Source organism: Arthrobacter sp. EPSL27 (genome assembly GCF_001512305.1).
Lineage (GTDB): Bacteria > Actinomycetota > Actinomycetes > Actinomycetales > Micrococcaceae > Arthrobacter.
Window position 1 is genome coordinate 318,223 of record NZ_LNUT01000003.1, and the last position, 55,786, is coordinate 374,008.

Below are 55,786 nucleotides of genomic sequence, written 5' to 3' on the forward strand. Positions count from 1 at the left end.
CACGAAAGGACCCCCGATCCATGACTGAGACTGCCAACAGCGCCGCGCCGAGCTGGACCACCGCTTCCGCCATCCTCTTTGACCTCGACGGCGTCCTGACGCCCACCGCGGTGGTGCACGAACGCGCCTGGCAGGAACTTTTCGACGGGTTCCTCGCGACCGTCCCCGGGGCCCCCGGGTACCGCGAAAGCGACTATTTCGACCACATCGACGGCAAGCCGCGGTTCGACGGCGTCCGGGACTTCCTGGCCTCCCGCAACATCGTGCTGCCGGAGGGCCCGCTGGACGACGACCCGGCGCACAACACCGTCCACGGCCTGGGCAACCGCAAGAACAAGGTGTTCAACGACATCGTGGCCGCCGGCGGCGTCAAGCCCTACGAGGGCTCCGTGCGCTTCATCGACGCCGCGCTGGCCCGAGGGCTCCAGGTCGCCGTCGTCTCCTCCTCCCGCAATGCCCCCGCCGTGCTCAAGGCCGCCGGGCTCTCGGACTACTTCCCGGTGGTGGTCGACGGCGTCGTCGCGGTCACCGAGGGGCTGCCCGGCAAGCCCAGCCCGGCAACCTACGAGTACGCCGCCCGGCTGCTGGGACTGCCCGCCAGCGAGTGCGTCGTGGTTGAGGACGCCGTCTCCGGGGTCCAGGCCGGAAGTGCCGGAGCCTTCCACTCCGTGGTGGGCGTGGACCGCGGCGCCGGCCGGCAGACGCTGCTGGCCGCCGGCGCCACCCTGGTGGTCAACGACCTCGACGAACTCCTCTAGCGCCCCGGCCCGGCCGGGCCCCACAATCACCACCGCAGACCTTTCACCGCCGCCCTCGAAGGAAATCCCACCATGGCACTCATCACCTCGGACCGCGCCCGGTTCCCCAATGACCCCTGGCAGCTGGTCGAGACCGTCCACCTCCCCGGCAACGCCGGCACCCTGGAAACGCTCTTCAGCCTGGGCAACGGGCACCTGGGCATCCGCGGCGCCCACTGGGCCGCTGCCGACGTCGACCTGCCCGGCAGCTTCATCAACGGCTTCCACGAGACCTGGGACATCAAGCACGCGGAGAACGCCTACGGCTTCGCGCGCACCGGCCAGCGGATCCTCTACATCCCGGACGCCAACAACTTCACCGTGATCATCGACGGCGAACCCCTCACCCTGGCCGAGTCCACCGTGCTGGACTACCGCCGCAGCGTCGACTTCGTCACCGGCATCTATGAGTGCCGGATCGTCTGGCAGTGCCGCTCCGGAGCCACCGTGACCACCACCGAACGCCGCGCCGTCGGCTACGAATCCCGCGGCGCCCTCGGTATTTCGCTGGAGGTTGCCGCGGACCGGGACATCTCCGCCGACGTGACCTCCTCCGTCATCAACCGCCAGGACCAGCCGGTGGAGGACCACTCGGCCCACGATCCGCGGCGCTCCGGCCGCCATGCCGGCCGGGTCCTGCTGCCCGTGCGCCTCGACGGCGGCGACGGCTCGCTGCGCCTGTCGTGGGAGACCGCGGAGTCGAAGCAGCGCATCGGCATGGCCGTGGACCACTGGACCAGCGCCGGCGTGCAGCCGTTCGACACCCAGATCCATGAGGACGACAGCAGCGTCCGCTACGTCCTGGCCGTCGGCGCGGACTCGCCGTTCGTGCTGGAGAAGAGCGTCAGCTACGCCGTCGGGCAGGACTCCGCAGACCTGGCCGACGACGCCGAGGCGGGCCTCAAGCCGCTCGGCGAGATCTTCGCCGAAAGCGCGGCCCACTACCGCAGCTACTGGGCCACGGGCGACATCGTCCTCGCCGGGCAGGACGAACTCCAGCAGGCTGTCCGCTGGAACCTCTTCCAGCTGGCCCAGGCCACGGCCTGCGCCGACGTCGCCGGCATTCCGGCCAAGGGCGTCACCGGCTCGGGTTACGACGGGCACTACTTCTGGGACCAGGAGGTGTACCTCATGCCCTACCTGACGTACACCAGCCCGGGCAACGCCCGCCAGGTCCTCGAGTTCCGCCACGCCATGCTCCCTGACGCCAGGAACCGCGCCAAGGAGCTCAGCGTGGACGGCGCCCTGTTCCCGTGGCGCACCATCAACGGGCTGGAGGCCAGCGCGTACTACGCCGCCGGCACGGCCCAGTTCCACATCGCCGCCGCGATCGCCTTTGCCGCGAACCGCTACATGTGGGCCACCGGCGACGAGCCGTTCCAGGAGACCCTGGGCGCCGAACTGCTGATCGAAACCGCCCGGATGTGGGCGTCGCTGGGCTTCTTCGGCAAGGACGGGCTGTTCCACATCCACGGCGTCACGGGCCCGGACGAGTACACCGCCGTGGTCAACGACAACCTGTACACCAACGTCATGGCCCGGTTTAACCTGCGCGCCGCCGCGGCACTGGACCACCCGGAGATTGACGACGCCGAACGCGAGTTCTGGGAACAGGCCGCCACCCGGATGCACCTGCCGTACGACGAGGACCTCCAGGTGCACTCGCAGGACAACGACTTCATGACCCTGGAGCCGTGGGACTGGAGCACGCCGCGGTCCAAGTACCCGCTGCTGCTGAACTTCCACCCCCTGGTGATCTACCGGCACCAGGTGCTCAAGCAGGCGGACAGTGTGCTGGCGATGTTCCTGCAGTGGCAGGACTTCACCGCCGAGGAGAAGCGCCGGGCCTTCGACTTCTACGATCCGATCACCACCGGCGATTCCACCCTGTCCGCCTGCGTGCAGGGCATCATGGCGGCCGAGGTGGGGTACGGCCAGGCCGCGCTGGACCACTTCACCCACGCCGCGTTCATCGACCTGGACGACACCCACGGCAACACGATCGACGGTGTGCACATCGCCTCCACCGGCGGCGTGTGGAGCTCGCTGGTCAGCGGCTTCGCGGGCCTGCGCGACCAGGGCACGGTGCCGTACTTCGACCCCCGGCTGCCCGCCGACTGGGACGGACTGACCTTCCACCTGAAGATTCAGGGCCGGCTGCTGCACCTGGAGCTGGAAAAGGACGCCCTCACCCTGACCGTGCGGGAGGGCGAGCCGCTCGAGGTGGATGTGCGCGGCGAGCTGGTCACGGCCGACGGCGACCCGGTCCGGGTTCCGCTGGCGCCGGTTGCGGCTCCCGAGCCCACCATCTTCCCCAGCGGACTTCCGACGGCTTCGATCCCCGTGGTGCGCGCGGCCGTTTGATGCACCACCCCGGCGGGGGTCACCTGGCGCCGATGATCCCTCCGGACACCGGCGCTAGGTGGCCCCGTGCTGCTCTGCGGCGTCCGTCTGGGCTTCCTCGCGGCCGTCAGCCAGGGGATGGGCGCGTTCATCGGACCGCATGCGCGCGGCGACCATGGCGACGGCGGCCATGACCGGGCACACGGTTCCGGCCACCAGGAAAATGAGCTCCACCGGCACCACCTCGGCGACCGGCCCGGCGAGGGCCATGGAGACGGGCATGAGGGCCAGTGAGACGAAAAAGTCCAGGCTGGAGACCCGGCCCAGCAGGTGTGGGGGCACGCGGCGCTGCAGCAGGGTTCCCCAGATCACCATGCCCATCCCGCCTGTGGCGCCGAAAATGAACAGGGCGGCCGCCAGCGCCCAGAAGCTGTCCATGATGCCGACGGCGGCGAGCGGCAGGGTGCCGGCGCCCCAGCTCACCATCATCACGGTGAGGTAGCGGCGCGGCAGCGGGAAAGAGGCTGTGGCCAGCGAGGCCGCGGCGCCGCCGACGCCCAGGACCGCGAGCAGGAAGCCGAACATCCGGGAATCCCCGCCAAGCTGGTCGCGGACCACGAACGGCAGGAGCACCTCGATGGGCCCGATCAGGAACAGCACGGAAATGCAGGCCCACAGCAGCGTCCAGAGCAGCCAGGGCGTGCGGGCCGTATAGCTGACCCCCTCACGGAGGTCGTGCAGCACGGACGTTTTGGCGCGCGGGCCCGCATCACCGGCGGCGGCTCCCGCCGCGCCGTCACCGACTGCCGTGCCGTCACCGACTGCAGCGGCCGGCAGCGGCCCCCGCCGGAGCAGGTTGAGGATGCAGAACGCCAGAAGGTGGCAGGCCGCCACCCCGGACACGGCGTGGGCGGGGGACAGCGAGGCCACCAGGATGCCCGCGACGGCAGGGCCCGCGGCCTGTTGCAGGATGGGCCGCATGGTCCCCTCCATGCCGTTGGCCGCAAGCAGGTCTTCCGGCGGCAGGATCCGGGGGAGGATCGCGGAGTAGGCGGGGAAGAAGAACGCGGCCCCGACGCCGAGCACAAACGCTCCCGCGGCCAGGTGCCAGAGCTGCAGCCAGCCCAGAATGGCCAGCCCGCTGATGGCGGCAATAACGGTGAGGTTCGCCGCCTCGACCGCGATGATCAGCAGCCGCTGCGGGAACCGGTCCGCCGCGATGCCCCCGGCCAGCACAAACGCCACGAGGCCCACGCTTCCGGCCGCCGCCACGAGGGAGAGCTCCAGGGGACCCCCGCCCAAGTGGATCACCTCGTAGACCATCGCCACGGCCCACATCCCCGAGCCGAAAATGGAGATGGCCAGGGCCGCAATCAACACACGGTATTCCCGGTGCGCAAACGGACGGAGGGCCCTCAGGGAACGCATGGATTCAGTCTAAACGCGCTCCCGCGGCAGGGCCGGTCCCTCCAACGAACCTGCAGGTCCGGGAAGCCGGAGGGAATAGCCGGCGGGGAACCGGGGTTGCCGCCTACCGGGACGGGCGATCCCTCCGGACCGCCCGTTCCGACGCACAGGGCCTGCCCGGCCGCGACCACGCGGCGGCCACAGGCCCCACCGAGCAGGACTATTCAGAAACGGAGATGGTGGATCAATGACTGCCTACAAGACAGTGAACCCCGCGACCGGAGAAACATTGAAGGAATTCCCGCTCGCCACTGCGGCCGAGGTTGAGCACGCGCTTGCCGCCTCAAAGGCTGCCTTTGACGACTGGCAGGCAGCGCCGGTGGAGGCCCGCACCAAGGTGATTGCCCGCGTGGCCGAACTGTACCGGGAACGCCGGGACGAGCTGGCCCGGCTGATTGCCACGGAGATGGGCAAACCTCTGGCCCAATCCCGCGGCGAGGTAGGTCTCGTGGCTGACATCTACGACTACTACGCGGAAGAAGGCCCGGCCTTCCTGAAGGACGAGGTCCTGGACGTCAAGGGCGGCGGCGAGGCGGTTGTCCGGTCCGCGCCGGTGGGACCTCTGCTGGGCATCATGCCGTGGAACTACCCCTACTACCAGGTGGCGCGGTTCGCCGCCCCCAACCTGGTCCTCGGCAACACCATCCTCCTCAAGCACGCAGGCAGCTGCCCCCAGTCCGCCCTCGCCATTGAGCAGATCTTCAAGGATGCCGGGCTGCCCGAAGGGGCCTACATCAACCTGTTCCTGAGCAACGACCAGGTTGCCGAGGTGATCGCTGATGACCGCGTCCAGGGTGTCTCGCTCACCGGCAGCGAGCGGGCCGGCTCGGCTGTGGCCGAGGTAGCCGGCAGGAACCTGAAGAAGTATGTACTGGAACTGGGCGGCAGTGACCCCTTCATCGTCCTCGACAGCGACGACCTCGACGCCACGGTTAAGGCAGCGGTCAGCGGACGGATGGGGAATGCCGGGCAGGCCTGCACGGCCTCGAAGCGTTTCATCGTCGTTGAAGACCTGTACGAGGCGTTCGTGGAGAAATTCACCGCCAGGATGTCCGCGATCAAGCCCGGCGACCCCCTCCTCGCCGAGACCCGGTTCGGCCCGCTCTCCTCGCAGAGCGCCGCCGACGGGCTGATCGAGCAGATCCAGGACGCCGTGGACAAGGGCGCCACCCTGCGGACCGGCGGACACCACGTCGAGGGCCCCGGCGCCTACGTCGAGCCCACGGTGCTGACCAATGTGACGCCCGGGATGCGGGCGTTCTCCGAAGAGCTCTTCGGCCCGGCGGCGGTCATCTACAAGGTCGCCGGTGTGGAGGAGGCAATCGAACTGGCCAACGGATCGCCCTACGGTCTCGGCGGTGCGGTCTTCAGCGCCGACGCCGAAAAGGCCAAGGACGTGGCGGACCGTTTGGACACCGGCATGGTGTTCATCAATTCCGTGGCTGAAACGCAGGCGGATCTGCCGTTCGGCGGAGTGAAGCGCTCCGGCGTCGGGCGCGAACTGGCACGGTTCGGCATGGATGAGTTCGTCAACAAGAAACTCATCCGGACCCCCGCCAAGTAGGACCCTTTCCGGACACGGCTGCGGTCTGCGGACCAGACCCTCAGGCCGCAACCGCCGCCGTTTGGATAGGCTCGAGTCATGAACACAACGGCCACCGCGACGGCGCGGCGCAGCCTGGCATTCATCGGCACCAACGCAGGACTCGCGCTGCACCCGGTGGACACTGACGGAACGCTGCGCCCCGGCGAACCGGCGAGCTGCTTCGCGTCCTTCTGGATGGCCGAGTGGTCGCGCTGGGGCACCGGCCACGCCCTCCTGGTCGCCACCCTCCAGGGGTGGCGGAGCTACGGCACCAGCGGGCCGTTCGCCGCGGCGCTGGCCACCGGGCTGACCCGCCATTTTCCGGAGGCCGCCCGCTTCCCGCTGGGAACCATCAGCCACACCCATGACGAGTTCGACGTCGACATCGACGCCGGGCGCGGACTCCGCGCCACCGGACGGAAAGCCGAGCTGGATATCAGCGGGGTCCTGGACCGCCGGCAGTTCGCCGCCCCCAACTTCCAGCTCGGCGACGCCAGCGCCGCGCTCAGCAACGTGTACCTGCCGTGCAGCACCGGCCGGCTCGCGGAATTCGGGGTTGAATGGCCGGGCGCCGCGGCCGCGTACGCGGGGCCGCTGGGCCCGGCGTCGTCCGCATTTGTGGCGGTGGCTGAATCGTGGGCGCTCTGACGCCGCTGCCGACGGCGAACAAGGTGCCGCCGGGCGGGGCGCAGGCGGGGAGGTGGCCTAGTGTTAACGCAGGACAAAACTCAGCTCACTTATGGTTCACGGAAGAGGCGACGATGGCCAAGCGCAGCAACCCGGCAATGAAGATGGCGCAGAAATCGGCACACAACGCGATGTTCGACGCCGAGGGCAAGCCCAAGCCCGGGGTCCACAACGTGCTCCTGCGGGCCGTCGAAGTCCAGCGCCCGCTGGTCCTTGCCAACCTTCGCCGGCTCCAGCGGAAGCACCCGCACGCCACCGCGGCGCAGCTCGCCGCGGCGCTGGAACGCGACTACCTCCTGGCCGTCACCGGCGGCGGCGCGCTGGTGGGCGGCGCCGCGGTGGTCCCCGGTGTGGGAACTGCTGCCGCGCTGGGCCTCTCGGCCGCCGCCACCGTGGGTTTCCTCGAAGCGACGGCGCTTTTCTCCACCTCGCTGGCCGAACTGCACGGGGTGCGGCTGGTGGATCCCGAAAAGGCCAGCACCCTGGTCATGGCGATCATGCTGGGCGAGGAGGGGACCGCACTGCTGAGCTCCCTGAGCGGCCAGGCTGCGGGGCAGGGCAAGGGCCCCACCCAGGCCTGGGGATCCCTCTTCTCCCGCAAGGTCCCGCTCACCGGATTCGGGACGGTCCGGGAGCGGATCCAGACGATGTTCCTCCGGACCCTGCTGAAGCAGCAGGGCACGGCCTGGCTGGGCCGGGCGCTGCCGTTCGGCATCGGCGCCGTCGTTGGCGGGGTGGGCAACCGGGTGATGGGCCGCGCCGTCGTCGCGAACGCCAAAGAAGCCTTCGGCCCGCTGCCGCTCGTCATCCCGGGCGAGCTCGGGGGCCCCGGGGAAATTCCCCGCGCGGAACCGGTGCAGGGCACGAAAGCCCCGGCTGCCGGCAGCAACGGCACACGCCCCGGCACCAAGGACGAATCACAGCAGGAAGGCGGCACGTTTTGGATCTGAACGCTGATCTGGGCGAGTCATACGGGACATGGACCATGGGCGACGACGCCGCGATGCTCCCGCTGGTCACGAGCACCAGCGTGGCCTGCGGGCTGCACGCCGGGGACCCCGTGACCATGCTGGACACGTGCCGGGCGGCCTACGAGCTGGACGTCCGGGTGGGCGCCCACCTGGGCTACCCGGACCTGGCCGGCTTCGGGCTCCGCGCCATGGACATCACGTTCGATGACCTCTTCGGCGCCGTGCTGTACCAGCTGGGTGCCCTGGACGGGGTGGCCCATGCCGTGGGCGCTTCGGTGGACTACGTCAAACTGCACGGGGCGCTCTACGACCGGACAGTGCGCGACGCCGAGCAGGCCTCCGCCGTGGTGGCCGCCATCCAGGCCTACGATCCGGGCCTTCCTGTCCTGGGACTGGAGGGCTCCGCCCTGCTGGGGATCGCCCGGGAAGCGGGCAGCCCGGTGTTCCACGAAGCCTTCGCCGACCGCGCGTACCTGCCGGACGGCACGCTGGTGCCGCGCGGGGACGAGGAATCCGTCATTGACGATCCCGAGGAGGTCGTGGAGCGGGCGCTGCGCCTGGCCCTCAAGGGCGAAGTCGTGGCGGTCGACGGCACGGTGCTCACACTGACACCGCATTCCCTCTGCCTGCACGGTGACACCCCGGGCTCGGTGGCGGTGGCCGCCGCCGTCCGCAACGCCCTGGAGAAGGCCGGCGTCGAACTGGAGTCCTTCGCCTAAGGTGTCCCGGCTCCGGCCGACCGGCGGCCGGCCAGTGCCGTAAGGCCCTATCCGGCCCCCGGGGCGGCCCATAGCTTGGGGGTCATGACTGCCGGAGGCTCCGCGGGGTTGGACGGACCCGCCTCGGATGCAATGTTGAAGCTGGGCCGATTCTTCACGAAATGGGACCAGACCGACGACGGCAGGGCGGTGTTCCGGGAAGGCGGCCGCAAGGGCGACATCTTCTACCGGGACCGCTGGAGCCACGACAAGGTGGTCCGCTCCACACACGGGGTGAACTGCACCGGCTCCTGCTCCTGGAAGGTGTACGTCAAGGACGGCATCATCACCTGGGAATCCCAACAGACCGACTACCCCTCGGTGGGTCCGGACAGCCCGGAATACGAACCCCGGGGCTGCCCGCGCGGGGCGGCCTTCTCCTGGTACACCTATTCACCCACCCGGGTCCGGTTCCCGTACGTGCGCGGCGTCCTGGTCGAGATGTACCGGGAGGCGAAGGCCCGGCTGGGCGACCCGGTGCTGGCCTTCGCCGACGTCGCGGGGGACCCGGAGCGGCGCCGCCGCTACCAGCGGGCCCGCGGCAAGGGCGGGCTGGTCCGTGTCTCCTGGCAGGAGGCGATCGAGATCGCCGCCGCCGCGCACGTCAACACGATCAAGAACTACGGGCCGGACCGCTGTGCCGGTTTCTCGCCGATCCCGGCGATGTCCATGGTCTCGCACGCCGTCGGAACCCGCTTCATGCAGCTGATCGGCGGGGTGATGACGTCCTTCTACGACTGGTACGCCGACCTTCCCGTGGCCAGCCCGCAGGTGTTCGGGGACCAGACCGACGTCCCGGAATCCGGGGACTGGTGGGACGCCCGGTACCTCATGATGTGGGGCTCCAACGTCCCCGTCACCCGCACCCCGGACGCGCACTGGATGGCCGAGGTGCGGTACCGGGGAACCAAGGTGGTCACGGTCAGCCCGGACTACGCGGACAACACCAAATTCGCCGACGAGTGGCTCCCCGCGCAGGCCGGCACCGACGCCGCGCTGGCCATGGCCATGGGGCACGTCATGCTCAAGGAATTCTTCGTCGACCGCGAGGTGCCGTTCTTCACCGGCTACGTCCGCCAGTACACGGACCTGCCGTTCCTGGTCCGGCTGGAACGGCGCGACGACGGCTCGCTCACCCCGGCGAAGTTCCTCACCGCCAAGGACCTGCGCGCCGAAACCGGGGCGGAGGACGCGGCGTTCCGCACCGTCCTGTTCGACAAGGCGGCAGGCCGCCCGGTGGTCCCCAACGGTTCCCTGGGCTTCCGGTACTCCGGCAGCGGCGAGGGCAAATGGAACCTGGACCTCGAGGGGATCGACCCCGCACTGTCACTGCGCGAGGTGTCCGCGGAGAGCGCCGAGATCCTGCTGCCGTGCTTTGAGGACGCCGGCGGGGACGGCAGCGTGCTCCGGCGCGGCGTGCCGGTCCTGGACGTCGAGGGCCAGCTGGTCACCACCGTGTTCGACTTGATGCTGGCCCAGTACGGCGTGGGCCGCGACGGGCTCCCGGGGGAGTGGGCCGCCGGCTACGATGACGCCGCCACGCCCTACACCCCGGCCTGGCAGGAGGAAATCACCTCCGTCCCGGCCAAGGCCTGCATCCGGGTGGCGCGTGAATTCGCCCGCAACGCCGAGCAGTCCCAGGGCCGGTCCATGATCATTATGGGCGCCGGGATCTGCCAGTGGTTCCACGGGGACACCACGTACCGGGCGGTGCTGGCGCTGGTGATGCTGACCGGCTGCCTGGGCCGCAACGGCGGCGGCTGGGCGCACTATGTGGGCCAGGAAAAGACCCGGCCTGTCACCGGCTGGCTGTCGCTGGCCAACGCCCTGGACTGGTCCCGGCCGCCCCGGACCATGATCGGCACCGGCTACTGGTACATGCACACGGACCAGTGGCGGCAGGACGGCTACTCCGCCGATGCGCTGAAATCCCCGCTCTCCACCGGCAACCTGGACGGCATGCACACCGCGGACGCCCTCGCCCAGTCCGCCCGGCTCGGCTGGATGCCCTTCTACCCGCAGTTCGACCGCAACCCGCTGGACCTCGCCGACGAGGCGGAAGCCGCCGTCGCCGCCGGCACCGCGAAGGACACCCCCGGCTACATCGCGGAGGCACTGAAGAACCGGACCCTGAACCCGGCGATCGAGGACGTCGACGCCCCGGAAAACTGGCCGCGGACTCTGGTGCTGTGGCGCTCCAACCTGTTCGGCTCATCGGCCAAGGGCAACGAGTACTTCCTGAGGAACCTGCTGGGCACCCACAACAACGTCCTCGGCGAGGACCACGCCGCGGGGCTCAAACCGCGGGACGTGAAGTGGCACGAGCGGGCGCCGGAAGGAAAGCTGGACCTGCTGGTCTCCGCGGACTTCCGGATGACGTCCACCACCCTGCTGTCCGACGTCGTGTTTCCGGCCGCCACCTGGTACGAGAAGCACGACCTGTCCTCCACCGACATGCACCCCTTTGTGCACGCCTTCACCCCGGCGATCGACCCGCCGTGGGAGACCAAAACGGACTTCGAGATGTTCCACCTCCTCGCCCAGGAGGTCTCCCGGATGGCCAAGACCCACCTGGGGGTCCGCCGGGACCTGGTCAGCGTGCCGCTGCAGCACGACACCCCCGGGCAGCTGGCCCAGCCCGGCGGGACGGTGCGCGACTGGCGGGACACGTCCATTCCCGCGGTTCCGGGCCAGAACATGCCCGTCTTTTCCGTCGTGGAGCGGGACTACACCGCCATCGCGGACAAGCTGGCCGCCGTCGGGCCGCTGGCCGACAAACTCGGCTTCACCGTCAAGAACGTCACCTACAAACTGGCCGGAGCGCTGGACCGGCTGAGCCGCGCCAACGGGGTGATGCTGGGCGGCGCCGCGGACGGCCGGCCCGCGATCGACACCGACGCGAAAATGGCCGAGGCCATTCTGGCCTTCTCCGGCACCACCAACGGCGCGCTGTCCGTGCAGGGCTTCAAGGACCTGGAGGTCCGCACCGGGAGGAAGCTGGCCGACCTGTCCGAGGGGTCGGAGGAAAAGTTCATCACCTTCGCGCAGACCCAGGCCGCCCCGGTTCCCGTCATCACCTCGCCGGAATGGTCCGGGTCCGAGACCGGCGGCCGGCGCTACGCGCCCTTCACCATCAACATCGAGCGGCTGAAGCCCTTCCACACACTGACCGGGCGGATGCACTTCTTCCTCGACCACGACTGGATGCGGGACATCGGCGAGGCCCTGCCCATCTACCGGCCGCCGCTGGACATGCACCGGCTCTTCGGCGAACCCAAACTCGGCCGGGACGGGGCCATGGAGGTGGTGGTCCGCTACCTGACCCCGCACTCCAAATGGTCCATCCACTCCGAATACCAGGACAATCTGCTGATGCTCTCGCTCTCCCGCGGCGGCCCGACGGTCTGGATGAGCCCCGCCGACGCCGACGCCATCCAGGTCCGGGACAACGACTGGGTGGAGTGCACGAACATCAACGGCGTCCTGGTGGCACGGGCGATTGTCAGCCACCGGATGCCGGCCGGCGTGGTCTACGTCCACCACGCGCAGGAACGCACCATCGACGTGCCCAAATCCGAGGCCACCGGCCGGCGCGGCGGCATCCACAACTCCGTGACCCGGCTGCTGGTCAAACCCTCGCACCTGATCGGCGGGTACGCGCAGCTGGCCTACGCATTCAACTACCTTGGCCCCACCGGAAACCAGCGCGACATGGTGGCCACCGTCCGGCGTCGTTCCCAGGAGGTGCAGTACTGATGCGAGTGATGGCTCAGATGGGCATGGTCATGAACCTGGACAAATGCATCGGCTGCCACACCTGTTCCGTGACCTGCAAGCAGGCCTGGACCAACCGTGCGGGCACCGAATATGTCTGGTTCAACAACGTGGAAACCCGCCCCGGCCAGGGGTATCCGCGCCGCTACGAGGACCAGGAGAAGTGGCGGGGCGGCTGGGTGCTGAACAAGCGCGGAAAGCTGGTGCTCAAAGGCGGCGGCCGGGTCAGGAAGATGCTCGGGATCTTCGCCAGCCCGGTCCAGCCCGAGCTCAAGGACTACTACGAGCCGTGGACCTACGACTACAAAACCCTTGTGGACGCGCCGCTGGGCGATGATTTCCCGGTGGCGCGGCCGAAGTCTCTGATCACGGGCGAGGACACGAAGATCACGTGGTCCGCGAACTGGGACGACGACCTGGGCGGTTCCGCCGAGCACGGCCACCTGGACCCGCTGGTGGAAAAGGTCCGGCGCGAGTCCGAGGACAAGATCAAGTTCGCCTACGAGCAGACCTTTATGTTCTACCTGCCGCGGATCTGCGAGCACTGCCTGAACCCGTCCTGCATGGCCTCCTGCCCCTCCGGGGCCATCTACAAGCGGGTGGAGGACGGGATTGTGCTGGTGGACCAGGACCGGTGCCGCGGCTGGCGGCAGTGCGTCACCGGCTGCCCCTACAAGAAGATCTACTTCAACCACAAGACCGGCAAGGCCGAGAAGTGCACGTTCTGCTACCCGCGGGTGGAGGTGGGGCTCCCGACGGTCTGCTCGGAGACGTGCGTGGGCCGGCTGCGGTACCTCGGACTGTTCCTGTACGACGCCGACGCCGTCACCGCGGCCGCGGCGGTCACCGACCCGCAGGAGCTCTACGACGCCCAGATGGACGTGCTGCTGGACCCGGCCGACCCCGCCGTGCAGGCCGAGGCGCGGGCGCAGGGCATCCCGGAGGACTGGATCGACGCCGCCCGGCGATCGCCGGTCTACGCCCTGGCCAAGGTCTACAAGGTGGCGCTGCCGCTGCACCCCGAATACCGCACCATGCCCATGGTCTGGTACGTGCCGCCGCTGTCCCCGGTGGTGGACCTGCTGCGGGACCAAGGGCACGACGGCGAGGACGCCGGCAACCTGTTCGGCGCGATCGACGCGCTCCGCATCCCGGTGGAATACCTGGCCGAACTCTTCACCGCCGGGGACGCCGGCCGGGTCACGGCGGTGCTGCGGAAGCTTGCGGCGATGCGCTCCTTCATGCGCGGCATCAGCCTCGGCAACGACCCCGACGAGTCCATCCCCGAGGCGGTCGGGATGGACGGCCAGAGCATGTACGAGATGTACCGGCTGATGGCGATCGCAAAATACGAGGAACGCTACGTCATCCCGAAGGCTCACGTGGAACAGGCCCACGACCTGGAGGAAATGGGCTGCTCCCTGGACTTCGACGGCGGGCCCGGCATGCAGGATTCCGCACCGTTCGGTGAGGCCAGCGGGAGGCCCGTCCCGGTGGCGGTGGAGACTTTCAACGCGCTGCGCGACCGGCAGACGTCCGGCTCCGCACCGGGGGAGGCCACCCTCCGCGGCCGGGTGAACCTGCTGAACTGGGACGGGACGGGGTCCCCTCCCGGGTTGTTCCCGGAGAAAGCGCTGTTTCCGGAGAAAGGGCCGGAACCGGACACCCTGGCGGCGGCGGAGGACCAGCCATGAGCCGCCGCGAACAGGTGGTGTACCTCGCCGCCGCGTGGTGCCTGTCCTACCCGGACGAAGACCTGCTGGGCAGGGTGCCGCTGATGCGGTCCGCGCTCGCGGAGTTCCCCCACGCCGCCGCCGACTTCGAGGAGGTGCTGGACGCGTTGGAGACTAAGCCGCTGATGGACAGCCAGGCCGGCTACGTGCGCGAGTTCGACCTCGGCAAGCGCCACGCCCTGCACCTGTCCTACTGGACCGACGGGGACACCCGGCGCCGCGGCGAAGTCCTGGGCAACTTCAAGAAGACCTACCGGCAAAGCGACGCCCTGGTGGACACCCGCGGGGAGCTGCCGGACTACCTGCCCATGGTGCTGGAATTTGCCGCCCTGGTGGACCTTGCCGCCGGCCGCGGGCTGCTGGCCAGTTTCCGGGCCAGCCTGGAGATGCTCCGTTTCGGACTGCTCCGGGACAAACTTCCGCACGCCAAAATCCTGCAGGCCGTCTGCGCCACCCTGCCGGGGAAATCGCCCGCGGACGAGCAGGCCGTGATGCGGATGGCCGGCTACGGCCCGCCCACCGAAGCGGTGGGCCTGGACCCCTACGACCCCCGGCTGCTGCCGGTGCAGGGGGCATGACCATGCCGGCCTTCGCAGCAGAGCCCGGAGCCGCCGTCGAGCTCAGCGCCCTGGACATCGTGCTCTGGGGCGTGCTGCCCTACGTCATGGTGGTGGTGCTGGTGGGCGGCCTGGTCTGGCGCTACAAATACGACCAGTTCGGCTGGACCACCCGCTCCTCCCAGCTGTACGAATCCCGGCTGCTCAGGATCGCCTCGCCCTTGTTCCACTTTGGGCTGCTCGCCGTGATCGCGGGCCACTTCTTCGGCCTGGTCATTCCGATGGCCTGGACCCAGGCGGTGGGAATGAGCCAGGACTTCTACCATTTCAACGCCCTCTTCGTCGGCGGCATTGCCGGGATCGGCACCCTGGGCGGGATCATCCTGCTGATCTACCGCCGCCGCACCACCGGCCCGGTCTTTATGGCCACCACCGGCAATGACAAGACCATGTACGTGGTGCTGACCGGGGCGATTGTGCTCGGGTTGTGGACCACCCTGGCGAGTGTGTTCGAAGGCGAACACGGGCACAATTACCGCGAAACCGTGGCGCCGTGGTTCCGCTCCCTGTTCATCTTCCAGCCCGACCTCGCCGCCATGGCAGCCGCGCCGTTCTCCTTCCACCTGCACACGCTGGTGGGCATGGCACTCTTCGTGATCTGGCCCTTCACCCGGCTGGTCCATGCCTTCACCGCGCCGCTGCATTACCTGTTCCGCCCCTACATCGTTTACCGCTCCCGGGACCGGGACCGCGCGGGCGGCAGGCCCGGCGCCCCTGCCGGCCGCGCGTCGAACGTCCCTGCCCGCCGCGGCTGGTCCGCCGTCGGGACCCGCGACCGGGACACCCGGAACCGCTGAGCGACACTGCGACCGCTCTGTCGAGCCGACGCCGAACCGAGAGGAAGACCAGTGGCCGGATCCGAGCCCGTTCGTTCAACCGCCCCCGCCGGGCGGACGCTCAACCTGGTGCTCGCCACCTCGGCCTCGGTGGCCGGGTTCTGGGCCTGGAACTCGGTGGCCACCCTTGGCGCCTTCTATACGCAGAACCTCGAGCTGACGCCGGCCGCCACCGGGGTGCTGGTGGCGATGCCGGTGTTCGTCGGGTCGCTGGGCCGGATCGTGGTGGGCGCCTTGACCGACAAACATGGCGGCCGGGCGATGTTCACTTTCGTGCTGCTGGCATCCATCCTGCCGATCCTGCTCGTGGCGGTCGGCGGGCTGCTGAGTTCCTTCGCCCTCGTGCTGGGTGCGGGGCTGCTGCTGGGCGTCGCCGGAACGGTCTTCGCCGTCGGGATCCCCTTTGTCAGCGCCTGGTACGAGCCGTCACGGCGCGGTTTCGCCACCGGCGTCTTCGGCGCCGGTATGGGCGGGACCGCGCTGGCGGCCTTCCTGAATCCCCGGCTGGTGGCCGGGATCGGCTACTTCCCGACGCACCTGCTGATCGCCGGGATACTCGCTGTCATGGCGCCGCTGGTCTGGTTCCTGATGAAGGAGGCCCCTGGCTGGACCCGCAACAAGCAGCCGGTCCTGCCCAAGCTGCTGGACGCCGCCAAGACGCCCGTCACCTGGAAAATGTGCTTCCTGTACGCCGTGGTCTTCGGCGGGTTCGTCTCCTTCGCGACCTACCTGCCCACCTACCTCCGCGACGTCTACACCTTCGATCCGAGCGGCGCCGGGGCGCGCACCGCCGGTTTCGCGCTGGCCGCCGTGCTGGCACGGCCCCTGGGCGGAGTGCTGGCGGACAAGTTCGGGCCCAAGCCGATCGTCATCGCCTCGCTGGCCGGCGTCGCCGTCCTGGCCTGGGTGGTGAACCTGCAGCCCGACGGCGAAGTCCCCGCCGGCCTGACGTTCGTCACCATGGCAGCGGCGCTGGGCCTCGGGACGGGCGGCGTGTTCGCGTGGGTGGGAGTGCTCGCCCCGCCAGGGAAAGTCGGCAGCATCAGCGGAGTGGTCAGCGCGGCCGGCGGCCTGGGCGGCTACTTCCCGCCGCTGATCATGGGAGCGACCTACGACGCCGCGTCGCGCAGCTACTCGATCGGGCTGCTGCTGCTGGTGGTCACGGCGCTGGCCGCGCTGGCCTTCACCATCTTCGCCGTCCCGGGCAGGACAAAGGCGAAGGTCACGGCATGACGGCCGGGGCCTCCGCCGTACCGGGCGCGATGCTCTCGCTCTTACTGCTGGGGGCCTGCTCCTGCGGTGCGCCGGCCGGGCCGGCACCCTCGTCCAGCCCCGGCTCTCCGGCCGCTGCAACGAGCGGAACGCCGACGGCGGCGCCTTCGACGTCGTCCGCGCCACCCAGCCCGGCCGGGGGCCCCGCAAGCAGCCCCCCGGCGTCGGAGAACTGGACCACGTACACCACGGCGGCCGGCGACCTGACGTTCGATCTTCCGTCCACCTGGCGGGTCCGCGACCCGGCAGGGGAACTGGCCGAAGGCGGCGGTGCGTTCGCGGAGGTGACCACCGGGGACGGCCGGCTTATGGCGACGCTCCGCACCAACATGGCAACGGGTTCCACGTGCATCGAAAAGTACCCCTACGCCGTGCTGGATTCACAGGAGATGCCGCAGTTGGCGCAGCCCGGGTGGGTGCCGCGGTACATGTTCGAAACCCGCGGCAACGCCATTGCTCCCGGGCCGCCGGACACCCCGGCGGCGGCCTACGGCATTACGGCATTACCCCTGCCAGAAGGGGATTCAACCTGCTACATGTTCCACTTCTTCCTGTGGCCGCCCAACTCCGCCATGTTCGGGGCGTTCTACGACCCGGAAAACAATCTCACGCCTGGTGACCCGTCACTGCCGTACCTGGAGAAAGCGCGGTTGTACGCCGGCACCGCCGAGTACAGTGCCATCAAGCGGATGATTACATCGCTGCGGCCGGCGGGCTAGCGGAGAGCTGTTGGTCCGGGCGGGCACCGTCAGCCGAAGACCAGATGCGCCACCGTGAAGATCCCCAGCCCGGCGAGGGCGCCCACCACGGTGCCGTTGATGCGGATGAACTGCAGGTCCTTGCCGATCTGCAGCTCGATCTTCTGCGAGGTTTCCTCGGCGTCCCAGCGGGCCACGGTATCGGTGATCACCCCGGCGATGTCGGACCGGTACGTCCGGACGAGGTACCCCGCGGCGTCCCCGATCCAGGTGTTCACCTTGCCGGCGAGCTCGGCGTCGGACACCAGCCGTGCGCCGAAATCGCGGACCGCGGCTTTGAACCGCACCGTGAGTTCGCTCTGCGGGTCGTCGACGGCGGAGAGCAGGGCGGCCTTGATGGTGCCCCACGTGCGGGACGCCAGTTCCCGGATCTCGGGATCGCCGAGGAGCTGGGCCTTGATGCCCTCGGCCCGGGCGATCATCACCGGATCATGCTGCAGGTCCTGGGCGAGGTCCTTGAGGTACTTGTCGATCGACAGGCGGACCTGGTGCTGCGGATCGGCCTGCACGGCGCGGGTGAACTTCAGGATCTCGATATAGACCTTGTCGCCCACCAGTCCGTCCACGAACGACGGCACCCACGTGGGGGAGCGGTCCGTGACTAGCCGGTTGACGGTCTCCTGGTTGTCCCGCACCCAGTCCACCGTGCGGTCCACCAGCACGTCCACCAGTGCGTGGTGGTGGCCGTCGTCGAAGATCCGCTGGGCCACCCGGCCCACCGGGGGTCCCCACGGCGGGGCGAGCAGGTGCCGGCGCACCATGCCCTCGATCACCGCTTGGACATCGTCGTCGTTGAGCACCGTGAAAGCGCCGCGGATGACGGCCGCGCCTTCCTTGGCGACGCGTTCGGCGCCGCCGGGCCCGGAGAGCCAGGCCCCGGCCTTGCGGGCGATGTCGACGGACGCGAGCTTTTCGTGGACTACTTCCTCGGAGAGGAAATTGGTTTCCACGAATTCCCCGAGCGAGGCGCCGATCTGGTCCTTGCGCTGCGGGATGATGGCTGTGTGCGGGATCTTCACACCCATGGGGTATTTGAACAGGGCTGTCACTGCGAACCAGTCGGCGAGGGCGCCCACCATCCCGCCCTCGGCAGCGGCGCGGACGTACTGGAGCCACGGGTACTGGTCCTGCAGGGCAAAGGCGATCACAAAAATCACCGCCATCAGGATCAGGAGGGACAGCGCCAGCAGCTTCATCCTCCGCAGCGCGGACGCCTTCTCGGCGTCGGCCGCGGCCATCCGCTGGCGTCGGGACGCGGCCCCGGCAGCACGGTCCGCGGCGCCGCCGGGGCCTTCCGGACGGGTACTTGGCTCAGTATTCACCTGCATGTGCCCAGCCTAGCCCCGCATCGGGCAGGGCTGTCCGCTAACGTGGCAGCATGACGACTGACGAGTCCGCCACAGCCCGTCCGCTGGTCTACGCCCACCGCGGTGCAAGCGGTGCCTTCGCCGAGCACACCCGGGCCGCCTACCTGCGGGCCATTGCCGACGGCGCCGACGGCGTCGAGTGCGACATCCACCTGACCCGGGACCAGCACGCGGTGCTCCTGCACGACGCCACCCTGGACCGCACGTCCGACGGCACCGGCCCGGTGGCGGACCGCACGCTGCACGAGCTCCGGCAGCTGGACTTCTCCTCCTGGAAGGGCGCCCGGATTCCGGATGCGTACGGTGCCAAATCCACCCAGTTGCTGACCCTCCCGGAGTTGCTGGTCCTGCTGCAGGCCGCGGGCCGGGAGATCGGGCTGGCCATTGAGCTCAAGCATCCCAGCCCGTTCCAGCTCAAGCTGGAGGACCGGGTCCTGGAGGTTCTCCGGTCCCAGGGCTGGGACCCGGCGACATCCCGGCTGGGGAACATCAAGGTGTCCTTTATGAGCTTCAGCCCGGACTCGGTGAAGCACCTGCTGAAGTCCGTCCCCGCTTCCGCCGTGTGCCAGCTCGTGGACGACGTCGACGTCGAGGAGATCCGTGAGGAGCTTGGCCTGGGCGCGCTGACCGGCGGGGCGCTGGCGAACCTGATGCGGGCCGCCCAGGTGGAGGCCGAGCGGATCCTGGACGACTGCGAGACCGGGCTGGCCGGACCTGGCATCGACTACGTCCGGAGCCATTCCCGGACCGTCCGGCGCTGGCTCAATTCAGGCCGCCGCTTCCGGGTGTGGACCGTGGACTCCGAGGACGACGTCGCACTCTGCCAGGAACTCGGGGTCCACGAGATCACCACCAACCGGCCCGCCCAGGTCCTCGCCCAGCTGTCCGCCGGCTCCCGGAGCCGCTAGCCCGGACCGTCAGTTCCAGCTTTTCCAAGGGCCGCCCCGGGAGCATGCGCTCACGGAACAGGCGGGAAATAAGTGGGGGAGCTATGCATCGGACCGGTACAACCTTGATCTGCGCCTTGCTGGCGGGGCTGCTGGTCTCCTGCAGCCCGCCGCAGGCAGACCCCACACCCCCGGAGGCGGCGCTGGTCCTCAAAGCGCCGGCAGATGCTGTGCCCGCCGTCGACCCCGCGGTTCACCAACGCGTAAAGAACCTCTGTATTGAACAGCTCCAGGTGCAGGCCTCCGGCAAGGCCCCCGGGCCCACACAACTGCGCCCGCAAAAAATCAGGCTGGTCAAGGTGGCCCTTCTCGGCGGGACCCGGCAGATCACGCTTCCCGGCGGCGCAACCGGCTACGAGCTTGGCATCGAATACATGTACAAAATGGGCAACGACGATGCGAAACCGGGGCGGAAATTGTGCCGGGCGAATCTGGCTGACTCAACCGTGGAGTGGCAAGGGCTGACGGGCCGCTAGCCTGGCGTCGGGCAGCCTTACTTAGGCCACTTTCACTGGGACCACCCGCGGCTACGCCGTCAGGTCGCGGCGGCGCCAGCCGGCAAAACCAAGCGCCGCGAGGGCCGCAGCGGCCACCGTGAGGGCAGCCAGCGCCGGCACCGCGCCGGAGTCCACCGGCAGCAGCGGGGAATGCCGGAACGGCGAGAGTTCCATGAGCCACTCCGGTGCGTTCCAGAGCACCCCGAATTCGCCCAGGGCCACCAGTGCCAGCAGGAAAACCCACACCATCCCGGCCAGCCGCGGCGCCCAGCCAAACACCGCCAGGGCCACACCGGCCAGCACCCAGGCGGCGGGGACCTGGGCCAGCGCGGCCACGGTACTGCGGCCCACGAGGGCGGCATCGCCGACGGCGGAGGCGGCGCCGGCGCCGATCGAAACCCCGGCCAGCAGGAGCAGCACGGTGACCCCGGCCAGGGCGAACGCGAAGTGGCTGGCAGCCCAGCGGATGCGCGTGGTGGCCGTGCCCAGCAGGGCTTCCGTGTGGCCCGAGGCCTCCTCGCTGCGCAGATGGTTGGCGGCAGAGACCCCGTAGGCGGCCGCCAGCACCCCCATGATGCTGATCTCCGCGGCCAGGAAGGCATCCGTCAGGGCCGCCTGGCCGCCGATCCGCCTGATCAGGTCCTGGGCGTTCGGCGAATTCAGCAGTTCGCCCACGTTGCTGACCAGGGAACCGATCACCACGCCGAACAGGACAAACGCGACAGACCACGCCAGCAGCAACCGGTACTGCAGGCGCACGGCCAGGTCCCAGACCCCGGCGAGCGAACCGGCGGACGGCCCGGGCCGCTCCGCACGGAGCCCGGCGCCAAGATCGCGCGCGGCCCGGAGCGCGAAGGCGGCCGGAACCAGGACCAGGCACAGGGCTGCCGGCAGCGCCAGCACCCACCAGCGGTCCCCGGCGAAGGCCCGGATCTGCTGGTTCCACCCGATGGGTGACAGCCAGGACAGGACCGAGGGGCCCGGTTCGGCCAGGTCGCCCACCGCACGCAGCGCATAGGTGACGGCTATAAAACCGATGCTGAATCCGGTGGCGGCCCGTGCGCTGGCGGTCACCTGGGCCGCCACTCCTGCCACGGCACTGAACGCCATCCCCGTGGCGGCCCAGCCCAGCCCGAATGCGAGGGAGCCGCTGGACGGCAGTCCGCCGGCCGTCAGTGCTGCCGCCGACAGGAGCCCCAGGGCCAGGTTGGCGCCGAGACTGATGGTGAGGGCGGACGCCAGCGGCGCGTCACGGCCCAGCCTGCCGCCGCCCAGCAGTTCCAGGCGTCCGCTCTCCTCGTCGGCGCGGGTGTGCCGGACGACGAGGATGGCCATCAGCACGGCGAGGATGGCGGTCATGAACGCGGTGTATTTGATCAGCGACAGCGCACCTATGGAGGTGGGATCGTAGATCCGCCCGAAGAGGGCCACCATCGACGCGGTCGCGTTCAGCGCGGTGGCGGCCTCGACGCGGCTGCCCAGCTCCGGATACAGCTCGGCGCCGGCCACCGCCGTCGAATAGGAAATCAGGGCGAACCCGGCGATCCAGAACGGCAGCAGCCACCGGTCCCGCCGCAGACCGAGCCGGATCATGACGCCTGTGCCGGCCAGGGTCTCACGCATCGCGGGACCGCCGCCCGCCGTCCCCCGGGAGTCCGGGCCGTGGAACGCCGGACCGTCCGGTGGTGGTTCCGACGGCCGCGGCGGCGTCTCCGGCGGAGATGTCCCCGTAGTGCCGCAGGAACAGGTCCTCCAGGGTCGGGGGCTGGCTGGTCAGCGACTGCAGGCCGGCGGAGGTCAGCGCGTCCAGGAACGGACCCAGGCCGGCGGGCTCCACCTGGGCGGTGACCCGGTGGTTCGTCACCACCACATCGTGGACCCCGGGCAGCACGTCCAGCCCGGGCGGGACAGCTGCAAGATCGGCGGTGACGGAGGTGCGGGTCAGGTGCCGCAGCTGCTCCAGCGGCCCGGTCTCCACCACTTTCCCGGCGCGGATAATGCTGACCCGGTCGGAGAGGGCCTCGGCTTCGCTGAGGATATGGCTGCTGAGCACCACCGTCCGCCCCTGCGCGCGGAGCTCCCGCACGCAGCCACGGAACGCGTCCTCCATCAGCGGGTCAAGGCCGCTGGTCGGTTCGTCCAGCAGGAAGAGCTCGGCGTCCGTGGCCAGGGCTGCGACGAGGGCCACCTTCTGCCGGTTCCCCTTCGAATATGTCCGGGACTTCTTGCTGGGGTCCAGCTCAAACAGTTCCAGCAGACGGTCCCGGCGGGCGCGGTCGTGGACGCCCTGCAGCCGTCCCAGGAGGTCGATCACTTCGCCGCCGGTGAGGTTTGGCCACAGCGCCACGTCCCCGGGAACGTAGGCCAGGCGGCGGTGCAGGGCCGCCACATCATGCCAGGGGTCCAGCCCCAGTACCCGGATGGAACCTGCGCTGCTGCGCAGGAGGCCCAGCAGGAGCCGCAGGGTGGTGGACTTGCCCGACCCGTTGGGTCCGAGGAAGCCATGCACCTCGCCGGCGGCCACCTCGAAATCCAGGCCGTCCAGGGCCGTCACGGCCCCGAAACGCTTCACCACCCCGGTCATCTCCACCACGCTGTCCATGGTCAACAAGTTACGCCGGATTTCCGCGCCGGGACCCCTGCGGAAAGTCCTGCTTTCCGGGCCCGGGCCGCGGTTTAGCGAGGGGGCCGCGGCTGTGGTTGAGTGGTGCCATGCCATCTCGCTGGTCCGGCCGGGACACCCAGACACTTTCCGCCCTGGCCATGAGCGCGCTGCTGTTCACCAGCGCCGGGAAGCACTTCAGCGACCCGGCGTTCTTCGGCCCGGTGGTGCCGGACCTGATCTGCCGTGACGACTCCGGCGAACGGTCCAACGCCCCGCTCGCCGTGCTGTCCCGGGATGAGTGGGTGGCCCTGAGCGGACTGCTGGAGGCGGGCGCCGCCGTCGGGCTGCTCATTCCGGCAACCCGCCGCGCCGCCGCGGGCGGGATCGCAGCCATGTTCACCCTCTTCCTGGCCGGGCATCTCGACGCCCTGCGCAAGGCCTACGGCCCGGACGGGACGCCCGGCCAGCGCCGGGTGCACACCCTGCGGCTGCCGTTGCAGGCGCCGCTGATCGCCTGGGCCTGGAGCCTGCGGAACCCGGTCCGGGCGTGAAGCTCCTGCAGTCGCCGGCGGTCCGGGTGGGGGTCTCCATCAGCATCGCCACCGGGCTCTACGGCGTGTCTTTCGGGGCCCTGTCGGTCACCTCCGGACTCGACTTCTGGCAGACGATGGCCCTGAGCCTGCTGCTATTCAGCGGCGGCTCGCAGTTTGCCTTCATCGGGGTGGTGGCCGGGGGCGGATCGGGCATCGCCGCGATGGGGGCAGCCACGCTGCTGGGCATGCGCAACGGAATCTACGGAATGCAGATCAACGCCCTGCTGCAGCCGCGCGGCTGGCGGCGCTTCGCCGCCGCCCACGTCACTATCGACGAATCGACCGCCACCAGCACCGGGCAGACGGATCCGCTGGAGCAGCAACGCGGCTTCTGGACCGCCGGGGTGGGCATCTTCATCCTCTGGAACCTTTTCACCGCCGTGGGGGCGCTGGCGGGCGCGTCCCTCGGGGATCCCAAGCAGTGGGGCCTCGACGGCGCGGCGGTGGCGGCATTCCTGGGCCTGCTCTGGCCCCGGCTCAAGGGCCGCGAACCCGTGGCGATCGCCGTCGTCTGCGCCTTGGCCACGGTGCTGGCTGTCCCGTTTGTGCCCGCCGGGGTGCCCATCCTGGTTGCCGCGGTGGTCGCGGCGGCCATCGGCTGGTTCAGCCACGGCCGCAGCGACGAAGGCCTGGAACCGGACGTCGATCCGTATGCCGAACACCCGCACCCGCGTCCGTCGGGGGATGCCGCATGAACCTGTGGATGTGGCTGCTGGTCTCCTGCGCGCTGGCCTACGCGTGGAAGCTGCTGGGGTACCTCATTCCGGCCAGCGCGCTCCGCGACCCCCGGATGTCCCGGATCGCCGGGACCATGACCATCGGCCTGCTGGCTTCCCTGACCATCCTCAACACGGTGGCCTCGGGGCAGGCGCTGGCGTTGGACGCGCGCCTCGGGGCGCTGGCGGCGGCGGGCGTTGCCCTGCTGTTCCGGGCGCCCTTCCTGGTGGTGGTCATTGCCGGAGCAGCCGCGGCTGCCGGGCTGCGCATGCTGGGCTGGAGCTAGCGGGGCCACAACGGTCTTTAGTCCCTACTTGGGCCCGGTGCCCCGTGAAAGCATTCGGATATGAGCGACAAGGACGATCCTGAGGCTGCTGCGCCCGGAAAGGGCCAGCATCCCAAACAGCATGAGCCGTTCGTCCCGCCGGGACCCGAGTCCACCAGGGAACTGCGCGATGTAGCGCGCCGTCGCCGGGAGGCAGAGGAAAAACTGCAGCACCACCTGCAGGAGGCCAAAGAGAAGCCAGCGGAGGATTGATGCCCGGGACGCGGCTCTCGGAGCGCCTGCAGGACCTCCTGATCGAAACTGACCAGCTGGAGGATTTCCTCCACCAACTAGCCGTGTTTGCCGCCGAGTTCGCCACGGCCGTCACCGGACGCACGGTCCTGTGCTCGGTGTGCCTGTCCCGCCAGCGCCGGCCCGCGGTACTCGCGGCCAGCGGTCCCGGGGCGCCGGTGCCGGACGGGGCTCAGGATGCGGCCCAGCCCGGAAGCGGCAGTATTCTCACCCTTCCCCTGCTGGAGGACCGGGACTCAGCCGCCACCCTGACCCTCTTCTCGTCGTCGCCCGGGGCGTTCGACGGCGGCGCTGTCGCAGCCTGTGAGGCGCTCGCTGCCCGGGCGGCCCGGACGGTGCGGCTGGCAGTCCGGATCGATTCCACCCAGGGCGCGAACCGGGACCTGCTCCAGGCCATGCGCTCGCGGTCCGTGATCAACCTGGCCACCGGCATCCTTATGGCCCAGAGCCGGTGCTCGCAGTCGGAGGCATTCGAGCTGCTGACCAAGGTGTCGAACAACCGGAACGTGAAGCTCCGGATCGTCGCCGGGGAAATCCTCCGGCGCTTCGAGGGCAGTCCGGCCGGACCGGCCGTCAGCGGCTGAGCTCCTAGCGGCGCGCTTCCAGGCCTGCGAGCCTGAGGACGATTTCCAGCCCGGCAGGTGTTCCCGGCCAGTGCCGGCGCACCGCGTCCACGCCCGCGCGGGCCACCACCGAGCGGAGCACGAGGGCAACAATGATCACGTCGTCCGCGTAGCCGATCACGGGCAGGAAATCCGGCACAAGGTCGATCGGCGAGAGCAGGTACACCACCAGCAGGGCCACCCGGACCCGGACCCCGGCGCCCACGCTCTTGTCGGCCAGCAGCCGGCGCAGGAGCCGCAGCAGGTCCGGCAGCAGCCGGAGCGCATCCTTCATCGCGACCGTTTCCGGGTGACGGCGTGCGTAGCCCCAGAGGAGCAGCAGCAGGAGCGCATAGACCAGCAGCACGCCGCCGACGGCGCCTGCCACAGTTTCCCAGGACACCCGGGTTAGCCGAGGACGGAGTCGAAAGCGGTGCCCGGCAGGGGTGCCTGCGGCGGCAGCGGCCGGTCCGGGCGCTCCGTGCGGATGGCGTCCTCCACGAGGGCCACCGGACGGCGCCAGGCGTCGGACCCGGCCTCCATGGTGTCCACCACGCCGATCAGCATGGCCAGCAGGCGGATCATGTCCGTCATCGAGATGTCGCTGCGCAGGGTTCCCTGGCCCTGGCCGCGGCCCAGAAGCACGGCCACGGACTCGATCAGGTCGCCGGTGATGCCGGTCAGCAGACCGCGGCGGCCGGCCACGGCCCCCAAAAGGTTGGCCTCCTCGCTGGCGACCCCCATCAGCGCCTCGATGACCCGGAAGAGGCCGTCGGCGGCGTCGGGCCCGGCGAGGGCCTCTTCGATGACGGGATCCACCAGCAGGCCCAGCTGCCGGTGCAGCGCCGCGAGGACCAACTCTTCCTTGTCCGCGAAGTTTCTGAACAGTGTGGCGGGGCCGACGCCGGCGGTCACGGCGATGGTTTGCAGCGGGACCTCCGGCCCGTGCTCCCGGAAGCACTGGCGGGCGGCGGTGATGATCTTATCCACGTTCCGCGCGGCATCGGCTCGGAGCGGCCTGCGGTCTGCTACCCGGTTCATTTGCTCAGATTAGCAACGCGGGGCCGTAGCCGGGAGGTTACTACCGGGTATTGATTTATGTGACGGTTCCGGCCCCGGAATCCGGGGTCCCGGGCGGAAAAATCCGGACTCCGGCCGCGCCGCCGCCCCGCCGGATCGCATGGCAGACTGGTGCCATGCTGCTTGCCTTCTCCGTCGCTCCCTCGGGCCGCCCCGCGGCCGCCGCCAACGACTCATCCGCCGGGGCCGCCGGCGTCCCCGCGGACGAAGCCTCCGTCCACGACGCCGTCGCCGAAGCGGTGCGGATCGTCAGGGACTCCGGCCTGCCGAACCATACCGACTCCATGTTCACCACGATCGAAGGCGAATGGGATGAGGTCTTCGACGTCGTCAAACGCGCCACCGAGGCCGTGGGCCGCTACGGCAGCAGGGTCTCCCTGGTCATCAAAGCGGACATCCGGCCGGGCTATGCGGGCGAACTCACCAGGAAGCTGGACCGCCTGGAGCAGGCGCTCGGCGACGGGCGGTCCGCGGGCTAGCCGTACTCAGCCGGCACCCGGCCCGGAGCCTACCGCCGGGACGGGCCAGCTGGAATACTCGGGGGATGTTCGAGCATCAGCCCACCGGCCGCTGGATCGCCGTCGAAGAGTTCCTGTCCGAGACCGTGGTGCGCCCGGACGCCTCCCTCCGGCGCGCCGTGGCCACCGCGCTGGAAGCGGGCATGCCGCCCATTGAGGTCGCCCCGAACGCCGGCAAGCTCCTGAAACTGCTCGTCCAGCTTTCCGGCGCGCGGCGTGTGCTGGAGATCGGGACCCTGGCGGGGTTCAGCACCATCTGGATGGCCCAGGGGCTGCCCGACGGCGGACGGCTGGTCACGTGCGAATACCTCCCCAAGCACGCCCGCGTGGCCCGCGCCAACCTGGACGCCGCCGGGCTGGGCCACCTTGTGGAGATCCGGGTGGGTGCCGCACTGGAGACGTTGCCGGCGCTCGCCGGCGAGGGGGCCGAACCCTTCGATTTTGTGTTCATCGACGCGGACAAGGAAAACAACCCGCAGTACCTTGACTGGGCCATCCGCCTTGGCCGCCCCGGCACCGCCGTCGTGATGGACAACGTGGTCTGGGAAGGGGCGGTGCTGGACCCGTCGGTGGACACTGTCAATGCCCCCGGCATCATCAGCGCCCTGCAGATGCTGGGCGAGGATCCCAGACTGGACGGCACCGTGATCCAGACCGTGGGCTCCAAAGGCTGGGACGGGTTCGCGCTGGCGCGGGTGGTCTGAACCGGTGGCAGGAGACGGAACGCGGACCCGGCCCCGCGCCGGCGCCACGGCCGGGGGCACAAAGTGCTAAGTGTGCTTAGATTTACTGTGCGGCAAGCGCCGGGCGGCAGCCCGCCGGCCCGGTATGGATGCCGGGCGCAACAGACGCACTTCGAAGGAGAACAGGCCACCGAATGAACCGGACCCCCGATTCCCCGCGGCCCCTCCCCGTGCGGATCAGCTCTGCCCCGGAGGACCTGGCCGGGCTCAGCCCGCTGCTGGAATCCGCCTGCTCCGCTGTCGGTGATGTGCCGGCTCTCCTGGAGCTCGCCAAGGCCGCGGGCGGGGCCGCCCCCAAACCCGGCGAGGGCCGGACGGCCCTGCTGTGGGAGATCCTGGCGTCCGTCACCGCCGTCGACGTCGCCGCCGGCCGGGCCATCGAACCGCACCTGGATGCCGCAGCGATCCTGTCCCAGGCCGCCGGCCATGCGGTGCTGGAAGGCGGGGACTGCCCGGACTTTGGCGGGGTCCACTTCGACGGCGCGTGGGGTGTGTTCGCTGCCGAAGCCGCCGGACTGCGCCTCGAGGCCAAACCGGTGGACGGCTGCTTCGAGCTGCACGGTTCCAAGCCCTGGTGCTCGCTCGCTTCCCAGCTGGACCACGCTGTCGTAACCGCCCATCTGGCCGACGGCGGCCGGGCGGCCTTTGCCGTCGACCTCCACGCCCCCGGGGTGGCCTTCGCGGACCCGGAATGGACCAGCCGCGGCCTCACGGAAATCCCCAGCGGCACCGTGCACTTCGACGCTGTTCCGGCCGTGCCCCTTGGCGACGCCGGCTGGTACTACCGCCGGCCCGGTTTCGCCTGGGGCGGCATGGGCGTGGCCGCCTGCTGGCTGGGCGGCGCCGTCGCGGTGGCCCGCGGATTCAGGGACTCCCTGGCCAAAGCGGCCGACGGCGGGCGGGAACCGGACCAGCTGGCCCTCGCCCACCTTGGCGAAATCGACCGCACCCTCACCGCCCTGACCGGCTACCTCGCCCGGACCGCCGCGCGGATCGACGCCGGGGAACTCTCGGGCCCTGGCGCCTGGCGCGAGGCGCTGCGCGTCCGCGGCAACGTCGCCCCCGCCGTCGAACGCATCCAGGCGCTGGTCAGCCAGAACCTCGGGCCCGCCCCGCTGGCCTTCGACCCCGTCTACGGAAAGCGCATGGCAGACCTCTCCCTGTACATCCGCCAGCATCACGGCATGCGCGACGACGCCCAGCTCGGCGCCCTCACGCTCAAGGGTGAGCACCCATGGTGAGCTTCACGCACCAGGACGCCGGAACCAGCGAGGACGCGTGGGCGGCCAGCGGGCTCGCCGCGCTTCCCGAGCTGCCGCTCGACGCGGGGGAGCTCGCCGGCCAGGCGTTCATCGTCCTGGCCGCCCACCCGGACGACGAATCCCTCGGCGCCGGCGGGCTGATGGCCCGGCTGCGGCGGCTGGGCGCCCGCGTGACGGTGCTGCTGTGCACGGCGGGGGAGGCCTCCCACCCGGATTCGCCCACCACAACGCCGGAACAGCTCGCCGCCGTCCGGCTTGAGGAGTTCGGCGGTGCCCTCGCCCATTTGCTGGCGGCCCCGGACTGGCACTTCCTCACGCTGCCGGACGGCCGGCTCGCCCAGCACCGGGCGGATATCGCCGCGGCCCTGCACCGCGCCGTCGCCGGCCTCGCCGCCGAAGGGCTGCCGGCGGAGCGGATCACACTGGTGGCGCCTTACCGGCACGACGGGCACACGGACCACGAGGCCCTCGGCGCCGCCGCGGCGGATGTTGCCGGCGCGGGCGGTCACGGGCTGCTGGAGTACCCCATCTGGTACTGGCTCTGGGCGGACGCCGGTGACGCGGCCTGGCGCACGTGGCTGCGCCTGCCCCTGGACCCCGCCGACCGGCAGGCCAAAGCGGAGGCCATGGCCTCCCACACCTCGCAGGTGCGGCCCCTCTCCGACCGGCCCGGCGACGAGGTGCTGCTCCCGCAGCACGTCCTGGCGCACTTCGAACGGCCGTTCGAGACGTTCGCGTGGCAGCGGCCCGCGGCGGCGGGCACGTCCGGCTCCTACGCCGCGGCCGACGCCGAGGGCGTTTTCGACGCCGTCCACGCGGACACCGACGACCCCTGGCAGTACACCACCAGCTGGTACGAGCGCCGCAAACGCTCCCTCACCCTCGCAGCCCTGCCCGGCCTGGAGTACTCCGCCGGGCTCGAGATCGGCTGCTCGATCGGGACGCTCAGCGCGGAGCTTGCGCAACGCTGCGGAACCTTCCTCGCCGTCGACGCCAGCAGCGCCGCGCTGGCCCACGCGTCCCGCCGCCTGGCCCACCTGCCCGCGGCCCGGACCCGGCACCTGACCGTCCCGCAGGACTGGCCCGACGGGCAGTTCGACCTGGTGGTGGTCTCCGAGGTGGGCTATTACCTCGCCCCGGACGAACTGGCCCGGCTGTTCGAACGGGTCGAGTCCGCACTCCTGCCCGGCGGCACCCTGGCCCTGTGCCACTGGCGGCACCCCATCGACGGGTGGGAACTCGACGGCGACTCGGTCCACGCAGCCGCGCGCCGCCAGCTCGGCTGGGCCGACGCCGGGCTCTACCGGGACCGGGACTTCCTCCTGGAGATCCTGGTCGCCCCCGACGCCGGCCCGGACCAGCCGCCGGCTGCGACGGGCCCGGTGCTCTGAATGGCCGCCCTCGCCCTGCCGCTGCCCCGCGGACACAGTATCGACCGGGTGGCCGTCGTCATCCCCGCCCACAACGAGGACGCGCACCTGGACCGCGCCCTGCTGGCGGTGCAGCGCGCCGCCGACGCCCTGCACCGGCACCAGGGCGCAGTGGACGTCCACGTGACCGTGGTACTGGACAGCTGCACCGACGGTTCGGCGGGCATCGCAGCCCGCTACGCCGCCGCGGACCGGCGGTTCCACGTCCTCGAAACAGGGTTCCGCAACGCCGGCGCCAGCCGGGAAGCCGGGATCCGCGCCGCCGGCATCGGCGCAGCGAGGCTGCGGCCGCCCGGCAAGCGCTGGACGCCCCCGCCGTGGGCGGGCCGGACCTGGCTGGCCAACACCGACGCGGATTCGCAGGTGCCGCAAAACTGGCTGATCCGCCAGCTGGAATTCGCGGCGGCCGGAGCCGATGCCGTCCTGGGCTCCGTGGAGCCGGACCCGGACGGCATGGACCCGGAACTGCTCCGCCGCTGGCTGGAACGCCACCCGTTCGAGGAGGACCACCCGCACATCTACGGCGCCAACTTCGGCGTGCGGGCCTCGGCGTACCTTGCCGCTGGCGGCTTCCCCAAACTCGCCTCGCACGAGGACCGGACCCTGGTGCAGAACCTCCGCAGCCGGGCCTTCACCGTCACGGCGACGGACAGCATCCGCGTGCTGACCTCGGGCCGGACCCATGCCCGGGCACCGCACGGCTTCGGCGCCTACCTGCGGACGCTGGGCCGGCACCGCGCACCCGCAGTCGACTGACCCGCACCGGGCGGCCACGAATTCATCCGGCCGCTTCACCCGGCCGCCGCGCCGGTCACCGGAACTGCGACAGGGACGTCAATGCGGCGTCGAAGGAACGGGTTTCCCAGGGCCGCTGGTCACGCCGTGGCAGGTCGTCGGGCCGGAGAGCCTCCCCGGGCAAGGGGTCCTTCGAGCGGGTTTTGCGGCGGTTTCTCATAGTCCTGCTTTCGAGTGATACGGAATCTGTCAGACCCCACTGAACAACCTCAAGTCGACTTGAGGTCAAATCGCCGGCGTGGCAGACTGCTCCGGTGCCACACACCTCCCACTCCCTGCTGACCGTCGGCGAAGCCGCCTCCCGGGCTGGAATCACCGTGCCGACTCTGCGCTACTACGAGGAACGCGGCCTGGTGCATTCGCAGCGCACCGCCGGCAACCAGCGCCGGTACCAGCGGCTGGCCCTGCGCCGGCTGGCCATCGTCGCCGCTGGCCAGCGGGTGGGCCTGTCGCTGGACCAGATCAAGGCGGCCCTGGACGAGCTCCCCGCGGACCGGGCGCCGTCCCAGGCCGACTGGAGCGCCATGAGCCGGCGGTGGGCCGGGCTTGTGGCCCGGCGGATCCGCGAACTGCAGGTCCTGGAGAGTTCCCTTGAGAGCTGCATCGGATGCGGGTGCCTGTCCCTCGGCCGGTGCTCCCTGATCAACCCCGACGACGCCGCCGCGGAAGAGGGCGCCGGATCGCGCTGGGCCCGCCGCGCGCGGGACGCCGGCACGTGAGCGCGCCCGGCCTGGCCGGCGGCGCGCCGCTGTGACCTTTGGCCCTAACCGGCGGCCGCAGCCGGGGCGCACCCTCGATCCATGAGCTACCTGACCGGGGCCGGTCTGCGGTGCTGCGCCTGAGCGGCCCCAGGCAGTTGTGACGCCGGGGCCGGCCGGCGGCCCGCCCGCCGCGGCAGCAGCCGCGCCGCCGGGCCTGAGCTCGGCGGTAGCGGCGCGCAGGCTGCAGCAAGTCGGGCCGAACACGCTGCCCACCAGCCGCCCGGTCCCGGGCTGGCGCAAGCTCCTCGCCGAACTGACGCACTTTTTCGCCCTCATGCTCTGGGGTGCCGCGGTGCTGGCCTACGTGGCCGGCATGCCGCAGCTGGCCGTGGCAATCGTCGTCGTGATCCTGGTCAACGGGTTGTTCGCCTACATCCAGCAGGAGCGCGCCCAGCATGCCGCCTCCCGTCTCCGCGAGCTGCTCCCCGCCATGGTCTCGGTCCGCCGCGACGGCAGGATCGTCAAAGTCCACACCACCGAACTGGTCCCGGGCGACGCCGTGGTGCTGCTGGCCGGCGACCGGGTCCCGGCGGATCTCCGCCTGGAACTGGCCGCGGGCTGCTCGGTGGACGAATCAATGCTCACCGGCGAGAGCGAGGCCGTGGCCAAGGCGCCCGGGGACACCGTGTTCGGCGGCACCTTCCTGGTCAACGGCGAGGGGGAGGGGATTGTCGCCGTCACCGGCGGCGGCACCAGGCTCGCTGAGATCGCGGCGCTGTCCGGCCGGGTGAAGGCGCCGCCCAGCCCGCTGGCGCGGGAACTCCAGCGCATTGTCCGGGTGATCGCGGCAGTGGCACTGGGCATCGGTGTGTTGTTTTTTGTCCTCTCGCTGCTGGTCGGCATTTCCTGGCGGGATGCCTTCCTCTTTGCGATCGGGGTGGCCGTGGCGCTGGTGCCCGAAGGCCTGTTGCCCACCGTCACGCTGTCCCTGGCGGTCGGGGCGCAGCGGATGGCCCAGCGCAACGCCCTCGTCCGGAACCTGGAGGCGGTGGAAACCCTCGGTTCCACCACGTTCATCTGCACCGACAAGACCGGCACCCTCACGCAGAACCGCATGAACGCCGTCGAGGTCTGGACTCCGGCCGGGGTGGTGAGCGTCATCGGCGCGGGCTACGCGCCCGAGGCCGAGGTCACGGGGGCGGGGACCGCGGAGGCGCGGCATCTCAGCATTGCCGCGCTGGCCGCGTCGAAGGGCCGCGCGGTGCTGCACGAGGGGCAGTGGATCGCCGACGGCGACCCGATGGAGGCCGCCATCGATGCACTCGCCGCAAGGCTGGCGGTTCCGGGGGAGGAGCCCGGCGAGCCGGAGCCGTCCCAGCGCTTCGCCTTCGACCCGCGCAGGCTGCGGGAATCGGCGATCGTGGGCAGCATCCTCTACGTCAAGGGAGCCCCCGAATCCGTGATTCCGCTGTGTACCTACGGCGCGGACGGGACCCCCGGCGCGGAGGACGGCGGCACGGCCGCCGGGGCCACCCGGGCGCGGCAGCAGGTGGACCAGATGGCATCGCACGGGCTCCGGGTCCTGGCCGTCGCGCAGCGCCGGCTGCCCGCGCCGCCGGAACCCGGGGCCAGGCTGGAAGACCTCGAGAGCGGCTTGATCCTCCTGGGCCTGATCGGCCTGCACGACCCACCCCGCGCCGAGGTCCGGGTGGCGCTTGCGGCGGCCCGGGAAGCGGGCATCAAGGTGGCCATGGTCACCGGCGACCACGCGTTCACCGCGGCCGCCATCGCCCGGGAGACCGGGCTGGTCGGCTCGCCCGAACTGGTCCTGGAGGGGCACAGCCTGCCCGAGGACGACGCCGTTCTCGCCGCTCTCCTGGACCGCGACGGCGTCGTGATCAGCCGCGTCACCCCCGAACAGAAACTCCGGGTGGCCCGCCTGCTGCAGCGCCGCGGCCACGTCGTGGCGATGACCGGCGACGGCGTCAACGACGGCCCGGCCCTCCAGCAGGCCGACATCGGCGTGGCCATGGGCCTCAGCGGCACGGACGTGGCCCGCGAGGCGGCGGACCTGGTGCTGCTGGATGACGACTTCGCCACCATCATCGCCGCGGTGGAGCAGGGCCGCGCCACCTACGCCAACATCCGTCGGTTCCTGACCTACCACCTGACGGACAACGTCGCCGAGCTCACCCCGTTCGTCATCTGGGCGCTCTCCGGCGGGCGTTTCCCCCTGGCGCTGAGCGTGCTGCAGATCCTGGCGCTCGACATCGGCACGGACCTGCTGCCCGCGCTGGCGCTGGGCAGCGAGGCCCCCAGTAAGGGAACGCTGAAGCGGCCGCCGGAGCGCAGGCACCTGATGGACAAGGCGCTGATGTTCCGGGTGTTCGGGCTGCTGGGCCCCGTGGAGGCACTCTTCGAAATGACGGCGTACACGGCGGTGCTCCTCGGCGCCGGCTGGACCCCCGGGGCTGAACTCCCGGCGGCGGACGTGCTCATGGCCGCCTCCGGCGCCGCCTTCACCACAGTGGTGCTGGCGCAGCTGGCCAACGCGTTCGCCTGCCGCAGCGCCACCGTGCCGCCGTGGCGCCTGGGCTGGTTCAGCAACCGGCTGCTGGTCTGGGCCGTGCTGGCCGAGCTCGGGCTGCTGTTGGTGTTCCTGTTCCTCGGGCCGCTGGCCACCCTGCTGGGCCACGCCCCGCCGTCGCCCGGCGGCCTGGCCGTGGCGCTCGCCGCCATTCCCGCCGTCCTGGCCGCCGACTGGCTGTACAAAACGGTCCGGCACCGCCGGGCCGGAACGGCCGCAGCGGCCACAAAGGTCCAAAGACTCTGACACCGGACGGCCCGCCGCCCAAGGATGGGGTCCATGACTGACTCCCCGGTGCTGTGGTTCGACCAGATCGGCATGGGCGACGTCCCGCAGGTAGGCGGCAAGAACGCTTCCCTCGGCGAGCTCATCCAGTCCCTCATAGCCAAGGGCGTGCGCGTGCCGGACGGCTTCGCCACCACCGCCGGTGCCTACCGCCGCTTCCTCGAAGCCAACGGCATCGAGGAAGCCATGCGCGCGCGGATCGAAGCGTACCGCTCCGGGGCGGCCACGCTGCGCGCCACCGGAGAGGCCATCCGCGACATGTTCCTTGAGAGCGAGTTCCCCGCGGACATCGGCGAGTCCATCCGGGCCCACTACCGGGAGCTGGGCCGGCGCGCCGGGCAGGACCGGCTTTCGGTCGCGGTCCGCAGCAGCGCCACCGCCGAGGACCTGCCCGACGCGAGCTTCGCCGGGCAGCAGGAGACGTTCCTGAACATCGCGGGGGAACGGGAACTGCTGGACGCCTGCCGCCGCTGCTACGCCTCGCTGTTCACCGACCGGGCCATCAGCTACCGCGAGGTCAAAGGCTTTGACCACCTCGACGTCGCCCTCTCCATTGGCGTCCAGCGGATGGTGCGTTCCGACGTCGGCGCCTCCGGGGTGATGTTCTCGATCGACACCGATTCCGGGTTCCCCCGGGTGGCCGTGGTCAGCGCCGCGTGGGGCCTGGGCGAAACCGTGGTCCAGGGCACCATCAACCCGGACAAATACCTTGTGTTCAAGCCGCTCCTGGCGCCGGCCGGGGAAGCGGACGAGTTCAGCCCCATCATCGAGAAGACCCTCGGCTCCAAGGAACGCAAGATGGTCTACAGCCGGGGCGGGCATGCGCGGACCAAGATGGTGGACACCTCCGACGCCGAACGCCGCGCCTTTGTGCTGGCCGACGCCGAGATCCTGGCGCTGGCGCGCTGGGCGGTGAGCGTCGAGGAGCACTACGCCCGGCCGATGGACATGGAATGGGCCCGGGACGGCGTCACCGGGGAGCTGTTTATGGTCCAGGCGCGGCCGGAGACCGTCCAGTCGCAGAAATCGGGCTCCCGGTTCACCCTCCACCACCTGCGGCAAACCGGCACCGTGCTGGCCGCCGGCGCCGCGATCGGCGACTCGATCGCGCAGGGCACCGCCTGCGTGATCCGGAGCGCGGGGGACATCGAGAACTTCCGCGACGGCGCCATCCTGGTCACCGAAATGACCGACCCGGACTGGGTTCCGATCATGAAACGGGCCGCCGGCATCGTCACGGACCACGGCGGCCCCACCAGCCACGCGGCGATTGTAAGCCGCGAACTCGGGGTCCCCGCCGTCGTCGGCACCGGCAACGCCACCGCGGTCCTGGCCGAAGGCCTGGCCGTGACCCTGTCCTGCGCCGAGGGCGATGAAGGCCGGGTGTACGAGGGGACCCTCGCGTTCGACACCGAGGAAGTGGACCTCGGCGACCTGCCGGAGACGCGCACCAAAGTCATGGTCAACATCGCCAGCCCCGCGGCGGCCTTCCAGTGGTGGCGCCTGCCCGCCGACGGCGTCGGGCTCGCCCGGATGGAATTCATCATCAGCAGCCTGATCCGCGTCCACCCGATGGCGCTGGTCCACCCCGACCGGGTCACCGACCCCGCGGAAGCCGGACAGATCCGGGACCTCACCCGCGGCTACCCGGACCCGAAAGACTACTTCGTCGACGCCCTGGCGCTGGGCATCGCCAAGATCGCCGCGCCCTACTACCCCCGGCCCGTGATTGTCCGGCTCAGCGACTTCAAGACCAACGAGTACGCGCACCTAATCGGCGGTTCCGCCTTCGAGGAGCCGGAGGAAAACCCGATGCTCGGTTTCCGCGGCGCCTCCCGCTACTACGACGACCGCTACCGTGCGGGGTTCGCCCTCGAATGCGCCGCCCTCAAACGGGTCCGCGAACAGCTTGGGTTCACCAACGTCATTGTGATGGTGCCCTTCTGCCGCACTCCACACGAAGCGGACCGGGTGCTGGCCGTCATGGCCGAGCACGGCCTGGTCCGCGGCCAGGACGGCCTGCACGTCTACATGATGTGCGAGATCCCGTCCAACGTGGTCCTTGCCGCCAAGTTCGCCACGCGCTTCGACGGCTTCTCCATCGGCTCCAATGACCTCACCCAGCTGGTCCTGGGGGTGGACCGGGACTCGGCGCAGCTGGCGGCGCTCTTCGACGAACGGGACGAAGCCGTGATGGCCATGATCAGCGAGGCGATCCGGCAGGCCCACGCCGCCGGGATCAAGATCGGGATCTGCGGGCAGGGCCCCAGCAACCACCCCGAGTTCGCGGCGTTCCTGGTCGGGGAGGGGATCGATTCGATCTCCCTGAACCCGGACAGCTACCTCAGGACTGTTCCGCGGATCGCGGAAGCCGAGAACCAGCGACCGTCCCGGTAGCGCTCCCGGCCGCCGGCAGGCCGGGGCCTCCAACGCCGGTGCCCGTCGCCCCGGCCCCTTTTGTTCCGGCACCCTTTCTTCCGGCACGCTTTCTTCCGGCACTGTTTCTTCCGGCACGCGTGCCGGTGTTGTCCTTGCCCGCGCTGAGCGCCCGCAGCGCGTTGAGGATGGTGGCCAGGTCCACCAGCTCCTGGGACAGGGCGCCGGCGATGGCCGGGATGTAGCCGGCGGCCGCGGCAACCATCAGGGCCACACTCAGCGCGATGCCGATCCAGATGCTCTGCAGCGCCACCTTGACGGTGCGCTGTCCGATCCGCACGGCGGTGGCGGCCTTGGACAGGTCATCGAGGATGATCACGACGTCGGCCGACTCGCCGGCCGCCGTCGAGCCGCGGGCGCCCATCGCGATTCCCACGTCGGCGACCGCCAGGACAGGGGCGTCATTGACGCCGTCGCCCACCATCATCACCGGGCGGAGCGGCAGGGACCGGACGGCCTCCACCTTGTCCGGCGGAAGGCACTCGGCCCGGACGTCGGTAAGCCCCGCCTCGGCCGCGATGTGTTCGGCGGTGGCAAGGGCGTCGCCGGTCAGCATGACCGTCTGCGTGACCCCAAGCTCCTTGAGCTCGGCCAGCGTGCGGTGGGCCTCCCCGCGGAGCGGGTCGCTCATCACCAGGGCGCCGGCGAACTTCCCGGCCACGCCCACGTAGATGGCGAGTTCACCGCTGGCCAGGTCCGTTTCCACGACGCCGGCGGCTGATTCGGCCACGAAATTGGGCTTCCCCACCACCACGTCGCGGCCGTCGAAGCGGGCCCGGACGCCGTGCGTGGCGTATTCAGTCGCCTCCGTGGCGGGCTCGAACACCAGCCCGCGGGTGCGCGCGGCATCCATCACCGAGGCGGCGAGCACATGGGAGGAGTACTGCTCGGCCGAGGCCGCCAGGCCGAGCACCTCGTCCTCGGAAAACGCGCCCGACGTCCGGACGCCCACCAGGGCGGGCCGGCCGTAGGTCAGGGTGCCCGTCTTGTCGAACGCCGCCGTCTTGATCCGGCTCAGCTGTTCCAGGACGCCGGCGTATTTGACGATCACACCGGAACGGGCGGCCCGGCTCATGCCGCCCAGGAACGCCACGGGCGCGGCAATCAGCAACGGGCAGGGGGTGGCCACCACCAGCACTTCCGCGAACCGGGCCGGGTCCCCGCTGATGATCCAGCCCGCCGCGCCCAAGGTGTAGGCGAGGGCGGTAAACGGGATGGCGTACCGGTCGGCGAGCCGGACCATGGGCGCCTTGCTCTCCGAGGCCTCTTTGACGAGGGCCACGATGCGGCTGTACTGCGAATCCTCCATCCGGGCCGTCACCCGCATCCGGACTGCCGCCTCGCCGTTGAGGGAACCGCTCATCAGCGGCTCCCCGGCGGACCGTTCCACCGGAAGGCTTTCGCCCGTCAGGGAGGATTCGTCGAAGGTGCCGGAGTCCGAGAGCAGGATGCCGTCCAGCGGCACCACCTCTCCCGGGCGCACCAGCAGGATATCCCCGATCCCGACGTCGGTGGCGGGCACATCTTCATGCTGGCCGTCGGTGTCGGCTGTCTTTGTTCCGGCGGCGGGTGTTCCGGCGGCGGAGCTGCTGCCCCGCTCGCGGTGGGCCGTCTGGGGGACGCGTTCCAGCAGGGACGTCAGTTCCTTCTTGGCCCGGCCGGCGGCGTAGTCCTCCAGGGCGGTTCCGCCGGCCATCATGAGGACGATGATCATGGAGGCGATGTATTCGCCTACCAGTACCGTGCTGACAATCGCGGTGACCGCCAGGATGTCGATGCCCCACTGGCCACCCATCAGGCGGCGGGCCATGCCGACGGCAAGGTAGGCCGCCACGGCCAGGGCGTAGATACTGGCCGAGACCTGCGCAACCACCGGCTGCCCGGACAGCAGCAGGACAATCACCGCCAGGAGGGCCGCAAGTGTGCCCGCCACGAGCGGGTACCGGAGCATTAGTTTCACGGCGGGCCGCCTCAGTCTCGGCGTCGGGATGACAGATTGGGTTAGTTGCATCCTACTGCTGGCGGCTCCCGCACAGGCCCGTGGGGATCCAGGTTACGGAGCGCCGCACCGCGGACGACGCGGACAAGGCAACGCGGGGTCACTTGGCGCCCATCCCGGGGGCAATCATGGGCGCGAAGTGACCCCGCGTTGCCTTGCCGGGCACTTCAGCCCTAGCCCGGCTGTGGCCGGTGGTGCCACAGTGAGGCATGTGGTCCATCATGTCCGGCCGGCGCCGCTGGCTGGCGGCCGGGGTCGCGGTGTTGCTGCTGGCCGCCGGGGTGGTGCTGGCAGTTTTCCTGGCCACCGGCCCGCCGTCGGCTGGGCCCACACCGTCACCGTCGGTTCCGGCCGCGAGCGGCACACCTGGCAGTTCCGGGCCAGGCAGTTCGACGCCGGGCACGCCTGGCAGCTCGACACCTGAGAGTTCGACACCGGGTGAGCCGGACAGCCCGGTTCCCGCTCCCAGCGGAACGGCTCCGGACGGGCCCGCCCCACTGCCCACCGCCCCGGTCCCGCCACCGCCGGCCCCTCCGGCTCCTGAACCCCCGGCCCCTGAACCGCCTGCCCCGGCTGCCACGTTTCCCGCCGCGCTCGCCGGCCGCGACCTCGAGGTGATCCCGGGCGCCGGCGCAGTGGTCGCCCTGACGTTCGACGCCGGCGCCAACTCCGCGGGACTGGCGCCTATCCTGCAGACCCTCGCCGCCACCGGCGTGCGCGGCACGTTCTTCCTCACCGGAAACTGGGCCGCCGCCAACCCGTCCGGGGTCGCCCAGATCGTTGCAGGCGGGCACCGGTTGGGCAACCACTCGATGACCCACCCCGGCTTCACCGGCCTGCCGGACGCCGCAATCGTGCAGGAGCTGTCCGGCGCCGAGCAAGCCATCCGGGCCGGCGGAGGGGACCCGCGGCCGCTCTTCCGCTTCCCCTTCGGCGAGCGCGACGCCCGCACCATCGCCACGGTCAACGCGAACGGCTACCTGCCCGTCCGCTGGACCGTGGACACGCTCGGCTGGAAAGGCAGCAGCGGCGGGATCACGGCGCAGATCGTGGCGGACCGGGTGCTGGCCCGGCTCCAGCCCGGGGAGATCGTGCTGATGCACATCGGCTCCAATCCCGACGACGGGACCACCCTCGATGCCGACGCCCTGCCGGGGATGATCGCGCGGATCCGCGCGGCAGGCTACGGCTTCACCACCCTCGATGCGCTGCTGGGTTGACGCAGGCCGCGAAGTCCGCGCCCGCCCCGGCATTGCGGCAGTCCGCCCCTGTCGCCGCAGCCCTCCGGCTGGTACGACTGGGGCATGACGGAGTCGCCCACCCTGGCCGCAGCGCTGGCGCCCGTCGACGCCGTAATTTTTGACCTCGACGGGGTGGTCACTGACACGGCGGAACTCCGTGCTGCGGCCTGGAAACAGCTCTTCGACGACGTCCTGCAGGACCCGCGCCTTCCCGCCGGGACCCGCCGGGACGCGTTCAGCTCCGCCGACTACCTGGATGTGGCGGCGGGCCGGACCAGCGAGGACGCGGTGGGCGCCGTCCTGCGCTCCCGCGGCGCGCGCATCCCGGACGGCGCGCCCACGGACGGCCCCGCCGAGTGGACCGCCTTCGGCCTCGCGGCGCGCCAGAACGACCTGTTCGACACACTGCTCCGAACCACGCCCGTGCGGGCTTACCCCGGCACCACGGACCTGCTCGGACGGCTGAAGGCCGGGCGCGTTCCCGTGGTGCTCGCCACCTCCGCCCGGAATGCCGCCACACTGCTGGCCGCCGTCGGGCTCGGGGACGCCTTCGACCACGTGATCGACGGCCAGACGGCCCTGGACCGCGGCGTCGCGGGAAAACCTGCCCCGGCGCTGCCCCTGGAAGCGGTGCGCCGGCTTGAGATCCCTCCTGCCAGGGCGATGGTCATCGAGGCCTCGGAGGTCGGGGTGGAGGCGGGGCGCCGCGGCGGCTTCGGGCTGGTGGTCGGCATCGACCGGGACGGGCGGCGGGAGCGGCTGGAAGCGGCGGGCGCCGACGCCGTCGTCGAGGACGTCAGCCAGCTGGACATCGGCCTGGTCATCACCCATCCGTGGCTGCTGGTCTACGAGGGGTTCGACCCGGCGCATGAAGGCCACCGTGAAGCCCTCACCACCCTGGGCAACGGTTATTTCGCCACGCGCGGGGCCGCCCCGGAACACCGCGCCGGGGCTGTGCACTATCCCGGCAGCTATCTGGCCGGGGTCTACAACAGCCTGCACAGTGTGGTCCTGGACCAGGAATCCGACGACGAGCACATGGTCAACATCCCGGACTGGCTGCCCCTGGACATCCGGATCGCCGACGGCGGCTGGTGGTCCGAGGGCGGGCTGTCCCTCCGCAGCGAGCGGCGGACCCTGGACCTCAAGCGGGCGGTGCTGAGCCGTGAGGCGCTCCTGGAGGATGACGCCGGGCGGCAGCTCCGCGTGCTGCAGCGCCGCCTGGTGTCCATGGCCACCCCGAACCTCGCCGCCCTGGAAACCGTCATCACCGCCGTCGGCTGGAGTGGGGCCATCAGTGTGCGCAGCGGCTGCGACACGGACGTCACCAACGCCAATGTCCCCGAGGACGCCTCGCTCTCCAACCGGCACCTGGAGTCCGTCACGGCTGCCGCCACCGGGGCCGGTCCTGGCACGGCCGGGCTCACGGTGGAGGTCCGGACCGTCACCAGCGGCATCGGGATCGCCCTGGCGTTCCGGACTGAGGTGCGCGGGGCCGGCGGGCCGGCCGGCACGGCCATCCCCGAACAGGTGGGCGGGCTGCACACGCACCGTTTCGAGCTTGCCGTGGACGCGGGGGAGCCGGTGACCGTGCTCAAAACCGTGGCCGTGGCGTCCTCCCGTGACCACGCCATCGCCTCGCCGCTGACGGCCGCCAAAGCAGCGCTGGCCCGCGCCCCGGGCAGCTTCGACGCCCTGCAGGCCGAACACGAGGCCGCCTGGGAGATCCTGCTGGCCCCCTTCATCATCGAGTTTGACGCGAGCTCGCAGGCGCAGCTCATCCTCAACCTGCACGTCTTCCACCTGCTGCAGACGCTTACCACCCACACCGCTGAACTCGACGCCGGGGTACCGGCGCGCGGACTGCACGGCGAGGGCTACCGGGGGCACATCTTCTGGGATGAGCTCTTCGTCCTGCCGGTGCTCAACTCGCGGCTGCCGTCGCTCGCACGGGAGCTGCTCGACTACCGGTGGCGGCGCCTCGGTACGGCCCGGGACGCGGCGCGCGCCGCGGGCCTGAAGGGCGCACTGTTCCCCTGGCAAAGCGGCAGCGACGGCACGGAACAGACGCCGAAGCTGCTGTTCAACCGGCGGTCCCGGCACTGGATGAAGGACTACTCCCGGCTCCAGCGGCACGTGGGCCTCGCCGTTGCCTACAACGCGTGGCAGTACTTCGAGGCGACCCAGGACCGCGGCTGGCTGACCGAGCACGGAGCGGAAATCATCGTCGACGTCGCCCGCCTGTTCGCGTCCATGGCGGAGTTCGACCCGGCCGAGGACCGCTTCCACCTCCGCGGCGTGATGGGGCCGGACGAGTACCACACGGGGAACCCCGGCGACTCCGGCGGCGGGCTGAACGACAACGCCTACACCAACATCATGGCGGCGTGGGTGTTCGACCAGGCCGTCTGGATCATGCATTCGGTCCGCGGGTTCGACATGGACGAGCTGCGCGCCCGGCTGCTGGTGACCGGCGTTGAAATCGAGACGTGGGAGCACCTGAGCCGGCGTATGTTCGTTCCGTTCCACGGCGACGGCGTCATCAGCCAGTTCGACGGCTACAGCGCGCTGCGGGAACTGGACTGGAAGCACTACCGCCGCACCTACGGGCTGATCGAGCGCCTGGACCTGATCCTCGAGGCGGAGGGGGACAGCACCAACCACTACCGGCTGGCCAAGCAGGCCGACGTCCTGATGCTGCTGTACGTCCTGGGCGAGGACCAGCTCCTCCGATTCCTGGCCCGGCTGGGGTACACGGTCACCCCGGCGCAGATGGCCGCCACCGTGGACTTCTATTTGGCCCGCACGGCGCACGGGTCCACGCTCAGCCGGGTGGCGCACGCGTCGGTGCTGGCCCAGCGGGACCCCGAACGGGCGTGGGCGGTGTTCCGGGAAGCCCTCGATGCGGACCTTGACGACACCCAGGGCGGAACCACCAGCTCCGGCATCCACCTGGGCGCCATGGCCGGGACCATCGACGTCGTCCAGCGCAGCTTCGCCGGGCTGCGGATCACGCGCGATGCCCTCGACTTCGCGCCCCGGCTGCCGGTTGAGCTTGGCCGCTTGAATTTTCATGTCCGCTACCGGGACCAGATGCTCAATGTCCAGCTCGAACGCGACCGGCTGACGGTCTCGGCGGCCCCGGGCGACGCGGCCCCGGTGCTGGTGCGCGTGGGAAGCCAGCGCGTGCTTCTCCGGGCCGGGCAGGTGCACGAGTTCCTGCGCAGGGACGGCTGGCCCGCCGCTGCCCAGACGGCGCAGACGCCGGTTACGGGGAATCCATCCGCAGGACGGCCGCGCCGGTGACCCGGTCCTCCGACAGGTCCAGCAGCGCCTGGTCCGCGGCGGAGAACGGGTAGGCCACGGTGGTGGGCCGCAGCGGAACCTCCGCGGCGATCCTGAAGAACTCCTCGCCGTCGGCCCGGGTGTTGGCCGTGACGCTGCGCAGCTGGCGCTCCTGGAACAGGTCCGTCGCGTAGTGCAGCGGGGGAATGTCGCTCAGGTGGATCCCGGCGACGGCGAGGGTCCCGCCACGGTCCAGGGCACGCAGGGCCACCGGAACCAGACCGCCCACGGGGGCAAACAGGATGGCCGAGTCCAGCGGGTCCGGGGGCTGCTCGTCCGCCCCGCCGGCGAAGGTGGCTCCCAGCTCGAGGGCCAGGCTGCGGGCTTCCGCCGACCGCGTCATCACGTACACGCGGGCGCCCCGGTACAGGGCGATCTGGGCTGCCAGGTGGGCGGATCCGCCGAAGCCGTAGATCCCCAGCCGCCCGCCGATGGGCAGCTCCGCGCGGGCAAGGGCCCGGTAGCCGATAATCCCGGCGCAGAGCAGGGGCGCTGCCTCCTCGTCGGAGAAGCCGGCCGGGAGCCGGTAGGCGAAGTCCTCGGCCACCGTGATGAGCTCCGCGTAGCCGCCGTCGCGGTCCCAGCCGGTGAACACCGGGGCGAGGCACAGGTTTTCCTCCCCGCGGAGGCAGAAGCGGCAGGAGCCGCAGGTCCCGCCGAGCCAGGCGACCCCCACCCGGTCGCCGGGGGAGAACCGTGTGGCGCGGGTGCCGCTCCCCACGACTTCACCCACCACTTCGTGGCCCGGAATGGTGCCGGGGTGCCGCGGTGCGAGGTCGCCCTCGGCCAGGTGCAGATCGGTGCGGCACACGCCGCATGTCCGGACCCGCACCAGCACCTCCCGGGGGCCGGGCCGTGGATCGGGGCATTCATCCTCCACCAAGGGGCCGCTTCTCATCGGCCCGGGCTGTACTACCCGCCAGGCTCGCACGGGCGCCTCCTCTGCTAGAACCTTCAGCTCCCCTCTGAAGGCGGTGGTCCGGTGGATGGGTCAGCGCGTGATCAGGACGTTGCACCGCGCCTTGTTCAGGACGGCCGTGACGGTGTTCCCGGGCCCGCCCTCACGGTTGTGGGCGCCGATCACCAGGACATCAGCGTCCGCGGCGGCTGCCAGGAGTTCTTTGGAGGCCGCATGGCCTTCGCGGAGGGAGCCGGAGACCGGCACCTCCGGGGCCAGTGCTTTGGCTTCCGCCACGGCGTGGTCCAGCAGGTCCTGGCCGTGCAGGGCGTGCTTGCCGTGCCCGGCGTGGGCCCTGCCGCGCGTCTTGTCGATATGGACCACCTGCAGGGGCGCCCCGAACATCGCCGCCAGCCGTGTCGCGGCAGCCAGCGCTGCGGAGCTCCGGGACGTCCCGTCCACGCCCACCACCACGGGGCCCGCCGATTCGCCGGGGCCGCGGGGGCGGTGGATGACCATCAGAGGGCACGGCGAGGAGCCGGCCAGGGCGAGGCAGGCCGATCCGGCAACGTGCCCCAGCAGGCCACCGAGCCCGCGGCTGCTCACCACCAGCAGGGCGGCGTCGCCGGCAGCACCGCGCAGCACCGGAGCCGGGAGCCCGGCTTCCATGACACCCTCGACGTCGAATACCGCTCCGCCGCCCGCCCCGGCGGGGCCGGCTGTCCCGCCGGTATCGCCTGCAGGGGCCGTGCCGCCGGCTGCGGCGTCCGGTTCCCCGGGGCCCGGGGCCGCTTTTCTGGCCGCGGCGTGGGCCGTACGCGCCAGCTCGACGCCCTCGGCCAGGATCGCTTCTGCGGCGTGCCGCAACCCGCTGCCCTCGACGCCCCGCACCGGCCCGAGCTTCTTCGTGAACAGGGGCCACACCCAGGCGTGCACCACCCGGAGCCGGTACTTTCCCGCCGTGGCGTATTCCGCAGCCCACCTGACGGCACCCTGCGCGGCCTCGGACCCGTCATAGCCGACTGCAACCATGGTGCGTCCGTGCCCTGCAACCGGTGCAGTCATCTGTCCTCCCGGTCAGCCGTGCCCGCGTCCGGGCGGTACTTTGCCCCCAGTAGAACGCCCGTTGCCGGAAAGGGCTAGGGGCTTTGGTCCCGCGGGTTGCGGGGCTCCTGCTCAGCTCCGCGGTCGCCGTGCGGGGCGGCCTCAGGGCCGCTGCTGTACTGTTCGCGGAGTTCACGGCCGCGCTGGATGTCTTCTTCCTCGCGGGCCTGCAGCTTGTCGCTTTGCTTGGTATCGCGGGGCGGCAACTGGAGGGTTTCCTCGGCTTCGATGCCGGCCTGGAGCTGGCGGCCCCGCTCCATCTCGGCGTCGAACTCGGCCCCGAACAGCAGCGACATGTTGAGGATCCAGAGCCACAGGAGCGAGACGATGACACCGCCGATCGCACCGTAGGTCTTGTCGTAGCTGCCGAAGTTGGCGACGTAGAACCCAAACGCCAGGGAGGCCAGCAGGAAGATCACCAGCGCAATCGCGGAGCCCAGGCTCATCCAGCGGAACTTGGGCTGCTTCACGTTCGGGGTGGCGTAGTAAAGGATGGCGATCGTAAGGATGACGAGCAGCAGGATCACGGGCCACTTGAGGATGTTCCACGCCGTCAGGAAGGCCCCGCCCAAGCCGATCGCGTTGCCGACGGACTCCGCCACGGGACCGCTCAGGACGAGCATGGCCGAGAGCGCGAGAACGATCAGCACGGTGGCGATGGTGACGGCCAGCATCGTGCCGCGGAGTTTGATGAAGGGACGGCCCTCGTCCACTTCATAAATCCGGTTCATGGCCCGGCCGAACGCCCCGACATAACCGGACGCGGACCAGAGCGCGGTGAGGATTCCGAAGATCAGCGCAAATCCGGCGGCGGAGTTGCTGCTGAGCTGCTCGACTGGCTGCCTGATGGCGTCGACCGTGTCAGCAGGCGCGAACCCGGCGACGATCTCCAGAAGCGCGGACGTGGTCTTCTCAGCCTGCCCAAAGATGCCCAGCAGGGACACCAGGGCCAGCAGCGCCGGGAAGATGGACAAGACCGAGTAGTACGTCAGTGCCGCGGCAAGGTCCTGGCACTGGTCCTTGGTGAATTCCCGCAACGTCTTCTTGACTATGTACTTCCACGAGGGTTTGGTGACGTCGGCGGGGCTGTCGGGCTTGCGGGCATCATCCGGCGCGGGGGCCGTGCGGTCCTTGGCGGTGCTGCTCTCCGGGGTCTCGGCGTCGGTCATAGTGTCATTTTCTGCCTTGGCAGGATTCTGGGCCATGGAAGATCTTCCTTTATCGGGTTAAGCGCATCGGCCGGCCGCCCGGGCGCGTGTGCGCTGGGCGGCCGGCCGGATCAAGCAGGCTTACGCCTGCTGGACGTTGTCCTTGGCTTCGGCGGTGCGGTCCTTGACGTCGGCCACGGCGCCCTGGCCTTCGCTCTTGACGTGTTCGGTGGCTTCGGAGGCGGTGGCTTTGACGTTCTCCATTGCTTCCTGGGCCGGTTCCTTCAGCCCTTCGGCGACGTGCTTCGCGGCCTCGGTCAGTTCCGTGGTGAGCGGTTCGGCGGCGGACTTCAGGGCGTCGGCTGCCTCGCGTTCCTTCTGGCTGGCCGGGATCAGGGAGGACACCAGCAGCCCGGCGCCGAACGCGATCAGGCCCGCAGCCAGCGGGTTGCCCTGGGTCTTGGTTTTGGCCATGGCCGGGGCGTCTCCGATTGCGGCGCCGGCGTCGCTCAGGTGTGCCCCGGCGCTGTCGGTGGCGGAGTGGACATTGCCGGCGGTGTGGTCGGCAGCTCCCATGACCTTCTCCTTGACTCCGAAAACGGCGTCTTTTACGTTTTCTTTGACGCGGTCGGTCTGCCGCTGCACGATGTGGGACGGGGTGACCTTGTCCGCCACGGCATCGACGTTGGTGCCCAACCGTGCGCGGGTGGCTTCAATATCTGCTCGGATGACATCAGGGTTTTCACTCATCGTTGTTCCTCGCTGGATCTAGGTGGTGGGTTTGAGCGTGGGCGGGATTTCCTGCAGCGTCTCCGCCGTCTGGGGCATGCCCTTGATCGCTTTGAGTTCCTTGCGGCCGATCGAGGCCAGGACCGCGGCGACAATGCCCCACAGGACGGCGACGACGACGGCGGACCAGCCCAGCCCCATTACGGTGCCGAGCGCCCACCAAAGGGCCAAGGACAGGAAGAGGAGCACAAAGTGGCCGGCCACTCCTGCGCCGGCGAGCATTCCACTGCCCTTCCCGGCCCGGGTTGCGGACTGTTTGAGCTCGACCTTCGCCAGCTCGACTTCCTGCCGCATCAGAGTGGACATGTCCCGCGTGACATCAGCCAGGAGGTCGCCCAAGGACGAGGTCTCGGCTTTGGCGTGGGCTGCGGTGGGAGGCATTTCGCTGGTCATCGACGGCCACCGTCAAAGGGGTCGTCGCGGAGCGGATCGGTGCTGCGAAGCGGGTCCGTGCTGCCGAGCGGCTCTGCGGCGCGGTATGTGTCCTGCCGGAGCGGGTCGGTTCCTGCGGGAGCAGCGTCCCAGCGGTCCTCGTCGCCGAGCGGGCTGGGCGGGTAGGTGTCCGCGACGCCCGCCGTCGTGGTTTCCGGAGCCGGCATCTGCACGGGCGGCGGCGGGACGGCCATTCCCGTGTCAGCGACGCGGGCGGGCGTGCCCGGCCCGGTGGCGGCGGCCGCGGATTCCGGGGCGCCTGCGCTGAGGCTGCGGCTGAGCCGCCCGGCCAAGACACCGGCGCCGGCGGCGAGCAACAGGAACGTGCCGGGACGCTGGCGCGCGAATGACTTGACCTCCGTCAGGAGGGAACCGGGATCGCGTCCGTCCAGCCACGATGCCACGGCGGAGGAGCGCTCCGCCGCTTGGCGCACAAGATCGGTTGCCATGCCGGGCTGCTCGGAGGCGGATGCCATGGAGCTCAGTTCGGTCGAAATCGAGCGGAGGCCCTCGGCCACCTTCTGCTGCTGCATCCCGGCCTGGTCGGTCAGGTCGGACTTGGCCTGGTACAGGAGGTCCTTGGCGTTGGACTTGGCCTCGGCCGCAACGTTAGCGGCCTCGGTCTTGGCGGTCTCCGCCACACTGTGTGCGGAATCCGCCGCCTGGCGCTTCACTTCCGCGGCCTCATCCTTGGCTGCGTCGGTCCTGGAGGCGCCGCTGCCGTTGACGGATCCGGAGGTGCTGCCGTTCGGCACGGGGGGGAACGTGGTTTCCGGCCGGAGGGGAGTCTGCTGGGTGGCCGCGGGCGTACCGTAGCTGCCGTCCTGGGGCCATTGGTTCTCTGTCATCTTCGCTCTCTTTCAAGATCGGCTGCTGATCACGAACCAGCACTAACTGGAGAATAAATAGTAAGCATGATTACTAACAAATAGTAAGTACCCTTCCCTTATTTTTTCTCAGCCGGGCAGATCAGTGCGGTGAACTAGGCTGGGACGATGGGCATAACGGTGGACGGCTGATGGCGAAGCGGGGCAGGGCCGCCGGCCGGAGCGGCGCGGACAAAGCCGCAGGGGTGGTGGAGATTCCGAAGGGCAGCCGGCCCGAGGGGCCCGTGGAGGGCATCTACTACATCGATACCGGCGACTGCGAGCTGATCGCGGACCAGGACAACTCCACCGGCTGGCTGTTGCGGATCAACGGCGTGATGAGTTCACACATCGACCTCGCGGATCCGCTGTTCCTCGACTTTGAATACATGCGCTGGATCTCGGCACTGGTGGAGTCGCGCTGGCCCCCGGAATCCCGTCCGAAGCTGCGCGCCCTGCACCTCGGCGGCGGGGCATGCTCCCTGGCCCGGTACTTCCATGCCGCCTACCCCGACGCGCGCCAGGTGGTGGTGGAACTGGACGGCAAGCTGGCCGAGTACGTCCGCGGCTGGTTCGACCTGCCCAAGGCGCCGCTCCTGCGCCTGCGCGTGGGGGAGGCCCGCGAGGTGACGGAAAGCCTGACGCCGCAGACCAGGGACCTGATCATCCGCGACGTCTTTGCCGGTTCGCTCACCCCGCGGCCGCTCTCCACCCTGGACTTCAACCGGCACATCCAGCGTGTCCTGGCCCCGGGCGGCATGTACGTCGTGAATTCCGGCGACGCGCCGGACCTGAAGAACGCCCGCGAGGACGCCGCGACCATCGCGGCGGCGTTCCGGCACACCGTCATCATCGCGGACCCGGCCATGCTCAAGGGACGGCGCTACGGAAACATGATTATTGCCGGCAGTGATGTCCCGTTCGACGACGACCCCGGGCTGGCGCGGCGCCTGCTGGGCGGCGCGGTACCCGCCCACATCTGGGACGACGCCCGGGTGCGGGCCTTCGCCGCGGGCGCCCCGGTGCGGCGCGACCCGAAAACGGTGGACCCGGCGTCGCCGGCTGCTCCCTAACTGCCCTTTTGGCGCCCCATAAAGGCGCCTACGACGCAGTCGATGGGCCGCCCCGGCCCATCAGCGCCGCCCGGTGGGCCTTCGTCTGATCCCGCAGCGCCTGCACCACCGCCGCGACGGCGGGGCGGCGCATCGAATCGGAGCGCAGCACCATCCAGTAGGGCAGCAGCTCGGCGAACTCCTCGGGCAGCAGCCGGACCAGGTCGGGGTGCAGGTCCGCGGCGAAGCACGGCAGGAAGCCGATCCCGGCCCCGGCGCGCGTCGCCTCCACGTGGACAAACACGTTCGTGGAACTCAGTCCGTCGCGCATGGTGGGCACCAGCCGCCGCGGTGCATCCAGGTCGTCCACCTGCAGCATGGAATCCACGAAGTAGACCAGCGAATGGGTGGTCAGTTCCTCGATGGTGGCGGGGGTGCCGTACTCGGCCAGATAGTCGCGGGAGGCGTACATGCCAAGCATGTACTCGCCCAGCCGGGCCGCCGCGGCCCGGTGCACCTGGGGCTCGCCCACCACCACCTCGATGTCCAGTCCGGAACGCTGCTGGAGCGCGCGCCGCGTGACGGTGATGATCTCGACGCTCAGCCCGGGGTGGTCCCTGCGCAGCCGGGCCACCGCCGGGGCCGCAATGTACGCGCTGAAGCCGTCCGTTGCGGTCATGCGGACGACGCCGGTGATCGGGTCCGGGGTCCTGCCCGGCTGTTCGAGGCTGCGGACCGCGGCCTCCACCCGCTCGGCTACCTGCACCGCTTCGGCGCCCAGGTCGGTGAGCTCCCAGCCGCCTGCTGCACGGGAGAGCACGCGCCCGCCGAGCGCTTTTTCCAGCGCCGCGATCCGGCGGGACACCGTGGTGTGGTTCAGCCCGAGGGACTGCGCTGCAGTGGTGAACTTCGCGGAGCGGGAGACGGCCAGAAGCACCAGCAGGTCATCGGGGTTTGCCTTCATATCTGCAATTCTGCACATAAGGGGTGCCGGTTTGACCATTGAATCGCCCAGTTTGTGCGGCAATACTCAGTGAAACTGCCCGGCGTCGTGCATCGCATTTCCCCGGGCTGCAGTGGACAGCGAACTGAGGAGTGCACATGGAGAGCAGCTTGAACGGGCGCAAGGCCCTGGTGACCGGCGGTGCTGGCGGGATTGGCGCTGCCAGCGTCCGTGCTCTCGCGGCCCGGGGCGCCAAGGTGGTCATCGCGGATGTGGACGAGGCCGCGGCCTCGGCCCTCGCCGACGAAGTCGGCGGCACCTCCTGGGCGGTGAACCTGCTCGACGTCGACGCGCTCCAGGCCGTCAGCCTGGACTGCGACATCCTGGTCAACAACGCCGGCATCCAGCGGATCAGCCCCATCGAGGACTTCGATCCGGCCGATTTCCGCCGCCTGATCACCCTCATGCTCGAGGCGCCGTTCCTGTTGATCCGCGCCGCGCTGCCGCACATGTACGCCAACAACTTCGGCCGCATCATCAACCTGTCATCCGTGCACGGGCTGCGCGCGTCGCCGTTCAAGAGCGCCTACGTCTCGGCCAAACACGGCCTGGAGGGCCTGAGCAAGGTGACGGCGCTGGAGGGCGGCGCGCACGGTGTCACGTCCAACTGCATCAACCCGGGCTACGTCCGCACCCCGCTGGTCGAGTCCCAGATCGCGGACCAGGCCAAGGTACACGGCATCCCGGAAGCAGAGGTCCTCAGCAAGATCATGCTGACCGAAGCCGCCGTCAAACGGCTGGTCGAGCCGGAAGAGGTCGCCTCGCTGGTGGCCTGGCTGGCCTCCGACGACGCCGGCATGGTGACCGGCGCGAGCTACACCATGGACGGCGGCTGGTCCGCGCGGTAGTAGGCCGTCCCATCCCTGCGCACAGCAACGAAGGGTCACATCGCGCCCGTCCAACCCCTTGGCATGGGCGCGATGTGACCCCGCGTTGCTCGGGCCGGTGCTGGTTAGGCTCCGGCCCGCAGTGCCTTAACTGGCGCTACCGCCGTCGTCCTGGTCCTTCGTGGCCGGTTCGGTGGAGCGGCGGATGTAGTCGTTGACAGCTTCTTCTGGGACCCGGAACGAACGGCCCACCCGGACCGCGGCGATGGCGTGCGCCTTGACCAGGCGGTACACGGTCATTTTGGAGACCCGCATCGCCGCGGCGACTTCCGCGATGGTCAGGAAGTGGGAGGATACGTTCGCTGCGCCCATGTCGTCTTTCTCTTCCACTAGTCGGGGTACCGGAGTTGCCGGTAGTCGTAGAAGATGACGTTGCCGGGTGCGGGTTCTGCTGTCCGGAGGCCGACGTAGGGCGCCTCGATCACGGCCACCGTCCCCAGCCGGCGGCCGTTGAACGGATCATCCCCGATAAGGACCTGCCCCACCCTGAACGGGATCCGCGGCGTCCTGGCGCGGCTCATCCGGTCCGACCAGAGTGAGGCCACTCGGCGTCGTTGACGTTGCGCCTGTGGAGGTGCTGGGAACTCCATCGGAACCACTCCTTCGGGATGAGCGTCACACGGAATAATGGCGGTTCCGGACCAGCTGTGGAAGGACTCCCCAGCCAGTGCCCTGGCTGGTCCGATACCCCGTGAACACACGGTAGCCGTCAGCCCCACTCGTCACACGAGTAACTTCTACCCCTGTCACGCGGGCCACCACCTAGGCCCCGGGGAGGACTACTTGCCGGCCGGCGGCCGCCAAGCGGCCCGCCCGAGCAGTCCCCGCCGTCGTCTCCCCCGGTAGTCCCTCCGGTAGTCCCTCCGCGGGCCTCATCCACCCGCCGGAAGGCGGGCGCCCGGAGCCGTCTCATCCGCCAGTTCTGCCCGGACCCGGCCGTGGCCGCGGACCCAGAGCCGGTACCCCACCACCAGCAGTCCAAGCCAGGCAGCGCCGACGTAGAGGGCCACACGGGTGTCCTCGAAGGCGCCGAGGATGGCGATTACGAGGGCCATGAACACGATGGTGGCCACCGACGCGGCCGGCCACCACGGCGACGGGAATTCCGACGCCGGCAGGCCTTTGCGGGCAATCTCGCGCTTCATCGCGACGTGCGAGGCCAGGATCATCACCCACACCCAAACGGTGGCGAAGGTCGCGATCGAGGCGATCAGGAGGAACACGTCCTCCGGGATGACGGCGTTCAGGACCACGCCCACCAGCAGGATGCCGGCCATCATCACCACGGTCATCCACGGCACGCCGTGCCGGGAGACCTTGCCGAAGCTCGCGGGGGCATGCCCCTGCCGGGACAGCCCAAAGAGGATCCGGCCTGCGCCGAAGATGTCGCTGTTGATCGCGGAGAGCGCGGCGGTGATGACCACCGCGTTAAGGATGTGGGGCGCGGCCGGAATGCCCAGGCCGCTGAAGATCTGCACAAACGGGCTGCCGTTGGTGCCGATCTCGTTCCACGGGAACAGGCTCATCAGGACGCCCAGGGTCAGCACGTAGAACAGCAGCACCCGCACCGGGACCGTGTTCACGGCCTTCGGAATGACCTTCTTCGGGTCCGCTGCCTCACCGGCGGTGATCCCCAGGGTCTCGATGCCGCCGAAGGCAAACATCACGACGGCGAACGAGGCAAGGAGGCCCTCGAAGCCGTGGGGGAACAGTCCGCCGTGCTCCACGAGGTTTCCGACGCCGGGCGCCACCGTGGCGCCGCCGGCCTGGAAGCCGAAGATGATGATCGCGACGCCGCCGGCGATCATGGCGATGATGGCCACCACCTTGATGAGCGAGAACCAGAATTCGAGTTCGCCGAAGACCTTGACGCTGAGCAGGTTCAGCGCGGCGAGGAAGAAGATGATCGCCAGGACCCAGATCCAGCGGTCCACCTCGGGGAACCAGAAGCCCATGTAGATGCTGAACGCGGTGACGTCCGCGATGGCCACGATCGCCATCTCGAACACGTAGGTCCAGCCCGTCACAAAGCCTGCCAGCGGGCCAAGGTAGCGGCTGGCGTACTGGCCAAACGACCCGGAGACCGGGTGGCGGACGGCCATTTCACCCAGGGCCCGCATCACCATGAATACGGCGGCGCCGCCGATCATGTACGCGAGCAGCACGGCGGGGCCGGCCTTCTGGATCGCGGAGGCCGAGCCGTAGAACAGGCCGGTGCCGATCGCGGAACCCAGCGCCATAAAACGGATGTGGCGGACGTTGAGTCCGCGGTTCAGCACGGTGCCGACGGCGGCGGAGACCGCGCCGGCGCCGCCGCCAGGTCCCGGAGGAGGTGTTGGCTTGATGTCCGAGGGGGAGAGTTGCATGCGAATACCTTCTCGTCATTGGGAGGGGGACCGCTATCCAGCAGACCATGCAGGGCGAAGCTGTGATGAGACTCACGGGCAAGCGGTGTCTTTCATTTCAGACATCCCCGACGGCGGCCCGCCCCTGCAGCGGGCGCAGCAGCTGTCCGGGATCCCAGATACTTCGACACCCCCGGACTGTCCTGGACCCCGGCCGGGCGGGCATGCTTAAGTACGGGATACCGGACACCAAGCACAGAAGAGGTTCCATGCCAGCCACCAGCAACCCCGCACCCGCCGCGGCGCCGCAGGCCGCCCCGGCAAAGACGGCCTCCAAGGTGCCGGCGGCAGAAAACACCCTGCGCATCCTCAAGCTGCTGGCCTCCAAGCGGGGGCCGATGGCGGCGTCGAACATTGCCACCGCGCTGGGGCTGCCGCGCTCCAGCGTCTACCACCTGCTGGGCGTGATGGAGGCCAACGGGTTCGTGCTGCACCTCCATGAGGAGCAGCGCTACGGGCTGGGGATCAGCGCGTTCGAGCTCAGCTCGGCCTATTCCCGGCAGGAGCCGCTGTCCCGCTTGGGTCGGCCGCTGCTCGCCTCCTTGGTGGACGTGATTGGGGAGAGCGCCCACCTAGCCGTCCTGCACGGCCGCGACGTGCTCTACATCGTGGAGGAGCGGGCCAAGAACCGGCCCTCCCTGGTGACCGACGTCGGGGTGCGGCTGCCCAGCCACCTCACCGCCAGCGGGCGGGCCATCCTGGCCGCGCTGCCCAAGTCGCAGGTCCGGGCGCTGTATCCCAATGCGGCCGCCTTCACCGCCCGGCACGAGACCGAGTTTCCCATCATGAAGTACTCGGCGCTGTCCTCGCACCTCGACCAGGTCCGGCAGCGCGGCTACGCCACCGAGCACGGGGAAGTGACCCCGGGCTTCGGATCCATCGCCGCCGCCGTCACGGACCACGTCGGCTGGCCCACCGCCGCCGTCGCCGTGACCTTCCTGGAGGAGAAGCTGCCGGCCGAGGAGTGGCCCGCCCTGGCTGCCCGGGTGCGGAAGGTCGCGGACGATCTCTCGGCCCGGATCCACGGCCGCCCGCAGCCCGGCTGACCACCTGTTGCGCTATCACTTTGAGGGGCCATCCGGGCGTGTGATGTCTCACCTGATCGTTGACACTTCATGTCTCACCTGATCGTTGACACTTCATGTCTCAGCTGATCGTGGACATTTCATGTCTCAGGACTTCGTGGACGGTTGCTTGCCCGGGCCGTTGAGGCCGATGTAGACGGTTCCTTTGGGCGGGCGTGGGTGGCTGATGATTTCCGTTCCCCGGGCGTCGAA

Annotated in this window: 51 protein-coding genes; 32 read left to right on the forward strand and 19 right to left on the reverse strand. The window is 70.1% G+C overall.

Annotated elements, in window-relative coordinates; genetic code table 11:
• Positions 1-20: 20 nt before the first annotated feature.
• Together AR539_RS03540 and AR539_RS03545 are read left to right on the forward strand one after the other, a co-directional pair.
• Entirely contained in the window at positions 21-758 is a 738-nt protein-coding gene (locus tag AR539_RS03540; protein WP_066432593.1) for an HAD family hydrolase, read from the forward strand.
• 72 nt (positions 759-830) lie between these two features.
• Positions 831-3,161: a glycoside hydrolase family 65 protein gene (locus tag AR539_RS03545; protein WP_066432595.1), complete on the forward strand. Its 2,331-nt coding sequence runs from the start codon at positions 831-833 to the stop codon at positions 3,159-3,161.
• A 54-nt stretch (positions 3,162-3,215) separates the two neighbouring features.
• Here the strand turns inward: AR539_RS03545 and AR539_RS03550 are convergent, their stop codons facing one another.
• Complete coding sequence (locus AR539_RS03550) at positions 3,216-4,568, reverse strand: MFS transporter (RefSeq protein ID WP_066432597.1); 1,353 nt, start codon at positions 4,566-4,568, stop codon at positions 3,216-3,218.
• A 226-nt stretch (positions 4,569-4,794) separates the two neighbouring features.
• On the opposite strand from AR539_RS03550, the gene AR539_RS03555 reads away from it, so the two are divergent.
• The 9 genes from AR539_RS03555 to AR539_RS03595 all read left to right on the forward strand — a co-directional run bounded on the left by AR539_RS03555 (position 4,795) and on the right by AR539_RS03595 (position 16,801).
• On the forward strand, positions 4,795-6,171 hold the full coding sequence (locus tag AR539_RS03555; protein ID WP_066432600.1) for an NAD-dependent succinate-semialdehyde dehydrogenase: 1,377 nt from the start codon (positions 4,795-4,797) through the stop codon (positions 6,169-6,171).
• A gap of 78 nt (positions 6,172-6,249) precedes the next feature.
• Positions 6,250-6,840, forward strand: a complete 591-nt coding sequence (locus AR539_RS03560; protein ID WP_066432603.1) for a hypothetical protein — start codon at positions 6,250-6,252, stop codon at positions 6,838-6,840.
• Positions 6,841-6,953: 113 nt separating this feature from the next.
• Entirely contained in the window at positions 6,954-7,829 is an 876-nt protein-coding gene (locus AR539_RS03565) for a hypothetical protein (protein ID WP_066432605.1), read from the forward strand.
• Positions 7,820-8,569, forward strand: coding sequence for a LamB/YcsF family protein (locus AR539_RS03570; RefSeq protein WP_066432606.1), 750 nt, complete (start codon positions 7,820-7,822; stop codon positions 8,567-8,569). The genes AR539_RS03565 and AR539_RS03570 overlap by 10 nt, the downstream gene beginning before the upstream one ends.
• Before the next feature lie 84 nt (positions 8,570-8,653).
• The gene (locus AR539_RS03575) at positions 8,654-12,364 is read left to right on the forward strand and encodes a nitrate reductase subunit alpha (protein ID WP_066432608.1); all 3,711 of its coding nucleotides are present in this window, start codon (positions 8,654-8,656) and stop codon (positions 12,362-12,364) included.
• The gene (gene narH / locus AR539_RS03580) at positions 12,364-14,076 is read left to right on the forward strand and encodes a nitrate reductase subunit beta (protein WP_066432610.1); all 1,713 of its coding nucleotides are present in this window, start codon (positions 12,364-12,366) and stop codon (positions 14,074-14,076) included. Before AR539_RS03575 ends, narH begins: the two co-directional genes overlap by 1 nt.
• Entirely contained in the window at positions 14,073-14,693 is a 621-nt protein-coding gene (narJ, locus tag AR539_RS03585; RefSeq protein ID WP_066432612.1) for a nitrate reductase molybdenum cofactor assembly chaperone, read from the forward strand. Before narH ends, narJ begins: the two co-directional genes overlap by 4 nt.
• A 2-nt stretch (positions 14,694-14,695) precedes the next feature.
• A complete protein-coding gene (gene narI, locus AR539_RS03590) occupies positions 14,696-15,529 on the forward strand; it encodes a respiratory nitrate reductase subunit gamma (RefSeq protein WP_066433104.1) in 834 nt (277 codons plus the stop codon).
• 51 nt (positions 15,530-15,580) lie between these two features.
• Positions 15,581-16,801 carry an MFS transporter gene (locus AR539_RS03595; protein WP_066432614.1) on the forward strand — a complete coding sequence of 407 codons (1,221 nt, stop codon included), beginning with the start codon at positions 15,581-15,583 and terminating at the stop codon, positions 16,799-16,801.
• Here AR539_RS03595 and AR539_RS19845 read toward each other — a convergent pair.
• Positions 16,791-17,066 carry a hypothetical protein gene (locus tag AR539_RS19845; protein ID WP_331457468.1) on the reverse strand — a complete coding sequence of 92 codons (276 nt, stop codon included), beginning with the start codon at positions 17,064-17,066 and terminating at the stop codon, positions 16,791-16,793. The two genes, AR539_RS03595 and AR539_RS19845, sit on opposite strands and share 11 nt — an antisense overlap.
• A gap of 58 nt (positions 17,067-17,124) precedes the next feature.
• Here AR539_RS19845 and AR539_RS19850 point away from each other — a divergent pair, with 58 nt between their 5' ends.
• On the forward strand, positions 17,125-17,559 hold the full coding sequence (locus AR539_RS19850; protein ID WP_331457469.1) for a hypothetical protein: 435 nt from the start codon (positions 17,125-17,127) through the stop codon (positions 17,557-17,559).
• Positions 17,560-17,588: 29 nt separating this feature from the next.
• Here AR539_RS19850 and AR539_RS03605 read toward each other — a convergent pair whose 3' ends face one another.
• A complete protein-coding gene (locus AR539_RS03605; RefSeq protein ID WP_066432618.1) occupies positions 17,589-18,926 on the reverse strand; it encodes a DUF445 domain-containing protein in 1,338 nt (445 codons plus the stop codon).
• Between the two features lie 50 nt (positions 18,927-18,976).
• On the opposite strand from AR539_RS03605, the gene AR539_RS03610 reads away from it, so the two are divergent.
• Both AR539_RS03610 and AR539_RS03615 read left to right on the forward strand, forming a co-directional pair.
• Positions 18,977-19,873, forward strand: coding sequence for a glycerophosphodiester phosphodiesterase (locus AR539_RS03610; protein ID WP_066432620.1), 897 nt, complete (start codon positions 18,977-18,979; stop codon positions 19,871-19,873).
• Positions 19,874-19,956: 83 nt separating this feature from the next.
• Positions 19,957-20,388 carry a hypothetical protein gene (locus tag AR539_RS03615; RefSeq protein ID WP_066432622.1) on the forward strand — a complete coding sequence of 144 codons (432 nt, stop codon included), beginning with the start codon at positions 19,957-19,959 and terminating at the stop codon, positions 20,386-20,388.
• Between the two features lie 51 nt (positions 20,389-20,439).
• Here the strand turns inward: AR539_RS03615 and AR539_RS03620 are convergent, their stop codons facing one another.
• Both AR539_RS03620 and AR539_RS03625 read right to left on the reverse strand, forming a co-directional pair.
• Positions 20,440-22,032, reverse strand: a complete 1,593-nt coding sequence (locus AR539_RS03620; RefSeq protein ID WP_066432624.1) for an ABC transporter permease — start codon at positions 22,030-22,032, stop codon at positions 20,440-20,442.
• Complete coding sequence (locus AR539_RS03625; protein WP_082699171.1) at positions 22,025-23,011, reverse strand: ABC transporter ATP-binding protein; 987 nt, start codon at positions 23,009-23,011, stop codon at positions 22,025-22,027. The genes AR539_RS03620 and AR539_RS03625 overlap by 8 nt, the downstream gene beginning before the upstream one ends.
• 110 nt (positions 23,012-23,121) lie before the next feature.
• Between AR539_RS03625 and AR539_RS03630 the strand changes: the two genes are divergently transcribed.
• The 5 genes from AR539_RS03630 to AR539_RS03650 are packed head-to-tail and all read left to right on the forward strand — an operon-like array spanning position 23,122 to position 25,485.
• Entirely contained in the window at positions 23,122-23,565 is a 444-nt protein-coding gene (locus tag AR539_RS03630; RefSeq protein WP_066432627.1) for a DoxX family protein, read from the forward strand.
• Positions 23,562-24,302: an AzlC family ABC transporter permease gene (locus AR539_RS03635; protein WP_066432630.1), complete on the forward strand. Its 741-nt coding sequence runs from the start codon at positions 23,562-23,564 to the stop codon at positions 24,300-24,302. The genes AR539_RS03630 and AR539_RS03635 overlap by 4 nt, the downstream gene beginning before the upstream one ends.
• Positions 24,299-24,610 (forward strand): AzlD domain-containing protein, encoded by a 312-nt coding sequence (locus tag AR539_RS03640; RefSeq protein WP_066432631.1) that lies wholly within the window; start codon positions 24,299-24,301, stop codon positions 24,608-24,610. Before AR539_RS03635 ends, AR539_RS03640 begins: the two co-directional genes overlap by 4 nt.
• A 60-nt stretch (positions 24,611-24,670) precedes the next feature.
• Entirely contained in the window at positions 24,671-24,862 is a 192-nt protein-coding gene (locus tag AR539_RS03645) for a hypothetical protein (protein ID WP_066432633.1), read from the forward strand.
• The gene (locus AR539_RS03650) at positions 24,862-25,485 is read left to right on the forward strand and encodes an ANTAR domain-containing protein (RefSeq protein WP_066432635.1); all 624 of its coding nucleotides are present in this window, start codon (positions 24,862-24,864) and stop codon (positions 25,483-25,485) included. The genes AR539_RS03645 and AR539_RS03650 overlap by 1 nt, the downstream gene beginning before the upstream one ends.
• A gap of 4 nt (positions 25,486-25,489) precedes the next feature.
• On the opposite strand, the gene AR539_RS03655 is transcribed toward AR539_RS03650, so the two are convergent.
• The gene (locus AR539_RS03655) at positions 25,490-25,906 is read right to left on the reverse strand and encodes a YkvA family protein (RefSeq protein ID WP_066432636.1); all 417 of its coding nucleotides are present in this window, start codon (positions 25,904-25,906) and stop codon (positions 25,490-25,492) included.
• A 5-nt stretch (positions 25,907-25,911) separates the two neighbouring features.
• Positions 25,912-26,544 (reverse strand): TetR/AcrR family transcriptional regulator, encoded by a 633-nt coding sequence (locus tag AR539_RS03660; protein WP_066432637.1) that lies wholly within the window; start codon positions 26,542-26,544, stop codon positions 25,912-25,914.
• 155 nt (positions 26,545-26,699) lie between these two features.
• On the opposite strand from AR539_RS03660, the gene AR539_RS03665 reads away from it, so the two are divergent.
• From AR539_RS03665 to ppsA, 8 genes are all read left to right on the forward strand, one after another.
• Positions 26,700-27,062, forward strand: coding sequence for a thiamine-binding protein (locus AR539_RS03665; protein WP_066432642.1), 363 nt, complete (start codon positions 26,700-26,702; stop codon positions 27,060-27,062).
• Between the two features lie 65 nt (positions 27,063-27,127).
• Positions 27,128-27,805 carry an O-methyltransferase gene (locus AR539_RS03670; RefSeq protein WP_066432644.1) on the forward strand — a complete coding sequence of 226 codons (678 nt, stop codon included), beginning with the start codon at positions 27,128-27,130 and terminating at the stop codon, positions 27,803-27,805.
• A gap of 173 nt (positions 27,806-27,978) precedes the next feature.
• Complete coding sequence (locus tag AR539_RS03675) at positions 27,979-29,085, forward strand: acyl-CoA dehydrogenase family protein (protein WP_066432646.1); 1,107 nt, start codon at positions 27,979-27,981, stop codon at positions 29,083-29,085.
• Positions 29,079-30,497 carry a bifunctional PIG-L family deacetylase/class I SAM-dependent methyltransferase gene (locus AR539_RS03680; protein ID WP_066432647.1) on the forward strand — a complete coding sequence of 473 codons (1,419 nt, stop codon included), beginning with the start codon at positions 29,079-29,081 and terminating at the stop codon, positions 30,495-30,497. Before AR539_RS03675 ends, AR539_RS03680 begins: the two co-directional genes overlap by 7 nt.
• Entirely contained in the window at positions 30,498-31,292 is a 795-nt protein-coding gene (locus AR539_RS03685) for a glycosyltransferase (protein WP_066432648.1), read from the forward strand.
• A gap of 293 nt (positions 31,293-31,585) precedes the next feature.
• The gene (soxR, locus tag AR539_RS03690) at positions 31,586-32,050 is read left to right on the forward strand and encodes a redox-sensitive transcriptional activator SoxR (protein WP_066432655.1); all 465 of its coding nucleotides are present in this window, start codon (positions 31,586-31,588) and stop codon (positions 32,048-32,050) included.
• Positions 32,051-32,189: 139 nt separating this feature from the next.
• Positions 32,190-34,865, forward strand: coding sequence for a cation-translocating P-type ATPase (locus AR539_RS03695; RefSeq protein WP_066432657.1), 2,676 nt, complete (start codon positions 32,190-32,192; stop codon positions 34,863-34,865).
• A 33-nt stretch (positions 34,866-34,898) separates the two neighbouring features.
• The gene (gene ppsA, locus AR539_RS03700; protein ID WP_066432660.1) at positions 34,899-37,301 is read left to right on the forward strand and encodes a phosphoenolpyruvate synthase; all 2,403 of its coding nucleotides are present in this window, start codon (positions 34,899-34,901) and stop codon (positions 37,299-37,301) included.
• Here ppsA and AR539_RS03705 read toward each other — a convergent pair.
• Both AR539_RS03705 and AR539_RS19645 read right to left on the reverse strand, forming a co-directional pair.
• Positions 37,249-39,291: a heavy metal translocating P-type ATPase gene (locus tag AR539_RS03705; protein WP_231728490.1), complete on the reverse strand. Its 2,043-nt coding sequence runs from the start codon at positions 39,289-39,291 to the stop codon at positions 37,249-37,251. The genes ppsA and AR539_RS03705 overlap by 53 nt on opposite strands.
• 148 nt (positions 39,292-39,439) lie before the next feature.
• On the reverse strand, positions 39,440-39,742 hold the full coding sequence (locus AR539_RS19645) for a hypothetical protein (RefSeq protein WP_231728474.1): 303 nt from the start codon (positions 39,740-39,742) through the stop codon (positions 39,440-39,442).
• Between the two features lie 232 nt (positions 39,743-39,974).
• Between AR539_RS19645 and AR539_RS19650 the strand changes: the two genes are divergently transcribed.
• Entirely contained in the window at positions 39,975-40,559 is a 585-nt protein-coding gene (locus AR539_RS19650; RefSeq protein WP_231728475.1) for a polysaccharide deacetylase family protein, read from the forward strand.
• Between the two features lie 84 nt (positions 40,560-40,643).
• Positions 40,644-43,886 carry an HAD family hydrolase gene (locus AR539_RS03715; RefSeq protein ID WP_082699173.1) on the forward strand — a complete coding sequence of 1,081 codons (3,243 nt, stop codon included), beginning with the start codon at positions 40,644-40,646 and terminating at the stop codon, positions 43,884-43,886.
• On the opposite strand, the gene AR539_RS03720 is transcribed toward AR539_RS03715, so the two are convergent.
• The 6 genes from AR539_RS03720 to AR539_RS03745 form a co-directional block, all read right to left on the reverse strand.
• On the reverse strand, positions 43,849-44,823 hold the full coding sequence (locus tag AR539_RS03720; protein ID WP_231728476.1) for a zinc-dependent alcohol dehydrogenase family protein: 975 nt from the start codon (positions 44,821-44,823) through the stop codon (positions 43,849-43,851). The genes AR539_RS03715 and AR539_RS03720 overlap by 38 nt on opposite strands.
• 93 nt (positions 44,824-44,916) lie before the next feature.
• A complete protein-coding gene (locus AR539_RS03725; protein WP_066432667.1) occupies positions 44,917-45,888 on the reverse strand; it encodes a universal stress protein in 972 nt (323 codons plus the stop codon).
• A gap of 74 nt (positions 45,889-45,962) precedes the next feature.
• Positions 45,963-47,132 (reverse strand): YihY/virulence factor BrkB family protein, encoded by a 1,170-nt coding sequence (locus AR539_RS03730; protein WP_197410541.1) that lies wholly within the window; start codon positions 47,130-47,132, stop codon positions 45,963-45,965.
• A gap of 84 nt (positions 47,133-47,216) precedes the next feature.
• A complete protein-coding gene (locus AR539_RS03735; RefSeq protein ID WP_066432669.1) occupies positions 47,217-47,825 on the reverse strand; it encodes a DUF3618 domain-containing protein in 609 nt (202 codons plus the stop codon).
• 18 nt (positions 47,826-47,843) lie between these two features.
• Positions 47,844-48,245: a phage holin family protein gene (locus AR539_RS03740; protein WP_066433108.1), complete on the reverse strand. Its 402-nt coding sequence runs from the start codon at positions 48,243-48,245 to the stop codon at positions 47,844-47,846.
• Between the two features lie 8 nt (positions 48,246-48,253).
• A complete protein-coding gene (locus AR539_RS03745; protein WP_066432670.1) occupies positions 48,254-49,144 on the reverse strand; it encodes a hypothetical protein in 891 nt (296 codons plus the stop codon).
• A 170-nt stretch (positions 49,145-49,314) separates the two neighbouring features.
• On the opposite strand from AR539_RS03745, the gene AR539_RS03750 reads away from it, so the two are divergent.
• A complete protein-coding gene (locus tag AR539_RS03750; RefSeq protein ID WP_066432672.1) occupies positions 49,315-50,235 on the forward strand; it encodes a spermidine synthase in 921 nt (306 codons plus the stop codon).
• Positions 50,236-50,263: 28 nt separating this feature from the next.
• Here the strand turns inward: AR539_RS03750 and AR539_RS03755 are convergent, their stop codons facing one another.
• Positions 50,264-51,178: a LysR family transcriptional regulator gene (locus AR539_RS03755; RefSeq protein ID WP_066432674.1), complete on the reverse strand. Its 915-nt coding sequence runs from the start codon at positions 51,176-51,178 to the stop codon at positions 50,264-50,266.
• A 137-nt stretch (positions 51,179-51,315) separates the two neighbouring features.
• On the opposite strand from AR539_RS03755, the gene AR539_RS03760 reads away from it, so the two are divergent.
• Positions 51,316-52,065: a 3-hydroxybutyrate dehydrogenase gene (locus AR539_RS03760; protein ID WP_066432676.1), complete on the forward strand. Its 750-nt coding sequence runs from the start codon at positions 51,316-51,318 to the stop codon at positions 52,063-52,065.
• A 126-nt stretch (positions 52,066-52,191) separates the two neighbouring features.
• Here AR539_RS03760 and AR539_RS03765 read toward each other — a convergent pair whose 3' ends face one another.
• The 3 genes from AR539_RS03765 to AR539_RS03770 all read right to left on the reverse strand — a co-directional run bounded on the left by AR539_RS03765 (position 52,192) and on the right by AR539_RS03770 (position 54,470).
• On the reverse strand, positions 52,192-52,416 hold the full coding sequence (locus AR539_RS03765) for a helix-turn-helix domain-containing protein (protein WP_066432678.1): 225 nt from the start codon (positions 52,414-52,416) through the stop codon (positions 52,192-52,194).
• A gap of 17 nt (positions 52,417-52,433) precedes the next feature.
• Complete coding sequence (locus AR539_RS19270) at positions 52,434-52,649, reverse strand: hypothetical protein (protein WP_157360911.1); 216 nt, start codon at positions 52,647-52,649, stop codon at positions 52,434-52,436.
• A gap of 327 nt (positions 52,650-52,976) precedes the next feature.
• Positions 52,977-54,470, reverse strand: coding sequence for an amino acid permease (locus AR539_RS03770; protein WP_231728477.1), 1,494 nt, complete (start codon positions 54,468-54,470; stop codon positions 52,977-52,979).
• 248 nt (positions 54,471-54,718) lie between these two features.
• Between AR539_RS03770 and AR539_RS03775 the strand changes: the two genes are divergently transcribed.
• Complete coding sequence (locus AR539_RS03775; RefSeq protein WP_066432680.1) at positions 54,719-55,555, forward strand: IclR family transcriptional regulator; 837 nt, start codon at positions 54,719-54,721, stop codon at positions 55,553-55,555.
• Positions 55,556-55,786: the final 231 nt, after the last annotated feature.

Excerpts from the sequence above, each read along its gene's own strand:
- AR539_RS03620 (WP_066432624.1), bottom strand. The coding sequence starts at position 22,032 with ATGCGTGAGACCCTGGCCGGCACAGGCGTCATGATCCGGCTCGGTCTG.
- AR539_RS03705 (WP_231728490.1), bottom strand. The coding sequence starts at position 39,291 with ATGCTCCGGTACCCGCTCGTGGCGGGCACACTTGCGGCCCTCCTGGCG.
- AR539_RS03545 (WP_066432595.1), top strand. The coding sequence starts at position 831 with ATGGCACTCATCACCTCGGACCGCGCCCGGTTCCCCAATGACCCCTGG.
- AR539_RS03565 (WP_066432605.1), top strand. The coding sequence starts at position 6,954 with ATGGCCAAGCGCAGCAACCCGGCAATGAAGATGGCGCAGAAATCGGCA.
- AR539_RS03630 (WP_066432627.1), top strand. The coding sequence starts at position 23,122 with ATGCCATCTCGCTGGTCCGGCCGGGACACCCAGACACTTTCCGCCCTG.
- AR539_RS03760 (WP_066432676.1), top strand. The coding sequence starts at position 51,316 with ATGGAGAGCAGCTTGAACGGGCGCAAGGCCCTGGTGACCGGCGGTGCT.
- AR539_RS03675 (WP_066432646.1), top strand. The coding sequence starts at position 27,979 with ATGAACCGGACCCCCGATTCCCCGCGGCCCCTCCCCGTGCGGATCAGC.
- AR539_RS03775 (WP_066432680.1), top strand. The coding sequence starts at position 54,719 with ATGCCAGCCACCAGCAACCCCGCACCCGCCGCGGCGCCGCAGGCCGCC.
- AR539_RS03605 (WP_066432618.1), bottom strand. The coding sequence starts at position 18,926 with ATGCAGGTGAATACTGAGCCAAGTACCCGTCCGGAAGGCCCCGGCGGC.
- AR539_RS03660 (WP_066432637.1), bottom strand. The coding sequence starts at position 26,544 with ATGAACCGGGTAGCAGACCGCAGGCCGCTCCGAGCCGATGCCGCGCGG.
- AR539_RS03625 (WP_082699171.1), bottom strand. The coding sequence starts at position 23,011 with ATGGACAGCGTGGTGGAGATGACCGGGGTGGTGAAGCGTTTCGGGGCC.
- narH (WP_066432610.1), top strand. The coding sequence starts at position 12,364 with ATGCGAGTGATGGCTCAGATGGGCATGGTCATGAACCTGGACAAATGC.
- AR539_RS03735 (WP_066432669.1), bottom strand. The coding sequence starts at position 47,825 with ATGAGTGAAAACCCTGATGTCATCCGAGCAGATATTGAAGCCACCCGC.
- AR539_RS03555 (WP_066432600.1), top strand. The coding sequence starts at position 4,795 with ATGACTGCCTACAAGACAGTGAACCCCGCGACCGGAGAAACATTGAAG.
- AR539_RS03750 (WP_066432672.1), top strand. The coding sequence starts at position 49,315 with ATGGCGAAGCGGGGCAGGGCCGCCGGCCGGAGCGGCGCGGACAAAGCC.
- AR539_RS03650 (WP_066432635.1), top strand. The coding sequence starts at position 24,862 with ATGCCCGGGACGCGGCTCTCGGAGCGCCTGCAGGACCTCCTGATCGAA.
- AR539_RS03560 (WP_066432603.1), top strand. The coding sequence starts at position 6,250 with ATGAACACAACGGCCACCGCGACGGCGCGGCGCAGCCTGGCATTCATC.
- AR539_RS03540 (WP_066432593.1), top strand. The coding sequence starts at position 21 with ATGACTGAGACTGCCAACAGCGCCGCGCCGAGCTGGACCACCGCTTCC.
- ppsA (WP_066432660.1), top strand. The coding sequence starts at position 34,899 with ATGACTGACTCCCCGGTGCTGTGGTTCGACCAGATCGGCATGGGCGAC.
- AR539_RS03740 (WP_066433108.1), bottom strand. The coding sequence starts at position 48,245 with ATGCCTCCCACCGCAGCCCACGCCAAAGCCGAGACCTCGTCCTTGGGC.
- AR539_RS03610 (WP_066432620.1), top strand. The coding sequence starts at position 18,977 with ATGACGACTGACGAGTCCGCCACAGCCCGTCCGCTGGTCTACGCCCAC.
- AR539_RS03730 (WP_197410541.1), bottom strand. The coding sequence starts at position 47,132 with ATGGCCCAGAATCCTGCCAAGGCAGAAAATGACACTATGACCGACGCC.
- AR539_RS03665 (WP_066432642.1), top strand. The coding sequence starts at position 26,700 with ATGCTGCTTGCCTTCTCCGTCGCTCCCTCGGGCCGCCCCGCGGCCGCC.
- AR539_RS03575 (WP_066432608.1), top strand. The coding sequence starts at position 8,654 with ATGACTGCCGGAGGCTCCGCGGGGTTGGACGGACCCGCCTCGGATGCA.
- AR539_RS03685 (WP_066432648.1), top strand. The coding sequence starts at position 30,498 with ATGGCCGCCCTCGCCCTGCCGCTGCCCCGCGGACACAGTATCGACCGG.
- narI (WP_066433104.1), top strand. The coding sequence starts at position 14,696 with ATGCCGGCCTTCGCAGCAGAGCCCGGAGCCGCCGTCGAGCTCAGCGCC.
- AR539_RS03765 (WP_066432678.1), bottom strand. The coding sequence starts at position 52,416 with ATGGGCGCAGCGAACGTATCCTCCCACTTCCTGACCATCGCGGAAGTC.
- AR539_RS03755 (WP_066432674.1), bottom strand. The coding sequence starts at position 51,178 with ATGAAGGCAAACCCCGATGACCTGCTGGTGCTTCTGGCCGTCTCCCGC.
- AR539_RS03670 (WP_066432644.1), top strand. The coding sequence starts at position 27,128 with ATGTTCGAGCATCAGCCCACCGGCCGCTGGATCGCCGTCGAAGAGTTC.
- AR539_RS03725 (WP_066432667.1), bottom strand. The coding sequence starts at position 45,888 with ATGACTGCACCGGTTGCAGGGCACGGACGCACCATGGTTGCAGTCGGC.
- AR539_RS03745 (WP_066432670.1), bottom strand. The coding sequence starts at position 49,144 with ATGACAGAGAACCAATGGCCCCAGGACGGCAGCTACGGTACGCCCGCG.
- AR539_RS03550 (WP_066432597.1), bottom strand. The coding sequence starts at position 4,568 with ATGCGTTCCCTGAGGGCCCTCCGTCCGTTTGCGCACCGGGAATACCGT.
- AR539_RS03720 (WP_231728476.1), bottom strand. The coding sequence starts at position 44,823 with ATGAGAAGCGGCCCCTTGGTGGAGGATGAATGCCCCGATCCACGGCCC.
- AR539_RS03615 (WP_066432622.1), top strand. The coding sequence starts at position 19,957 with ATGCATCGGACCGGTACAACCTTGATCTGCGCCTTGCTGGCGGGGCTG.
- AR539_RS03715 (WP_082699173.1), top strand. The coding sequence starts at position 40,644 with ATGACGGAGTCGCCCACCCTGGCCGCAGCGCTGGCGCCCGTCGACGCC.
- AR539_RS03640 (WP_066432631.1), top strand. The coding sequence starts at position 24,299 with ATGAACCTGTGGATGTGGCTGCTGGTCTCCTGCGCGCTGGCCTACGCG.
- AR539_RS03770 (WP_231728477.1), bottom strand. The coding sequence starts at position 54,470 with ATGCAACTCTCCCCCTCGGACATCAAGCCAACACCTCCTCCGGGACCT.
- AR539_RS03645 (WP_066432633.1), top strand. The coding sequence starts at position 24,671 with ATGAGCGACAAGGACGATCCTGAGGCTGCTGCGCCCGGAAAGGGCCAG.
- narJ (WP_066432612.1), top strand. The coding sequence starts at position 14,073 with ATGAGCCGCCGCGAACAGGTGGTGTACCTCGCCGCCGCGTGGTGCCTG.
- AR539_RS03680 (WP_066432647.1), top strand. The coding sequence starts at position 29,079 with ATGGTGAGCTTCACGCACCAGGACGCCGGAACCAGCGAGGACGCGTGG.